Raw genomic sequence first — 54749 nt, 5'->3', positions numbered from 1 at the left:
TTCTTCACCATCGAGAATGTGGACGTCGTCGACGAGCGCCACATCGTCGTCGGCAACGACAACAACCTGCCCTTCTCGGCCGGCCGCGTGCCCAACAAGGCCGACGACAACGAGTTCGTCCTCCTCGAGGTCGCCGATCTCCTGAAGGCGCGCTGAGGCGAGGCCGCGGGGCATCCGACATCGGGCGCGGCGGCCCGCCGCCGCCGCGCCCTTGCCTGCACCGGGATCGTTTCTGGGCCCCGGACAGCCGCTGCCACGGCTTTTCCAGGGGGACGGTGGGTTCGCGCGGGAACCCCATGGCATCCCGTTCCCGCCGTCACAGCCCGCGCAGCGGCACCTTGAGCAGCTTGAGCCCGGCCGCGAGCGTCAGCCCATAGGCGAGGGCGCCGAGCGCGCCGAGGAGGGCGAGAAGGCTCTCGTCCCGCCAGCGGGGCAGGGTGATCAGCGGGGCGGCGAGCGCAGGCTCGGCGACGAGGGTGACGACCGCGAGCAGGACGCAGGCTCCCGCCACGGCGGCAAGCGAGCGCATGAGGCGGGGGCTCGGCACCGTCCAGTCGCGCCGGTAGGCGAGCAGGTAGAGAAGCAGCAGGTTGACCCACGCTCCGGCGGCCGTGGCGAAGGCGAGGCCCGGCGCCCCGAGCCGGCCGGCGAGCGCGATCTTCAGCAGCACGTTGACGGCGATCGCCGTCAGCGACACGACCATCGGCGTCCGCGTGTCGCCGCGGGCCTGGAAGCTCGCCACCATCGAACGGATGAGGACGACCGCCGGCAGGCCCGTGGCATAGGCCGCGAGCACGGCGCCCGCCGCCCCGGCGTCTGCGGCCGAGAAGGCGCCGCGGCCGAAGAGCGCGCGCATGATGAGGTCCGGCACCAGGAGGAAGGCGACGGCGCAGGGGGCGGCGAGTGCGAGCGTGAGCGCGAAGGCGCGGTTCTGCGCCCCATGCGCCCCGGCGGCGTCGCCCACCGCGAGGCGGCGGCTCATCTCCGGCAGCAGCACGGTGCCGGCGGCAATGCCGATGACGCCGAGCGGGAGCTGGTAGAGCCGGTCGGCGTAATAGATGGAGGCCATGGCGCCCGTCGGCAGGAGCGAGGCGATGATCGTGTCGGCGAACATGGCGATCTGCACGCCCGCCGAGCCGATGGTGGCCGGCACCAATGCCTTGAAGAAGGCCCGCATGTCGGCATCGAGGCGCGGGCGCGCGAGCCGCGGCGCGACGCCCGCAGCGCAGGCATCGGCCAGGACGAGGGCGAGCTGCAGGATGCCAGACACCGTCACGCCCCAGGCGGCCGCATGGCCGGCGTCCGGGAAGAGGAAGGCGACCGCGAGCGCCACGAGCATCGACAGATTGAGCAGGATCGGCGCCCCGGCCGCGGCGGCGAAACGGTCGACGGCATTGAGCACGCCTGAGACCAGCGTCGTCAGCGTGATGAAGAGGAGATAGGGGAAGGTGATGCGCGTCAGCGTGACGGCGAGGGCGAACTTTTCCGACTCGTCCGAGAAGCCGGGGGCGAGCACGCGCACGAGCCAGGGCATGCCGGCGAGGGCGAGCGCCGCGAGCGCGAGCTGGACGATGAGCATCAATGTCCAGACGCGGTCGGCGAAGAGCCGTGCCGCTTCCGCCCCGGCCGTTTCCCGGATGCGGGCATAGGCGGGGATGAAGGCGGCGTTGAAGGCGCCCTCGCCGAAGATGGCGCGGAAGTGGTTCGGCAGCTTGAAGGCGACGACGAAGGCGTCGGCAACGAGGCCGGCGCCCATGACGGCGGCCATCACCACGTCGCGGAAGAAGCCGGTGACGCGCGACAGGAGCGTGAATCCGCCGACGGAGAGGAGCTTGCGCAGCATCAGGTGGACCGCGCCCTGAGCTGGTCGCGGATCAGCGGGCGCGGCGTCCCGTCCTCGGGGCCGATGCGCTCGGCCACGAGATAGAGCGGCCGGCGCTTCACCTCGGCGAAGATGCGCCCGACATATTCGCCGATCATGCCGAGCGACATGAGCTGGATGCCGGCGAAGAACATCACGGAGACGATGAGCGAGGGATAGCCCGGCAGGTCCGTGCCGAAGAGGAGCGTGCGCACGAGGAAGTAGAGCGCCGTGACGATGGAGGCGAGCGAGATCATGAGGCCGACGTAGGTCCACACCCGCAGCGGCACCGTCGAGAAGGAGGTGATGCCGTCAAAGGCGAAGCGCAGGAGCTTGCGGAAGCTCCATTTCGTCGTGCCGTGCGCGCGTTCAGCGACCGTGTAGGGCACGCCGATCGCCGGATAGCCGATCCAGGCGTAGAGACCCTTGGAGAAACGCGCCCGCTCGCCCATGGCCTTGAGCGCCTCCACGCCCTTGCGGTCGATGAGGCGGAAGTCGCCCGCCCCCTCTGGCAGGGCCGTCTCGCCGAAGGCGCGGAACAGGCGGTAGAACAGGCGGGCGAAGCCGCGCTTCACCGCGCTCTCCGTCTCCCGGCTCGTGCGCTGGGCATAGACCATGACGTAACCCTCGCGCCATTTGGTGACGAAGGTCTCGATCAGTTCCGGCGGGTGCTGCAGGTCGGCGTCGATGAGAACGACGGCCCGGCCCCGCGCGTGGTCGAGCCCCGCGGCGATGGCGATCTCCTTGCCGAAATTCCGGCTGAAGGAGACGGCGCCGATGCGCGGCTCTAGCGCGTGACGCTCGCGGATGCGCGCGAGCGTCGCGTCACCGCTGCCGTCGTCGACGAACAGGATCTCCCAATCCGGCGTGATGCGCTCCAGCACCGTCGCCAGGCGATCGCACAGGAGCCCGATGTTCGCCGCTTCGTTGAACACCGGTACCACGACCGAAAGCTCGATCTCGCGCGCCCGCCCCTTGTCCATCTCAGTCATGCTTGTCCGCGCGGTGCATCCCGCGCCCCGAATCCCGCGTCATCAAGACCCGAGTTTTCTGCGCTGCTCAAGCGCGATAGGGTCGCGCCCTCGCCATTTCAAGCCCTTCGGACCGCCCCGTGCTCGCCGCCCGCCATCCCTTCGTTCTCTGCGCCGACGATTTCGCGCTGACGCCGGGCGTGAGCCGCGCCATTCTCGCGCTTGCGGAGGCCGGGCGCCTCACGGCGACGGGCGCCATGACAAACCGGTCCCACTGGCCCGATTTTGCGCCGGCGCTCAAGGCGCTCGACGGGCGCATCGCGGCGGGGGTGCACGTCAACCTGACGCTGGGTGCGCCGCTCGGGCCGATGCCGCGGCTGGCGCCGGCTGGCATGCTGCCGCCCTTCGGCCGGCTGGCGCGGCTCGCCTTCACGGGCGGCCTGCCGAAGGCGGAGATCGAAGCCGAGATCGCGCGCCAGCTCGACGCCTTCGAGGAGGCCTTCGGCCGCCCGCCCGACTTCGTCGACGGCCACCAGCACGTGCAGGTGCTGCCCGGCGTGCGCGGAGCCCTCCTCGCCGTGCTCGCGCGCCGGGGCCTCGCCGGCTGCCTGTGGCTGCGCAATTCCGGCGACCGCCCGGCGGCCATCGTCCGGCGCGGCATCGCCCTGCGCAAGGCGCTCGTCATCGCGGGGCTCGCCACGGGCTTCGCGGCCGCGGCGCGGCGGGCGGGCTTTGCCACCAACGCCGGCTTTGCCGGGGTGAGTGCCTTCGACCCCCACCGCGACTTCGGCGCGGACTTCGCCCGTTTCCTCGTCGCGCCGGGCGCGCGCCATCTCGTCATGTGCCACCCGGGGGAGGCGGAGGACGCCGAACTCGCCGCCATCGACCCCGTGGTCGAGACCCGCCCGCAGGAATTCGCCTTCCTGCGCTCCGGCCGCTTTCCCGACCTGTGCGCCGCTGCCGGTGCCGGGATCGTCCGCCGGTGGCCGGAGGCGCCTGCTGCAGCCGGCGGCGAAACGTTCGAAGGATAGGCAATTTTTAAGTTTCTGTCGTAATTCTCGCCGCCCAGATTCGAGCCAGTTCGTTTCCGCCGTCCTCGTGTCTGGGGTTGTCCCATGCCGGCATTTGTGATGCGCCAAGCAGGTCGTCGGAACGCTCGGCTATCCCTGCGCGCGAAGGTTGTGGGCGGCACCGTTCTCTTCGTCGCCCTCGTGCTCGCGAGCCTCGTCGTGGCGCTCGGCGTCTACAATCAAAGCCGCCGGCTCGCCGACTTCGACGAGAAGATGCGGCTCGCCGTCGGCATCATCGCCTCGCCCATGGCCATGGCCATCGCCCGGGCCGACGATCAGCTCGCGCGCGAGTTCTTCAGCATCCTCGTGGCCGATCCCGATTTCGAGATCGGGCTCGTTCTCGACCGACACGGCGAGGTGATGGCGAGCCTCGCGGGGTCCGCGGCGGGCGCGGACCGCTGGCGGCCGGGCGACGTCGTCCGGGCTCTCGGCGTGCGCCTGGGCGAGATGCCGCGGCTCAGCGAGACGCGCATCGTCGACGACGCGACCGGTACCGTCACCTTCGTGCCCCTCGCCTTGTCCGGCAAGGAAGGGTCGAGCCAGGTCGGCCTGATGGCCGTCCGCTATTCCCGCAAGCGCACCATGCAGCGCGCGGAAGGCGAGCTCATCGTCACCGTGGCCGCCGGCCTCGCGCTCTGCGCCTTCGTCGCCGGCTTCCTCTGGTTCCTCATCGCCCGGGCGACGCGCGCCGTGCCGCGGCTCACCGAGGCGACCAAGCGGCTCGCCGCCGGCGACCTCGCAGTCGAGGTCCCGGGGCTCGACCAGCGCGACGAGATCGGCGAGCTCGCGCACGCGGTCGCCTATTTCAAGGATCAATTGATCGAGCGGCGGTCGCTGCTCGATACCCAGCACAAGGAGGTGAAGGCCCGCGACGAACGGCAGTGCCGCCTCGACGCCTCGATCGCCGAGTTCCGCGCCGGCATGGGGGAGGCGCTGTCGAGCGTGAGCGAGAACACCGTGCGCATGGTGCATGCGGCGGAGGCGCTGTCGGGCATCGCCGCCGACGCCGCCGACGACGCGCAGACTGCAGTCTCGGCCTCCACCATCGCTGCGCGCAACGTCAAGGTGGTGGCCCACGCCTCCGAGGAGCTCGGCCGTGCCATCAGTGAGATCGAGGTTCAGATCGGCCGCACGCGCGAGGCGGTGACGGATGCCAGCACCGCCACACGCATGAGCGCCGAGGCCATCACGGAGCTCGACGCCGTCGCCAAGGACATCGGCGAGGTGGTGGATCTCATCAGCCGCATCGCCGAGCACACCAACCTGCTCGCCCTCAACGCCACCATCGAGGCGGCGCGGGCGGGCGAAGCGGGGCGCGGCTTCGCTGTCGTGGCGGCGGAAGTGAAGGCCCTGTCGGGCCAGACCGCCCGGGCCACCGAGCGCATCGGGGCGCAGGTGGCCGGAATCCAGCAATCCGCCGAGGCGGCCATGCGGGCGGTCGGCGGCATCCAGGCGCGGATGAGCGCGATCGAGAGCTTCACCACCGGCATTGCCGCGGCCGTGCAGCAGCAGGTTGGCGCCACCAACGACATCGCGGCGAGCGTGTCGGAGGCCGCCAACGGCACCGACGACGCGACCGCCGCGACCCAGCGCCTGGCGGCGGCGGTCGGCGACACCGACCGCTCGGCCAGCGAAGTGCATCAGGCCGCGGCCGACGTCGAGCAGCAGACCCGGGCGCTGCGCGCGCGCATCGACAGCTTCCTCGCCGCGGTCGCGCAGGGTTGAGTTCCGGCGAGGGCGGCGCCTCTCCCGGGCGCTCGCCCGGTCAGGCCGCTCCCGCCTCCGCCCGGACCGGCGTCGGCGCAGGCGCAGGAAAGGCCTCCACATAGACCATGTGTTCCGCGAGGCGCCTGCCGTTCCACCTGAGGAGGCGGTAGGCCGGCGGCTCCAGGGTGATGCGGGCGGGGCCGGGCCGGTCGAGCGCGAGTGCTGCCTGATGCGCGGCGCCGGGCGTCACGAGGCAGGGCCGGCCGCCGAAGGTGCTGCTCATCGGCCGGTGATGATGGCCGCAGACGAGGGCGAGGATCTGTGGATTGGCAGCGACGATGCTCTCGAACGCCGCCGCCCCCTCGTGCAATCGGATGCGATCCATGAAGGGCACGCCGCAGTCGAAGGGCGGGTGATGCAGGAAGAGGAGCGTCGGCTGCACGGGCGCGGCGGCCAGCGTGTCCTCGAGCCAGGCGAGCCGCTCGGCGCACAGGGCGCCGGCGCTCAGGCCGGGGACCACGCTGTCGAGGCCGAGGAGGCGCACCGGCCAGTCCTCCACCACGTAGTGGAGGAAACCGGTCTCCGGCAGGTGGCCCGCGCCCGGCGGCAGATGCCGCCGCAGGTGCCGGCGCATGAGGGCGCGGTCGTCGTGGTTGCCGGGCACCACATAGGCGGGCATCGACAGGCGAGCCATGAGGGCCGCGGCACGCGCATATTCCGCGGCCTCGCCGCGGTCGACGACGTCGCCGGTGATCAGCACCACGTCCGGCCGGGGCTCCAGCGCGGCCACGGCGTGGACGATGCGCTCGGCGAAGGCGTGGGTGTCGACGAGGCCGTAGGCGCGGTGCGCGTCGGTCGCGATGTGGAGGTCGGTGATCTGGGCGATGAGCATGGCAACGGGCGCAACGGGCGAGGCCGTGCCCTATGCGACCGTGGCGTGACGCCGCGATGACAGAAGCCGGAGGCGGGTGGCCGGCTGGCGCCCCGTCACTCCGGGCGCCAGCCGTAGAGCCAATCGTAGCGGGCCACCATGCCCTCCGGTCCGAGGCGGCGGATCACCGCGTCGCGGGCCATGCTCAGCGGCCAGGCGAGGTGATAGGCGCGGGCGTTGCTGCGGGCGCCCTCCTGCACGCGCTGGGCGCGCGGCCGGCGCGCCGCTTCGTAGAGCGCGAGCGCCGCCGGCACGTCCCCGGGGCGGGCAGCGAGCTCGCGGGCAAGCACGCTCGCATCCTCGATGGCGAGCGCGCCGCCCTGGGCGAGGAAGGGCAGGACCGGATGGGCGGCGTCGCCAAGCAGCGTGGCGCGCCCCCGGCTCCAGCGGCGCGAGGCAGGAAGGTCGTAGAGCGACCAGACCAGCCACTCGGGCGCCGTGGCGAGGAGGCCGCGCAGCGGCTCCGCTGCCTTGCGGAACCGGTGGAGGAGCTGGTCGCGCTCGCCGGGCGAGGCCCAGCCGTCGAGCGGCTTGTCGCCGCGCAGCACCGCGACGATGTTGAGCTTGCGGCCGCCGGAGACGGGATAGTGCACGACATGCGCCTCCGGGCCGAGCCACAGGCCCGTCTCGTTCGCGTCGCGGAACGCGGCGGGGGCCGCCGCGCGCGCGATCGTGGTGCGCCAGGCGGCGTAGCCGCGGTACTGCGGCGCGCGCCCGTCGCCGAGTGCCGGACGCACGGCGGACCAGACACCGTCCGCGCCGACCACCAGCGAGGCGGGCAGCACATCCTGCCCGTTGCTCGCGGTCGCAATGCCGACGAGAGCCTGGCCGTTCTCCTCGCGCAGGCTCTCGACCCGGCGGCCCACGAGCAGGCGCAGGTTGGGCAGGGAGCGGGCGGCGTCGAGCAGGATGGTGTGCAGGTCGGCCCGATGGATGACCCAGTAGGGCGCGCCGTAGCGTTCCCGCATGTGCCGCCCCAGCGCGATGCCGCCGATGGTCCGGCCGCTGCCGACGGCGCGGATGACGACGCGATCCGGCTCGACCGCCTGGCGGGCGAGCGCCGGGCCGAGGCCGAGGTCGATCAGCACGCGGCTCGCGTTGGGGGAGAGCTGGATGCCGGCGCCCGCTTCCTCGAGCGCGGTGCGGCGCTCGAGCACCGTGACGGCAACGCCGCGGCGGGCGAGCGACAGGGCGGCCGTCAGCCCGCCGATACCGGCGCCCGCAACGACCGCCGGCTCAGTCCCGAGCATCATGGCGGGTCCGCTCGCCGCTCAGGCTGCGGCGGCGTTCGAGGGGCCCTGCCACAGGCAGGCGGCGGGCTCGGCCGTGCCGGGCTTCAGCTCCGCCTTGTAGCGGTAGAGCGTCGAGCAGTAGGGGCAGATGATCTCGTCTTCATCGCCCATGTCGAGGAAGACGTGCGGGTGGTCGAACGGCGGCGTCGCCCCGATGCACATGAATTCCCTAGCGCCGACGTGGATGACGGCGACGCCCGGATCGTTGTGGAAGTGCGGAACGGTCTTTTCGGCCATCGCTGGCGATCCCTGGCTTGACGCGACCTCGTGCGAATTGCGGCGCACCATAGTCGCTCGCGCCCGCCTCGCCAACCGCGCGCATCGCCGCGACCACGGCCGTCACGGGGACGGTTCACACCTTCCCGGTCCCTGGTCTAGTTTGCGGGCGGCAACCACGGGTTCTTCATGCACTTCTTCGATTCCGACGGCGTCCGCATCGCCTATGTCGACCTGCCCGCGCACGCGGGCGAGGGCAGGCCCATCCTCCTCATCCACGGCTTCGGCTCGACGCACGCGGTCAACTGGGTCAACACCCTGTGGACGACCACGCTCGGGCACGCGGGCTTTCGCGTCATCGCCTTCGACAACCGCGGCCACGGCGAGAGCGACAAGCTCTACGATCCGGCGGCCTACGATTCCAACCTCATGGCGGAGGATGCGCGCCGGCTCCTCGACCATCTCGGCATCGACCGCGCCGCCGTCATGGGCTATTCCATGGGCGCGCGCATCACGGCGCATCTGGCGCTCGCCCATCCGGAGCGGGTGCGCGCGGTGATCCTCGGCGGGCTCGGGTTCCATCTCGTCGAAGGGGTGGGGCTGCCGCTCGGCATCGCCGACGCCATGGAGGCGCCCTCGCTCGACGTCCTGACCGATCCGATGCAGCGCATGTTCCGTGCCTTTGCCGATCAGACCAGGGCCGACCGCCGCGCCCTCGCCGCCTGCATTCGCGGCTCGCGCCAGACGCTGACACGCGACGAGGTGGCGCGGATCGCGGCGCCGACGCTGGTCGCCGTCGGCACGAAGGACAAGATCGCCGGGTCGCCGCAGGCGCTTGCCGCCCTGATGCCGAATGCGCGCGCCCTCGACATTCCCGACAAGGATCACAATCCGGCCGTGGGCGACCGCGTCTTCAAGCACGCCGCGGTGGCCTTCCTGAACGAAGCGGTGTGACGGCGCGGGCCGGCGAGACGGGCGAGGAGGGCGAGGGCACGATGAACGAGACGACACCGCCGCGCGGCCGGGCCCGGGACCGGGCCGTCTTCACTGGTGCGGCGGGCAACCGCCTCGTCGCCACCGTGGCGGGCGAGGGGCCGCGCGTCGCCCTTCTCCTGCACGGCGGCGGGCAGACGCGCCACGCCTGGGCCGAAACCGCAGAGCGGCTCGCGGCGGCCGGCTGGACGGCGATCGCCCTCGACCAGCGCGGTCATGGCGAGAGCGAGTGGCCGGCGGAGGGCGCCTATGCCTTTCCCGATTACGCCGGGGACGCGGCGGCGGTGGCGCGGACCGTGGCGGCCGAGCGCGGCACGCGGCCCGTCGCCATCGGCGCCTCGCTCGGCGGCATCGCTTCGCTGCTCGCGCTCGGAGCGGGGGCGGTCTTTTCCGGCCTCGTGCTTGTCGACATCGTGCCGCAGATGGATCCGCGCGGCGTCGCCCATGTCCAGGGCTTCATGCGCGCCCGCGCACGGGAGGGTTTTGCCTCGGTCGAAGAGGCGGCGGACGCGGTCGCGGCCTATCTGCCGCACCGGCCACGGCCGCGCTCGCTCGAGGGCTTGCGCAAGAACCTCAGGCTCGACCCGGACGGCCGCTGGCGCTGGCACTGGGACCCGCGCTTCCTCGACGGGCCGCGCAGCGTCAATACGGACTGGGCGGCGGTGGGAGAGGCGCTGCACGAGGCCGCCCGCAACCTTGCCGTTCCTTCGCTCCTCGTGCGCGGCGGTTCGAGCGAACTCGTCTCGGAGGCCGCCGCCCGCGCCTTCCTGGAGATGGCGCCGGCCACCGAATTCGCCGACATCGCCGAGGCGCGGCACATGGTGGCGGGCGACCGCAACGACGCCTTCGCCGCAGCCATCCTCGACTTCCTGGCCCGCCGCTTTGCCTGAGCGGCGGCCCCGAAAAGGCGAGTCGCGCGAATCGCTTGCCGCCGGTTCCTGCGATCTTGAATCGCCTTGTTGAGAAAGTGATTCAGTTGAGAAAGTGATTCAACGCGGCCGCGTGTCGGGCCGCGGGCGATCGCCGCCGTCCCGCGCTCCGTTCAGAGTTCGATTCAAGTTCCTCGCCGGCCGATTCAAGGGCCTGAGGGCCTGATTCAAGCCTGCCGGCCAAGTATCTGGTGATGCGGAGAAAGACGGTCCGCCGCGATGGTCCCGCGCAGGCGCGGCAGGATGCGGTTGACGAGGAGGGGGGCAAGACCGCGGGTGTCGGTTGAGGCGAGGGGATGCCAGCGCATGGCGGCGATCTCGGCGGCCGGCCGCGGATCGCCCGACACCGCCGCGAGGAAGCTGTCGGCGTCCACGTGGGTATCGGGCTCGTTGGCGGCCACCTCGACGAAGCGGCCGAGCGGACGTGTGCGCCCGGCATCGAGGGCCAGCCCCAGTTCCTCCTTCAGTTCGCGGGCGAGTGCGTCGATGGGCGCTTCGCCCGGCTCGATCTTGCCGCCGGGCTGCATGAAGACTTCCGTGCCGCGCTTGCGCACGAGCAGGATGCGGTTGTCGCCGTCGAGGATGACGGCCACGGCAATGCGCAGGACGTGCGGCACGGTTCAGGCGCCCCGGAAGACCGGCTCGCGCCTGGCGAGGAAGGCGGCGCGTCCTTCGGCATAGTCGGCGCTGTCGAAACAGGCGTCGGCGAGGGCGGCGAGCTCCGCCGCGTCGGTTGCGCCCGGGAGCGCGGCGGCCGTGGCGATGGCCCTCTTGGCGGCGCGGATGGTGAGCGGCGCGTTCGCCGCGATGGTGCGGGCGAGCGCGTAGACCTCCTTCTCGAGCGCGGGGTCGGCCACGACACGCTGCACGAGGCCGAGGGTTCTCGCCTCCGCCGCATCGACGCGCCTGGCGGTGAAGAAGAGGTCCTTGGCCGCCGCCACGCCCACCGCGGCCACGATCATGCTCATGGCCGCCGGCGGATAGCCGACCCCGAGCCGCGCCGCGGGTATGCCGAAGAGCGTGCCTTCGGCGGCGAGCCGCAGGTCGCAGGCGAGGGCGAGACCCATGCCGCCGCCGAGGCAGAAGCGGCGGATCATGGCGATGACGGGCAGGCGGCAGGCGGCGAGGGCCGCGAAGGCCGCCTCGTTCGCCGCCTCGTAGGCGCGCCCGCCGGCGGCGGATGCCCGCACCGTCTCGAACTCGGCGATGTCGGCGCCGGAGGCGAAGGGTGTGTCTCCCGCCCCGCGCAGGACGAGGACGCGCACGCCCTCCGTCGCTTCGACCGTGCGGACGAGCGCCGGCAGCGCCTCCCACATGGCAAAATCGAGCGCGTTGCGTTTCTCGGCATTGGCGATGGCGAGGGTGGCGACGGGACCGTCGACGGCGAGGGTGAGTCTGGGGGTAGGGCTTGGGAGCGTGGCGACCATGAGGGAGATGGCGTGGTGGGGCTGGCATTTTGCGCCGGGGGCGCCTAGCTGTGATAGCATCATTGACCGAGCCGCGCGCTGGGGTGAAGGGCGAACGGCGGATGAGCGAGGGAACTTCCCATGGCGACCGGACAGCTCAAGGCGCATGAACGCACACACCACCGTCTCGACAAGGTCGACCCGGTCTGGTCGCGCCTGCGCCAGGAGGCGGAGGAGGTGGTCGCCCGGGAGCCGGAGCTCGCGGGCTTCGTGCTCGCCACGATCCTCAATCACGACACGCTCGAGTCGGCGGTCATCCACCGGATCGCCGGCCGCCTCGACCATGACGTGATCCCGGCCGAGCTCATCGCCCAGGCATTCATGGCGGCCGTGGCGGACGACGCGAGCATCGGCGAGGCCTTCCGCGCCGACATCGTGGCCGTGGCCGACCGCGATCCGGCCTGCGTGCGCCTCATCGAGCCGGTGCTCTATTTCAAGGGCTTCCACGCCATCCAGACCTACCGGCTCGCCAACTGGCTGTGGCGCAAGGGTCGCAAGGACTTCGCGCTGTACCTGCAGAGCCGCTCCTCCGAGGTGTTCCAGACCGACATCAACCCGGCGGCGCGCATCGGCCGGGGCATCTTCCTCGACCACGCGACGGGGGTCGTCATCGGCCAGACCGCGGTTGTCGAGGATAACGTTTCGATCCTGCAGGGCGTGACGCTCGGCGGCACGGGCAAGGAGCGGGGCGACCGCCATCCCAAGATCCGCCACGGCGTTCTCATCGGCGCCGGCGCCAAGATTCTCGGCAATATCGAAGTGGGCCACTGCGCCCGCGTGGCGGCGGGTTCCGTCGTCCTCCAGCCGGTGCCGCACAACACCACGGTCGCCGGCGTGCCCGCCCGCGTGGTGGGTGCGGCCGGTTGCGCCGAGCCAGCGCGCAGCATGGATCAGATCCTCGCCGAGAAGAGCGAGGATTAGTCGCCGCCAGCCCTTGCCCGTCGATCCTCCGCATGGCAAGGGCGGGGGTGACGACGAACAAGAGAGAGGCTGCGGCCATGGACAAGACCGAGCTCGCCAAGGTCGAGCGCTACCTGCGCCGGACCTTTGCCAACAATTCCATCCGCGTCGTGCCGCGGCCGCGCAAGACGGATTCGGCCGAAGTCTACGTGGGCGAGGAGTTCCTCGGGGTGCTGTTCCTCGACGACGAGGACGGAGACAAGTCCTACAACTTCCAGATGGCCATCCTCGACACCGACCTCGAGGACTGATCGAGCGGCGAAGGCGGGGATCCGGCCCGGCCGGAAGGTGCCCGCCCGCTCACGGCGAGATCGCGGCGACGGCGCGCTCGGCGCCGTGCGCAAGGCGCCGCCATTGGGCGAGCAGAGCCGGGTCGAAGCGCAGCTCGACATCGAGCCGGCCGACACGCAACGTCGAGACGCAGGTCGCGGGCGTCGCACCGGTCGATATGCTCCCGCAGCGGGCGGAAAAGGCCCGTTCGTCCGGCGGGGCGATGAAGAACTCCTCCCCCTGATAGGGTGAGCCCTCCCGGAAGCGGCGGCGCAGCAGGCCGCCGGGGCCTGCCTCGACCGCCGGGGCCAGGAAGCGGGCATGGCGGCGTGTCCCCTCGTCCGGCCCGGCAAGGAGCCGCCCGGCCGGGACAAGGCCGAGGAGCACCTTGCCGCCGAGCGGTCCGGCCGGGCCGCCATCCGCGCGCGACGGCGCCCCATTCGGCCAGGGAAGAACGAGATCGAGCCGGTGGACCGGTCCGCCTCCTGCCGGCATCGTGGCACGCAGCCAGGCGGCGGGCACGGCGAGGGCCAGATCGCCGAGGCGAAGGGACACGGTCGCCGCAGGTGGCAAGGGCTGCTCGCGCGCGAGCCGGCCGCTCGCGGCAAGGCCAAGGGCGGCGATCAGCGAACAGGCGATGAGCCCGAGCACCAGGCGATCGGCCGGACGGGCGTACCCGGGCGCGGCCGGCGCCGGAACGGCCGTCGTTGCGCTTTGCATCGATCGCCCCCGTGGGTCGCAGGTGGCCGCCCGAGGGGCGGCACCGATTAAGCATGATTGCAGGATCCGGCTTAACCGCCCGTTAAGCATGCGGCACACTGGCCCGGCGTGGGGAGTGGAGTGACACGCCAGATGAATCCAGCCGCCGTCGATGCCCTGCGGGCGCTGCTGCTCGGCTTTGCTTTTGCCGGTCTCATGGCCAGCTGCTTCGAGCTCTTCACCGAGCGCCGGGCGAGCTTCCGCCTGCTGCGGGCGGGTGGCGTCGCGGCCATGGTCTGCGTGCCGGTGGTGGTCTTCTGCGGCCCGTTCATCATCCTGCGCAACATGATGCACGCCCGCCAGCGCCTGGACGGGCCGGCAGTGCAGCACTTCGTCTTCGTGATGCTGGCGACGCTGTTCGCCTCGCTCTGGAGCCTGATGAGCGGGCGTGTCGTGCTCGACCTGGCGCTGCGCTTCATCGGTCATTGACGGCCTCGCGCGACGCCGGGACTTGACGGGACCTGTCGGGACCGGCCTCCTCCGTCACGAGGACAGTGACGGGAGGATGCGTGATGCCGCTCTACAGTCTCGACGACGTTCGGCCGGAAGTTCCGGCGGACGGGCGCTTCTGGGTCGCGCCGGACGCTCATGTGATCGGCCGGGTGCGGCTCGGGGAGGACGTCGGGATCTGGTTCGGGGCGGTGCTGCGCGGCGACAACGAGCTCGTCGACGTGGGCGCCCGCACCAACATCCAGGAGGGCGCCATGCTGCATACCGATCTCGGCTTTCCGCTGACGATCGGGGAGGGATGCACGATCGGCCACCATGCCATCCTGCACGGCTGCACGCTCGGGGCCAACACGCTCATCGGCATGGGCGCGACCGTGCTCAACGGCGCCAGGATCGGGGCGAATTGCCTCGTCGGTGCCAATGCACTCGTCACCGAAGGCAAGGAATTCCCCGACCATTCGCTCATTGTCGGGGCGCCGGCACGGGCGGTGCGTTCGCTCGACGCGGCGGCTGCCGAGCGCCTGAAGCTCTCGGCGATGGGCTACGTCGCCAACTGGCAGCGCTACGCCAGGGGCCTGAAGTGCATCGCCGACTGAGGCAGGATCCGGCTCAGGGGGCGGTCGCCGTCGCCGTCGCGGTGGCGGGAGCGCCAAGCGAAACCCACTGGTTCGGGTTCTCCTGCGACTGACGCTTGAGGAAGCGATAGCCCGTCTGCGTCCAGGGCAGGATCGACTGGCGCTTGTTGTCGAGGATGAGATCGCCGCGGTCGGTCTTGACCGTCAGCACCGCGTGACCTTCGCCCTCGAGGTCGCGGACGACGGTGACGAGCAGGGCCTGACGCGGGAGGCCAGCCTGCATGAGGAGCCTGCGTTTCATGAGGACATAGTCCTCGCAGTCGCCCTTGCCGTCGGTGGAGTAGTCCCAGGACTCGGCCACGCCCCAGTGCTCGTCGTCCGTGACCGGTTCGATGGAGCGGTTCACGCTGGCATTGATCGAGGTGATCGTGCGCCAGAGGCGCTGCGTCAGCACGATGTTCACCTTGGGAAGGCTGCCGACGCGGCAGTCCTCCGCGTTCTTGCGGCAGAAATCCAACCACCCGACCGGCACCGATGCCTGACCGGTTTCGCTGGCTGTCTGACCGGGGGGCAACTCCGGCGGCAGGGCCGCTGTCTGCTCCTCGGCGCGGGCTGGAAAATACGCAAGCGCCCCCGCGAGCGCCAGCGTAACGCACACTCGTCCGGCCACCAGATCGTCCCCTGTGGCGTTAACCTCTTCTTTACCATTTCATGAAGATCGGGGGACGAGCAAGTATGTTCATGTCGCGTTCACCATGAATGCAAAAGAGCGTTAACGGCCCGCGCTTTGTTGTTGCGTGCGCGGCGGCGTTCGTCTGCGCCTCGCCAGAAGAAGCGCGGGGCCGACCAGTAGATCGGCCCCGCAGCGAAGCCCGGTCGTGGGGACGGTGGGTGGGGACGTGACCGGGGTTCGCGAACTGTCCGGGGATCGCCTCCTCAGCGGGCGGCAGTGGCCGTCTCGGAGCCGACGCGGCCGAGCGATACCCAGCCCGCCGCGATCTGGCTCTCGCGCTTGATGTAGACGTAGCCGGTGCTCGTCCACGGCAGGATGGTGTCGCGCTTGTTGTCGAGGATGAAGTCGCCACGGTCCGTGCGCACCATCAGCACGGCGTGACCGGCCCGCTGCTCGTCGAGCACGACCGTCATGAGGAGAGCCCGGCGCGGGAAGCCGGCGGCGGCGAGCTTCCTGCGCTTGAGCAGGGCGAAGTCCTCGCAGTCGCCCTTGCCGTCATCGGGAAAGTCCCAGCTTTCCACGACGCCGAAGTGCTCCTCGTCCGTCACCGGCTCGATGGCGGCATTGACCTCGTTGTTGATGGCCTGAAGCTGTTTCCAGGCCGCGGGCGTGAGGCGGATGCGATCCGGCTCGGTGCTGTCGACATCGCATTCCCCCGCGTGACGCCGGCAGAAGTCGATCCATCCGATCGGAGAGCGTGCCACGTCGCCGGGCATCACGGGCGCGCTGGCCACCGGCAGGACGTTCGCCGCCCAGGCGCCGCCAGCCATCACCATTGCGGCGGCCACAGCCGCCACGCGAAATTCATGTGATGCAATGCGAACCATGTGTGTTCCCCTGTCCGCCGGGGATCACATTCGCATGGTCCATTTTGCGTCGACTGAAGTTCAATTCGACAATTTGATGTATATACCGCGTGTTAATTCTTGTAAAAAACAAGCAAAATGAAGAATAATTGAGTTGCGTAAAATTCGATCCTTTCCGGCAAGGCGGAGCAGCTCCCCGGCCTTGCCCGGTGACCGTGGGCGGCCGAAGGGCGACCCCGGCGTCCGGAGCCGACGCAGGCGCAGACAAGGTCGCCACCGATGCCGTGCGTTCCCCATCTCCCGCACCGGATCTGAAACTGCCGCCGGGGCTGCCCCCAAGGGGCGGGCGCTTCAGAGCACGCGGCTGCGGGACGGCAGGGAGAGGCGGGGCCGGACTGCCCGGCCGCTCGATGACGGCGACCTTGCCCTCGCAGGCGTGATCTTCGGGGGAGGGGGCTGACCGGCGATGAAGCCCGGCCGCGGGGCCGCGATCAGAGTTCGATCGCTTCGCTGAACTCGTCGTCCGTGAGCGGCGTCTGGAACTCGACGGCGATACCACCCTCGAAGCGGCGCACAACCTTGGCGGGCGTGCGGCCGACGACCACCGCGGTGCCGATGGTCGGGCGCAGCGTCGAGGACAGGGCCGCGCCCGACAGCGACACGTCGATGATGCGCACGGCGTGCTCGCTGCCGTCCGGCAGGCGGAGAAGCGCGATGGCCTTGCGCGGCACGATGCGCTCGTGGCGGCGGTCTTCCGGCAGGCCGAGGGCGTGGCGGTTGGCGAGCCATGTGAGCTGGTTCGCGAGCTTGTCGCGCTTGCGCAGGGGCGCGGCGATGGTCATCGCGAAGCCGTTCTCGATGTGGCGCACGATCTCGCCCTCGATGCGGCCGATGTGCTCCAGGTAGACGATGACGCGCTCGCCGATCTCGCCCCGCATCGGCGCGATGAGAGAGACGCCGCCGGGGGACATGTCGATGGTCTGGCAGGGATATTCCTGCCGATTGCTCAGCATGTAGCGCCCGAGCAGGGCCACCTTGACGCGCGCATGCCGCCGCCGCTCCAAGGGGCGGGCGCTCGGCACCTGGTTATGACGCTGCTGGGGCTGCATCTGGGGCGCGTCGAACTCGCAATCCGCGACGGTCGGCAACGGGCAATGTTCCGGGGGCAGACTACCCGGCGGAGATTAATGCTGCCTTAGCACGACATCTCAGTGCCTGCCGCCCGGCAGAATAACGAGATTGAGGCGGTGCGGCCGGGTGTCGACGTCGGCGCCCAGCGGGGCGCCGTCGGGCTCGCGGCCGGCAGGCCAGATGATGCGCTGGGAGGTCGTGCTCAGCATTCCGATGCGGTCGAAGCCGAGCCAGGTGGGCACGACCTGCGGCGAGAGCGCACCGAGCACGCGCGCGTGGCTCTTGCCGTGATGGCGCAGCGGCAGGAGCAGCAGCTCCAGTTCGATCGTCTCGCCGCCTACGGTGGTGCCGGTCACGCCGCCGACGACACCCGCCGATTCGTCGAGGACGACATTGACGAGCCGCGCGATCTCCAGCTGATCGGCGCCTCCCCAGAGCGAGGCGAGGCGGCGATATTTCAGCTCGCTGCCGAAGAGCGCGCACAGGCGCGTCCCCGCGAGCCGGAAGGTGACGGTGCCGTGGGCCGCCACCTCGAGGATGAAGGTGTCGGCCAGGACATGGCGGATGGCGCCGGGCTCGATCTCGCCGCGCTCCGGTGCCATGCGCTCGCCCCGGAGCTTGTCCCAATACGAGAAGAGAATGCGCGTCGTCGCGTGTTTCATCGTAGCGTCCAGCCCATCCGGGGACAGGGTGCCTGCCGCCCCCCGTCCGGTTTCGATCCACAACCGTGCCCGAATGGCGATGTCGGATCGAAAGCCGCGGTTCCCGCGCTGCCCGTCGCATGCGGCGTGCCAGTGCCCGTCGACTGACCAACGCCCCTGCTGGCCGTCAGTTCCGTTAGGGTTAACGAAGGGTTGACGTTGCCGCGACAATCGTTTCCTGCGAGCGTGTCCCCGCCACGGTTTCAGCCATCCGCCTTCGCTCCTTCGGCAGGGTGGCTCGTGACAGTCGACAGGGGGGTGAAGACGTGACCAGGAGCCGCTCGTCGAGCGGCGTCGGGCAGACCGGCGGGTCCCATGCAGGCCGGCCGGGCTTCACCGGACAGGGGAGGGCGCCCGGCGCTCTCCCCTTTTTCTTGTCCACGACTGTCCGTTTGCCGCGGCAACGGCTTGCGCCGCCCGTCGGGCTCGTCATCCTCGTGGCATGAGCTTCGAACCCCTTCCGCCGCGGTCGCCGCGCGAGCCGATGTTCAATGCGCCGACCGTGCTTGTGATCCTGATCGCGGTTCTGGTGCTGATTCATGTCGGACGGATCTTCCTCGGCGAGGAGGCGGATTTCCGCCTCGTCCTCGATTTCGGCTTCATTCCCGCGCGGTTCCTCGTGGGCCTCGATCCCGAGTGGCTGGCGGCGGTTGCGGAACACATCGCAGAGGAGGATGGCGAGGGGGCCGGGCAGCGGCTGATCCTCGCGCGCATCGTGCTAGGACCGGGAGACTGGAAGCCATGGACGCTCCTCACCTACGCCTTCCTGCACGGCTCCTGGCTGCACCTGGCCTTCAACAGCCTGTGGCTGCTCGCCTTCGGCAGCCCCGTGGCGCGCCGCTTCGGGCCAGCGCGCTTTCTCCTGCTCTTCGCCGTCTGCGCGGTGGCGGGCGCCGCGGCGCATCTCGTCAGCCACCCCTACGACCTCCTGCCGGTGGTCGGAGCCTCCGGCGCGATATCGGGTTGCATGGCGGCGGCCGTGCGCTTCGCCTTCCAGCCGTCGCGGCCGTTGTCGATGTTGCACCACGAGCGCGATGCGGCGGACATGCAGCCGGCGCCGCCGCTCGGCGTCATCGTGCGTGACAGGCGCGCGGCGACCTTCCTCGTCGTCTGGTTCGCGACGAACATCGCCCTCGGCCTCGGGAGCGTGCCGGGTCCCGAGGGCGTGAGCATCGCCTGGGAAGCGCATGTGGGCGGCTTCCTGGCCGGGCTCGTGCTCTTCCGGCTGTTCGATCCGGTCCCGCGGTCACCTGCAACGAAAGTCTAGGTCCATTCGGCGGGAGCGCTTGCGGGCGGGAGCGCTATTCCCCACAATCGGCCGGAGCTGTTCGCTGGCGGGCGTGCCGCTCCGCGGCGAATGGTCCGAGCTCGCAAGGGGCTCGTCGCAAAGGCACTCATGGGGAAACCGATGACCGTCGCCCATATCCTCGCGACGAAGGGTCGCGACGTCGTCACCATCCAACCTCACAGGACGCTCGCGGAGGCCGCCCGGCTTCTGGCGGAACGGCGCATCGGCGCCGTGGTCGTAGCCGGGGCCGATCGCACGGTGCTCGGCATCCTGTCCGAGCGCGACATCGTGCGCATGCTCGCGGCGCATGGCGCGTCCGTGCTGGACGATCCGGTGTCGCGCCACATGACGAGCAAGGTCATGATGTGCTCGCCCTCGTCCGACATCAACGAGGTCATGGGCATGATGACCGAGGGGCGCTTCCGCCATCTGCCGGTGATCGAGGACGGCAAGCTCGCGGGGATCGTCTCGATCGGCGACGTCGTGAAGCATCGCCTCGCAGAGATCGAGGCGGAACATCGGGCCATGCGCGAGTACATCACCATGGCCTGAGCCGAAACGGCTCAGGCCGGCACGGTCTGCTGCGCGATGAGCTCGCGCAGCTCGCCGAGCGCCTTCTCGGCGGCTTCCTCGCCGAGCGCGATGATCTCGTCCGCGCGATGGAAGTCGAAGAGGCCGATGCGGCCGAGCTTGGGCGAGATCATCACATCGGGCGGGTCGCCGGCGAGCCGCGACCGGGCGATGCGATCCTGGGTGATGTTGAAGGCATCCATCATCACCGTGCCGATGCCGGGCGCTCCGTCCGAGCGCCGGCCGAAGCGCAGCATCCGCCGCCCGAAGAGGCCGCCCTGCGCGCCGGACTGGCCCGCCTCCTCGCCCTCCTCGTCGTCCGGGCCGTGTGCGGGAATGACCGTGCCGCGTCCGCGGACGTCGCCGTTCAGATTGACGCAGACGACAATCTCGGCGCCGTGCGCGCGCGCCGCCGTCACGGGAATGGGATTGACGAGCGCGCCGTCCATCAGCCAGCGGCCGCCGAACTTCACGGCGTCGAAGATGCCGGGCAGGGCGTAGGAGGCGCGCAGGGCCTCGACCATGGGGCCCCGCGTCAGCCAGATCTCGTGGCCGGTGCCGAGCTCCGTCGCGATGCCGACGAGGCGCGTGGGCAAGGATTCGATGCGCAGCGTGCCGAGATGTTGCTCGAGCAGCCGCCGCAGGCGATCGCCGCCGAGCAGGCCCGAGCCGTTCAGATGGAAGTCCATCAGGCCGACGACGCGCCGCTTGTTGAGAGCGCGGGCGAATTCCTCGAGCTCGTCGAGCTTGTCGGCGGCGAAGCAGCCTCCGACGACCGCGCCGATCGATGTGCCGGCGATGACGTCCGGCGCGAGGCCCTCGCGTTCCAGCACGCGCAACACGCCGATGTGCGACCAGCCGCGCGCGGCGCCGCCGCCGAGCGCAAGGCCGATCTTCGCGCGGGGTGGGGCGGCGGACTGCGGCGGCTGCGCCTCCTCGCCCGTCACGGCGCCCCCGCCGAGGCCGATCGCCCGCAAGGTGATGCCGTCCAGCATGTTCCGTCCCTCCGCCGGTCAGCCCTCCAAGATTGCCAGCATCCTCTTACGATGGGGTGAATGCGCCGGAATTGCGATGGCAGGATGTCGGCCGGATTACTCCGAGAGCGTTAGGGCGAGATCCGCGGCCGGCGCCCGTCCGGTCGGCACGACCCTGTAGAAACAGGACCGGCGGCCCGTATGGCAGCAGCCGCCGTCGCCGCCGACGCGCACCTTGAGCCACACAGCATCTTGATCGCAGTCGACCCGCATCTCGACCACGCTCTGCAGCTGCCCCGACGTGTCACCCTTGTGCCACAGCGTCTGGCGCGAGCGCGACCAGTACCAGGCCTCGCCGGTCTCGATGGTCCTCGCCAGCGCCTCGGCATTCATGTGCGCGACCATCAGAAGCTCGCCGGTGTCGGCGTCGGTCGTCACGCAGGTGACGAGCCCTGCGGCGTCGAAGGCGGGCATCAGCCGCCGGCCTTCCTCCACCTCGTGCTTCGCGCCGCGGGGGGCGAAGGCTTCGCATTTGTCACACATGGGTCGTCCAAGGGCGGTTGTCCAAGGGGCCGGCGGTGATCGCGGTCTCTCGCGGGCACCCGGCCGCATGGGACGCTCAGCGCGCGCCGCGCAGCAGGGTCATGAAGCGCACCTGCTCGGCCGGGTCCGACTTGAACACGCCGCTGAACTGGGTCGTCACCGTGGAGACGCCCTGCTTCTGCACGCCGCGCATCGACATGCACATGTGCTCGGCCTCGAGCATCACGGCGACGCCACGCGGCTGCAGCGCCTCTTCGATGGTGGCCAGGATCTGGGCGCTCAAGGCCTCCTGCGTCTGCAGGCGCCGGGCGAAGACGTCGACGACGCGCGCGAGTTTCGACAGCCCGACGACGCCCTTGGTCGGGTAGTAGGCGATATGCGCCATGCCGACGAAGGGCACCATGTGGTGTTCGCAGTGCGAGAAGAAGGGGATGTCGCGCAGGAGCACGATGTCGTCGTAGCCCTCGACCTCCTCGAAGACGCGGTCGAGCACATAGTGCGGATCGTGGCGATAGCCGCGGTAGAGCTCCTCGTAGGCCTTCACCACGCGCTTGGGGGTTTCGCGCAAGCCCTCCCGGTTGGGATCGTCGCCGGCCCACAGGATGAGCGTGCGCACCGCCGCCTCCGCTTCCTCACGGCTCGGACGGGTCAGAAGGGGCTTGTCGGCGTCGGCCTCGGCCACGCGCGCGGACAAGGACTTAACCACGGCTTCCATGTGGTGCCTCCCGCTTGGAGCCTGACGGCTCGAAGGATTCTCTCGCATCTACGCGTCCTGGACTACGACGGGGCAAAAAGAAACTCCCATCCGCGGCGCCAGGCCGCACGGTCCGCGGTACGCCCTGTCGCGCAGGTCAGGCCGAACAACGGGCTCACGGGCGATGATCGCGGGCCTTCCCGCGTTGCGCCCAACATGCCTATATAGGTGAAGCGGTGACCGCCGCAATGCAGCTCGCCGCATGGTCGCGTGTGCACCGATGCTGAACGACATCTACAATCGTAAAATCCTGGAATTGGCCGCCAATATTCCGCGTCTCGGCCGCCTCAGCGCGCCGGATGCCAGCGCGACCGCCCATTCCAAGCTCTGCGGCTCCACCGTGACCATCGACATCGCCATGAACGGGGATGTCGTGACCGATTTCGCCCATGAGGTCCGTGCCTGCGCCCTCGGCCAGGCTTCGTCGTCGATCATGGCGCGCCATGTCATCGGCTCCACGGCGGCCGAATTGCGCGACGTGCGGCAGACGATGCTGCGCATGCTCAAGGACAATGGACCTCCGCCCGAAGGCAAGTGGGCGGATCTGGCCGTGCTCGAGCCGGTGCGCGACTTCAAGGCACGCCACGCCTCCACCATGCTGACGTTCGATGCCGTGGTCGATGCGCTCGGTATGATCGACGCGCAGCGCCAAATCCGCTCCGGCACGACCGGCTAGGATCGCCCCATGTCCAGCCGTGGGGAGAGGTTCGCATCCTTCTGAAGGGCGGGCTGTCCCGAGGAGGCGCCGGCGGGGCGCGTCGCTCCGGCTCCGGCCCTGCCTGTGCGATTCAGTCGGAATCGACGAGGGCGCGGCGCGTCTCGACCCGCGCCCTCGTGAAGGCATCGATGAAGGCGGGTTTCGTGCGCAGGACGGCGGCGATCGCCCGACCCGCTTGCCGGCCGGCTTCGATGTCGCTCGGGAAATGCACGCCGCAGAGGGCGCGGCTCTGAGCGTAGAGGGCTGCGCGTGCCATGATCGCCTCGCGCTTCTCCGGCAGCATGTCGGCCAGCACGAGCCCATAGAGTTCGCCGAGCGCGGCGTGGCTCGACGGATACGAGCCGCTGTCGGGCCGTTTCACGCAGGTTTCGACCTCCGCGCTGATGCGGAAAGGGCGCGGGCGGCGCCAGATGTCCTTGACCGTGGCGAGGATCGCCTCCTCGTCCTCCGCCAGCTTGTCGAACAGGGCCTTGGTCGCCGGCAGATTCTTGCCCGCGAAGGAGGGGCCCAGCAGATCCGCGAAGCGGAAGATCGTCTGCTTGCGATCCTTGCGGGCACGTTCGATGCTTTCGGGCGTGCGCCCGCGTTGCAGGGCAAGGACGGTGTCGAGATCCACCGCGGCCTCGGCCGACCCGGCCGCCGGCGGCGGCGGCAGGAGGCGCACGAGATCGATCTCATCCGGAGCCACGAAATGGGCGGCCCGATCGCCCTGCGGCTCGCGCGCCCCGGCGGGCCAGGCCGCGACGAGGACGAGCGCAACGAGTGCGGCTGCGCGCAGCAGGGTCACGACGCCACCGGTCCGGACAGGAAGGGGCTGCCGGTGCTCACCAGCGCGTCTTGAAGGAATAGGCGGCGCTCAGGCCGAAGGAGAACTGGTCGCGCGAGCCGAAGGCGCGGGTGATCGGGCTGTCCGCGGCGTCGCCGACCAGGCGGTCGTAGCCGCCGTGGACCGTCGTGGTCCACTCCTCCGACCAGGCATAGGAGAGGGCCGCCGAGGCGCCCAGCGACTTGACGCCGCCGTTGGCCTTGAAGGGGATCACGCGCCCGTTGACGGCTGCCTCGCGGGCGCTGACCCCGAACATCGTGTCCATGTAGTTGCTGTCGCCGAGCGCCAGCCGCGGGCCGCCGGACAGGGTGAAGCGGTCGAAGCGGTGGATGAGGTCGATCGCCGCATTGCCGACGAATCCGTCGTGGCCGTTGATGCCGTGGCGGATCTCCATGCGCGCGCGCAGGTTGTCGACCGGGTAATATTCGACGAAGACGCCCGGCTCGACCGACCAGTCGATCTTGTCGAGGCCGTAGAGCCGGCGGTCGTCGCTGAGATAGCGGCCGGTGGAATAGCGCGCCACGGGGCCGATCCGGAAGCCGCCGGCGTCGAGGAGCGCGAAGCCGAAGCCGTCGTCCGGCGCGCTGAAGCGCCACGGAGCGCCGACACGCTGGATGTTGAGGCCGCCGCTCGGGAAGACGCCGTAGCGGTCGGAGCCCTCGAAACGGGGCAGGACCTTGCCACCCGCCCGCAGCGTGACGATCCACTCGTTAGTGGGCGGGGCCTGGGGAGACAGCGGCTGCGTCGTGAAGAACGGGTCGGCGGCCTGCGCGCCCGATCCGAGAAGGGCGATGGCTGCAAGAGCCACGGCAGATGCGACGCGAGACACCACGGACACTCCCTCGTTCCTCGTGCGAGCTTGATCCCACATGGTTAACGCATCGCTATGACGCATCACCGAAGCTGCGGACCGCCCGCAGGAGCGACTGGCCGAGAACGCCGACGCGCGCCATATGTGGCTCATCGACGAAGGTGAGATTGTGGCCGGAACGCCCCAAAAATCGCTGGCCGTGTGGATAGCCCATATTCTCATCCGTGGCTACCAACTCACGGTTTCGGCCTTCGTCGGCCGACAATGCAGGCATTGGCCGTCCTGTTCGTCCTATACGGACGAGGCGATGCAGCGGCACGGTTTCTGGGCCGGGGGGTGGATGGGGGTGGCGCGCATCTGCCGCTGCAACCCCTGGGGCACGGCGGGCATCGATCTCGTGCCGGAGGCGTTGCCGCCCGGAAGCGGCTGGTATAAGCCGTGGACTTACGGACGCTGGCGCGGCGTGAACGCGCCGGCTTTCCAGTGCGAGGCCGTCGAACCGGACGGCGACCGAGCCTCCTGAATCCTGAACCTGTCCGTTCGGCCAGACGCTTACCTGCCTCAGTTCGCAGGAGTGAGCGGGGAGATTTTTGTTGATGATCACTCTCACCTTTCCCGATGGCGCCCAGCGTCAGTATGCCCGCGGCATCTCGGGCCGCGACGTCGCCGAAAGCATCGCCAAGTCGCTCGCCAAGCGCACGGTCGCCATGGCCATCGACGGTACCGTGCAGGACCTCGGCGACTCGATCGCCCACGATGCCCGGATCGAATTCCTGACGCGGGACGATCCGCGCGCGCTCGAGCTCATCCGCCACGACTGTGCCCACGTGCTCGCCGAGGCGGTGCAGACGCTCTTTCCGGGCACGCAGGTGACCATCGGGCCCGTCATCGAGAACGGCTTCTACTACGACTTCTTTCGTAATGAGCCCTTCACGCCCGACGACTTCGCGGCGATCGAGAAGAAGATGCGGGAGATCATCGCCCGTGACGCGCCCTTCACCAAGGAGGTGTGGAGCCGCGAGGAGGCGCGCGCCTATTTCGAGAAGAAGGGCGAGGCCTTCAAGGTGGAGCTCGTCGACTCGATTCCGGAGGGGCAGGACCTCAAGGTCTACCGCCAGGGCGAGTGGCTCGACCTGTGTCGCGGGCCGCACATGACCTCGACCGGCAAGGTCGGCAACGCCTTCAAGCTCATGAAGGTGGCGGGGGCCTATTGGCGCGGCGACGCCAAGAAGCCGATGCTCACCCGCATCTATGGCACCGCCTGGGCGACGCAGGAACAGCTCGACGCCTATCTCAAGCAGCTGGAGGAGGCCGAGAAGCGCGACCATCGCCGCCTCGGCCGGGAGATGGACCTCTTCCACTTCCAGGAGGAAGGGCCCGGCGTCGTCTTCTGGCATCCCAAGGGCTGGACGCTGTTCCAGCAGCTCATCGCCTACATGCGCCGCAGGCTCGAGGGCGACTATGCCGAGGTCAATGCGCCCCAGATCCTCGACAAGGTGCTGTGGGAGACCTCCGGGCACTGGGACTGGTACCGCGAGAACATGTTCGCGGCGCAGTCGGCCGGCGACGAGGCCGAGGACAAGCGCTGGTTCGCGCTCAAGCCAATGAACTGCCCCGGCCACGTGCAGATCTTCAAGCACGGCCTCAAGAGCTACCGCGACCTGCCGCTCAGGCTCGCCGAGTTCGGCGTCGTGCACCGCTACGAGCCGTCGGGCGCCATGCACGGCCTCATGCGGGTGCGCGGCTTCACCCAGGACGACGCGCATATCTTCTGCACCGAGGAGCAGCTCGCCGAAGAGTGCCTGAAGATCAATGACCTGATCCTGTCGACCTACGCCGACTTCGGCTTCGACGACATCGTGGTCAAGCTCTCCACCCGGCCGGCCAAGCGCGTCGGCACGGACGAGATGTGGGACCACGCCGAGGACGTGATGCGCCGCGTGCTTGCCGAGATCGCGGCGCGTTCGGGCAATCGGATCAAGACCGACATCAATCAGGGCGAGGGGGCCTTCTACGGGCCGAAGTTCGAATATGTGCTGCGCGACGCCATCGGGCGCGACTGGCAGTGCGGTACGACGCAGGTGGACTTCAACCTGCCGGAGCGCTTCGGCGCCTTCTATGTCGACCACGACGGCCAGAAGAAGACCCCGGTCATGGTGCACCGCGCCATCTGCGGCTCGATGGAGCGCTTCACGGGCATCCTGATCGAGCATTTCGGCGGGCATTTCCCGCTCTGGCTTGCGCCGCTGCAGATGGTCGTCGCCACCATCACGTCCGAGGGCGACGCCTACGCGGCCGAGGTCGTGGCAGCGGCGCGCAAGGCAGGCCTCCGGGTCGAGGCGGATCTGCGCAACGAGAAGATCACCTACAAGGTGCGCGAGCATTCGCTCGCCAAGGTGCCGGTGCTTCTCGTCGTGGGCAGAAAGGAGGCCGCCGAGCGGACGGTTTCGATCCGCCGTCTCGGCTCGCAGGAGCAGACATCGATGGGCCTCGAGGCGGCGCTCGCCGCCTTCGCGGAGGAGGCGGTGCCACCGGATCAGCGGCGCAGCGCCGCGTTGCGGGCGGTGGCCTGAGCAAATCCGACGCGCGACGATCGCACACGCGGGGCTCCGGCCCCGCGTTTGTCCTTGTGCGCCGACGGTGCGGCCGTGCCACTCAGCGGGCCACGACCTCGATGTCGCGGTCGTTGCCGCTCTCGACCTTGAACTCGCGCGTGTAGACCTGCCCCTCGTGGCGGGCGATCACGACATAGTCGCCCTCGGCCAGGACCAGGGAGGGAAAGGCGCCGATGGCCTCGCGGATCACGTCGCCGCCCGGCGTCAGCACGGAGAAGGCCGTGCCGGCGAAGGCCTCGCCCCCCGGCAGGCGCACGAGCTTGAGGGTCACGGTCGCGGCGCGATGGTTGAGGGTGGCGTCGGTGATCTTGCCAGCCTCGACCTTGAGATCGGCGCGCTGGCTTGCGTTGGTATCGCCGTAGTTCGAGACGACGTGATAGGTGCCCTCGGGCAGGCGCAGGAGCTCTCCGGCCTTGGCATTGGCGACGACGAGCCGCCCCTCGGAATAGGAGCCGACCGGCACGTACACGGAGAAGGTGAGCCTCGACGCCGGGATGGGGGTTCCACTGATCGCGCCGCCGACCCTGAGGCCGCCGGCGCTCACGGTCAGCCGGTCGAGCAGGTTGCCGCGCAGGACAAGGCGCTTCGTGGCGCTGGCGAAGCCGTAGGCGACGTGCACGATGTAATTGCCGGTGGGCAGGGAGAAGACAGGCAGAGGCTCGTTCGACCGCGCGACGAGGGTCGGGGCGGCGTTGTCGCCGCGGTCGGCATAGACGCGCCAGACGAGGCCGGACCGGATGAACTTGCCCTCGCCCGCGAAGACGGCGCCCAATGAAAGGGCCGCCTCCTGCGCAGCCGCGCCACTGCCCCCCGTCGCCGGCAGCGAGGGAAGGGGCGCCGCCGGTTTCGCGGGCGTCTGGGCGTCAGCCGCAGACGCCGCCGTGAAGAGGGCAACCGTGACCGCGGCGACGCGGCGCAGAGCGAGCTTCATCGTTCGTCGTTCTCAACCATGGGCAGGCGCGGCCGCTGATGCTCCCGATCCACGGGCGACGAGCAGTTGCACGCCGGCCGCTTCAGCTTCGCCTCGTTTCGCCCCCATCCTGTCTACTCAATGTTCTCGGCGCAGGGAAACAGGGCACCGTTCAAAAAGGGTCTCTCGAGCACTTCCCGATTCAATTGAATCGGGAAGTGCGTCTATCTTTTTGAGAATAGAGCATTTTCGCTGGCGCGGGCCTCCGGTTCTTCGCCAAACCGGCGTCCACTTCGGCGGAAAATGCTCTAGCGCGTGCGGGTCTGCAGGGCCACGCCGTTCTCCTCGCGAGCGATCAGGTCGGACATCGCGGCGACGAGGTTATTGACCGACAATGGCCGGAAGGTGAAATGCACCCGGTGCCTGCCCGGGGGCACCTCGACGCCGCGGAAGAGCAGATTGACGCGCCGGATGGGGCGCGACTCGCCGTCCACCACCGCCTCCCAACCCGGATAGTAGATGTCGTGCAGCACCAGCATGGCGCGACGGTCGGTCTCGACGTCGATGACGACGGCGTTGCGGCGGTAGCCGCGGATGCGCACCTGGCCGGTGGCGGGCTCGGGCGCCGTCGTCTGGTCGCGCAGGCCGTAATCGCCCCGCAGTTCCTCGGCATCGGCCTCGTCGATCAGCGCCTCGCCGTTGCGGTCGAACTCCGGCAGCTCGTCCTCCTGCAGCACGCTCTCGCTGTCGACCGCGATGAGCCGCGTCGCGAGATAGGCGCGGGGTGCGGTCGGCGTCAGCCGGTAGATCCACATGGACCCGGCGCCATAGAGGAGATTGGCGTTCGTCAGGCGCGGGAAGTGGCGCGGCAGCCGCTCGATCGGCCGGTCGAGCACGAGATATTCGAGCCCGAGCAGGGTGGCGAGCCGGCAACGGTAACCGCGGAAGGTGCCGGGGAAATGGCGCAGATTGGGATCGGCGGCGTTCTCGCCCGGCCCGACGGCGCGCTCGTAGTCGGCAAGGCGCAGGGGGTTGTAGCCGATCGTGTCCTCGAGGCCGAAGACCATGGAGGCATTCTGCCAGGCGCCGCCGAGGCCCAGGATCTCGATGCGCGGGCGCTCGCCGCGGGCGTGCCGGCCGTCGAGCTCCGTCTTCAGGATCTGCAGGCCGCGGAGCTGCTCGGCGGGCAGTTCCTCGAAGACGGCATAGCGCTGCGCCGGCTCGGCGTTCAGCGCGGAGGCGGCATTGCGGCCGACGAGTTCGACCCCGGTGCCGAGCACGAAGAGGCAGGCGGCGGCTGTGCGCCACGCCGGGCGGCGCGCTCCCTGGACGAGGACCGCGGCGGCGAGGACGGCGAGCGCGAGGCCGAGCCCCATGTCGCGGGCCGCGCGCGCGAGCTCGCCGGCGGTGACCGCGAAGCTTGCGCCGGCGGCCACGGCGGCGATGGCCAGAGCGATGGCGGCGGAGGTGAGCAGGGCCCCGGAGACGGCACCGCGCGCCGTCGGGCGGCCCGGCAGGCCGTGGCGCAGGTAGCGATGGACGAGATAGCCCACCGCCATCGCGACGGCGAAATTGATCAGAAAGGTCGCGTCGGCCGGCCGGCGGTAGAGGTCGACGCCGGGGACATGATCGAACAGCAGTTCGAAGACCGGCGTGTAGCGGCCGAGCGCGTAGACGAGGGCGGTGAGGCCGACGATGAGGAAGAAGCGGAAGTCGCGCGCAAACAGCCGCCCGCCGGCGATCCCGTGCCAGAGCAGGAGCAGGGCAGGCGGCGTGCCGACGAAGAGATAGTTGACGGCGCGGTCCGTCCACGACCCTTCCGCCAGCGTCGAGGGGCCGGGGCCCCAGTAGTCGTAGGTCGTGTCGAGAGAGCCGAAGACGTTGCCGAACAGCAGGGTCGCGAGGCTCGACGGCGGCAGCGAGCCCATGGCGGCGACGCCGAAGCCGATCGCCGGCCGGTTCGATTCCATCAGGAGCTGGATGGTGAGGAGGGCAGGCACGGCCAGGATGACCGCGCCCGTGGCCGCCATGACGGCGAGAAGCGGCAGGCGCGAGCGCAGGAAGGCGAGCGGCGCGCCGGAGCTGAACGTCTGGTGGAGGCCCGCGCCGATCAGCGTGAGGCAGCACAGGAAGGCCACCTGGTCGCGCCCGACCGCCATGAGCGCCGCCGTCACGGCGAAGAGCACGCCGCGCAGATAGGACCGCCGCGCGAGCGCGCTTTCGAGGAACAGGAGCGCCAGGGGGAAGAAGCCGTAGGAGAAGATCATCCCCGTGTGCTGCAGCCGCGCCGCCGCCGAGCCGCCGAGGATGTAGATCATCGCCGCCACGACCGCGCCCGCCGGGTGCCAGCCGCGCCGGCGGAACAGGCCGAGGACGCCCGCGGCCCCGGGCAGGAAATGGGCGAGCACCACGAGATCGAACAGATGCATCGACGGCGTGGGCACGAGCCAGCCGAAGAGGAGCATCGTCGGGGTGAAGAGGAGCGACTGCGGATCGGCCACAGCCGGAAACCCGCTGAAATGATAAGGGTTCCACAGCGGCCACTCGCCGTTCGCGAGGGAGGCGCCGAGGTAGCGCAGCATGGGATAGAAGTGGTTCTTCGAATCCCACGGCACGACGCTGTCGGTCAGGAGCCACATGCTGGCCGCCGCCGCCCAGAAGAGGATGACGGCGAAACCGGCCGCGAGCGTTCGCCGCGGCGTCCAGGCTGAAGAGCAGGGAAGATCTGAGGCCGGAGAATTCGCCGTCATGGTCGTCGGGGCCACCGGGACACGCAACTGCGACGGAGGGTGGTTTGCCGGCTGCGGGCGGGCATGGCGCCCGTCCCGCCCCGATGCGACGGCAGGGGTGAGGGGCGGTGGGCCGCGAGCACGCGCAACAGGTCCGCGCGCCCGTCACGGGCGGCCGCACGGCCTGTCCAACGCATGGCCCGCATGACCACGGCGCATCCCCATCCTTCGGGCGGCAGGGCCGCCCACCCCGCTGAAACGCCGGGCTCACAAGGGAGTGCCGGGCACAGACGTGGAGCATCTGCTCCAGCCATCGACATTAGCGCACCATGCGCGCAGGACAAGCGCGGTGCGGTGCGACGGTTGAAGGAGCCTGCCGCGCCTGCTCTAACGGAAACCAGATGACCACATGATGAACATCGTCACGGGTCGCCCCTGCCACCTCTCCTCGCAATGACCGACATGCTCGACCTCCTGCGTACACGCCGCTCCGTGCCCTCCCCGATGCTCGGCGCGCCCGCCCCTTCGGGTGCCGAGCTCGAGGCGCTTCTTTCCATCGCATCGCGGGTGCCGGATCACGGCAAGCTGGCGCCCTGGCGCTTCATCCTCATCGAGGGCGACGCCCGCCACCGCATCGGCCAGGTGATCGCCGGCGCATTCGCGGCGGACAATCCGGATGCCTCCGGCGAGCGCCTTGCGGCGGAGCGCAAGCGCCTCGCCCATGCGCCGCTGGTCATCGCCGTGGTGTCGCGCGCCAGGCCGCACGTGAAGATCCCGGAGTGGGAGCAGATCCTCTCTGCCGGCGCCGTGTGCATGAACCTCGTCGTGGCGGCGAACGCCGCCGGCTATGCGACGAGCTGGCTCACCGAGTGGTACGCCTTCGACCGGCGCGTGCTCGACGCCCTCGGGCTCGAGCCCCATGAGCGCATCGCCGGCTTCATCCACGTGGGCACAGCGACGGAGAAGCCGAGCGACCGCCCGCGTCCGGCGCTCGCCGACATCGTCACGCGGTACGAGGGCTGACGTCGCGGCGGCCGCCGTTCCGGCATGTCCAGAAATGCGATAGACGAGACCCGCCCGCGAGCGCGTCCGGAGACCCCGACCCGTGTTCTACGACACCGCGAAGAACGACCACGGCCTGCCGCACGACCCCTTCAAGGCGCTCGTCGTGCCGCGCCCGATCGGATGGATCACGTCGATGGGAGCGGACGGAGCGGTCAATCTGGCGCCCTACAGCTTCTTCAATGCCTTCTCGACGCGGCCGCCGATCGTCGGCTTCTCCAGCGAGGGGCGGAAGGATTCCGTCTCGCTCGTCGATGAGACGCGCGAGTTCGTCTGCAACATCGCGACCTACGACCTCCGGGACGCGATGAACGCGACCTCCGCGCCGCTGCCGCGCGGGACGAGCGAGTTCGAAGCAGCCGGCCTTGCCATGGAGCCGTCGCGGCTGGTGCGGCCGCCGCGCGTCCGTGGCATCGCCGCGGCTCTCGAATGCCGCCACCTGCGCACCATCCAGCTCGAGGACATCGACGGTCGCGCGGTCGACCGGTGGCTCGTCCTCGGCCAGGTGATTGGCATCTTTATCGACGACCGCTTCCTCAAGGATGGCGTCGTCGACACGCCGGCGATGCAGCCCATCGCCCGCCTCGGCTACAAGGACTACTCCGTCGTCGACGAGGTGTTCTCGCTGACGCGGCCGGCCGGCGGCTGAGGCGGCGCGGCGCCACGGGGACGCGGCCAGCACCCGCCGCGCCTCTGCCCTTCGGTTCGCGTTCTCGTGGGCGACGCACAGGCGGTGAACGCCCGTCGTGCTTCACTGCGGGAAGCACGGCCCGTCGCAACCGCTCCCTCTCCCCCGCACCTTCCGTTCCCCTGCCTGTCCCGCGAAGCGGCCGATCGGTCGGCCTTGTCGATCCGGCGGAACTGGCCGATGGTACCATCGTAGCCAGCCGATGCCGCTTCCCGGCGATCGACGGGCCCGTTCGAGTGCAGGAGGGGGAAAACTCGTCGCGATTCGTCGATACAGTTGGGTTAGCATTCGACCGTCGGCAAGGAGCCCGCGCGGCTCAACCGAAGGGAGACATCCTCATGGCGTTCGGCCGTCGCGTTTTCCTGGCTCTCGTCCCCGTCATCGCCTTCACCGCAGCCCCGCCCGAGGCATCCGCCCAGAACGCCCAGCCGCAGCCGGCGCCCGCCGTCACCGTCGCCACCGCCGAGCAGCGGCCGGTGACCGGCGGCCTCACCTTCACCGGCCGCGTCGTCGCCGTCGACAAGGTCGACATCCGGGCGCGGGTGCCCGGCTTTCTGAAGGATCGCAAGTTCCAGGAGGGCATGGACGTCAAGGCGGGCGACCTGCTCTTCGACATCGAGCCCGACACCTACGAGGCGCAGGTCGCCCAGCGCAAGGCCGACCTCGCCAGCGCCGAGGCACAGGCCGAGAACGCCAAGGTGCAGCTGCAGCGCGCCGAGCAGCTCATGAAGACGCAGAACATCTCCGAGGCCGTGCTCGACGACCGGCGCGCCCAGGCGCGCGTCACCGCCGCCGCCGTGCTGCAGGCGCAGGCGGCGCTGACGCAGGCGGAGATCAACCTCGGCTACACGCGCATCACCGCGCCGATCTCGGGCCGCATCGGCCTGTCCACCTTCACCGTCGGGGCGCTCGTCGGGCCGGAATCGGGGGCGCTCGCCACCGTCGTCAGCCAGGATCCGATCTATGTCACCTTTCCCGTGAGCCAGCGCCAGATCCTCGACGTGCGCGAACAGGCCAAGAAGCAGGGCGACGATCCCTCCAGGGCCGTCATCCGCCTCACGCTCGCGAATGGCGAGAGCTACCCGCAGGCAGGCCAGATCGATTTCGCCGACGTCAGCGTCAACCAGACGACCGACACGCTGACGATCCGCGCCCGGTTTCCCAATCCCGACCGGGTGCTGGTCGACGGGCAGTTCGTGCGCGTGCGCGCCGAGGCGGAGCAGCCGCGGCTCGCCATCGTCATCCCCCAGCGCGCCGTTCTCAACGACCAGAGCGGTGCCTATGTCTACACTGTGAGCCCCGACAGCAAGGCCGTCGTCACGCGCGTCAGGCTCGGCCCGCAGCAGGGAGCCGATGTCGTCGCGGAGGAAGGGCTCAAGGCAGGCGACAAAGTCATCGTCGACGGCATCCAGAGGGTGCGACCGGGCGCGCCCGTCGACGCCGCTCCCGTCACTGCCCAGCCGGCGCGGGGGTGAGCCATGCTGTCATCCATCTTCGTCGACCGGCCGCGGCTGGCGCTCGTCATCTCCATCGTCATCACGCTCGCGGGCCTCATCGCGCTCACGCGCATCCCGATCGCGCAGTTTCCCGACATCGTGCCGCCACAGGTGCAGGTGACGGCCGCCTACCCCGGCGCGGGCGCCGACGTCGTCGAGTCGACGGTGGCGCAGCCGATCGAGTCGCAGATGAACGGCGTCGACAACATGCTCTACATGAAGTCGACGAGTGGCAATGACGGCAGCTACACGCTGACCGTCACCTTCGCGGTCGGCACCAATCCCGACATCAACACCGTGAACGTGCAGAACCGCGTGAGCCTCGCCGAGTCGAAGCTGCCGGAGGATGTGCGCCGCCAGGGGCTGACGGTGCGCAAGCAGTCGCCGGCCCTGCTGCAGCTCGTGGCGCTCTATTCGCCGGACGGCAGCTACGACGAGCTGTTCCTCACCAACTACACGATCATCAACGTCCTCGACACGCTGGCGCGCGTGCCGGGCGTCGGTCAGGCGCTGATCTTCGGCTCGCAGAACTACAGCATGCGCGTCTGGTTCCAGACCGACACGCTGACGAGTTTCGGGCTGACGCCGAGCGACGTGGTGCAGGCCATCCAGAAACAGAACGCGCAGGCCGCCGTCGGTCGCCTCGGCGCGCCGCCCATGCCGGACGACCAGCAGCTGCAGCTTACGCTGAAGACGCAGGGGCGGCTCGAGACGGTCGAGGAATTCGCCAACATCGTTATCCGTTCGAACCCCGATGGCTCGACGGTGAAGGTGCGCGACGTGGCGCGCGTGGAGGTGAGCGCGCAGTCGAGCGACGTCGCCGACCGCTTCAACGGCAAGCCCGCGGCGGTGATCGGTATCTACCAGGCGCCGGGCAGCAACGCCATCGAGACGGCTGACCGCATCCGCTCCACCCTCGAACGGCTGAAGATGCGCTTCCCGAAGGGCATCGACTACAAGATCACCTACGACACCACGACCTTCGTGAAGAGCACGATCAACGAGGTCGAGCACACGCTCGTCGAGGCCTTCGTCCTCGTCATCCTCGTCGTGTTCATCTTCCTCGGCAACGCGCGCGCCACGCTCATCCCGATGATCGCCGTGCCCGTTGCCCTGGTCGGCACCTTCGCGGTGCTGCTGGCGCTCGGCTTCTCGGCCAACACGGTGTCGCTGTTCGCGATGATCCTCGCCATCGGCATCGTGGTCGACGACGCCATCGTCGTCGTCGAGAACGTCGAGCGCGTCATGCACGAGACGGGGCTGCCGGCGCCGGAGGCGACCAAGATCGCCATGAAGGAGATCACGGCGCCCATCGTGGCGATCACGCTGGTGCTCCTCTCCGTCTTCGTGCCGGTGGCCTTCATTCCCGGCATCACCGGCCAGCTCTACCAGCAGTTCGCCGTGACGGTGTCGGTCGCCATGGTGATCTCGGCCGTGAACGCGCTGTCCCTCAGCCCGGCGCTCTGCGCCCTGCTGCTCAAGCCGACGCACGCGGGGTCGGGGCCCGTCGGCCGCGTCGTGGGCCGGGTCATGGGCCGCGTGTCGCAGGCCATCGACAGCGTGCGCGACGGCTATGGGCACGTGGTGGCGATGCTCGTGCGGCGGGCGGCCGTCGGGCTCCTCTTCGTCGCCATCGCGGTCGGCCTGACCTATGTCATCGGCAAGCGCGTGCCGACCGGCTTCCTGCCGGAGGAGGACCAGGGGGCCTTCTTCGTCCAGGTGAAGCTGCCGGAGGGGGCCGCGGTCGCCCGCTCCAAGGAGGTGGCCGTGCGCGTGGAGGAGATCCTGCGCGCCTCGCCCGCCGTGCAGGATGTCACCACCATCGTCGGCTACAGCATGCTCGACGGGCTGAACCAGTCGAACAGCGCCTTCCTCGTGGCGCTGCTCAAGCCTTTCGAGGAGCGCGAGGCGGCGGGCACCGACGCCAAGTCGCTCATCGCCGAGCTGAGGCGGGAATCGCTGTCCATCCGCGAGGCGCTGGTCATCCCCTTCAACCTGCCGCCCATCATCGGCCTCGGGACGGCCGGCGGTTTCGAGTACCAGCTCGAGGCCCTCGCAGGGCAGTCGCCGCAGGATCTCGCCGCGACGATGCGCGGACTGGTCGTCACCGCCAACCAGCAGCCCGAACTTGCCGGCGTGTTCAGCACCTATGCGGCCGACACGCCGCTCGTCTTCCTCAACATCGACCGCGAGAAGGCGCAGACCCTTGGCGTCCAGGTGAACGACATCTTCACCGCGTTGCAGGCCTCCCTCGGCGGGCTCTACGTCAACGACTTCAACCTCTTCGGCCGCACCTGGCAGGTGATCATCCAGGGCGAGGCGAAGGACAGGCGGGAGGTCGAGGACATCTACCGCATCAACGTGCGCAACGCCTCGGGCACGATGGTGCCGCTCAGCGCGCTGGCGAGCGCCGAGACCATCCTCGGCCCGCAGTTCATCCAGCGCTACAACAACGTCCGCAGCCTGACCATCAACGGCGGCCCGGCGCCGGGCCGTTCCTCCGGAGACGCCATCGCCGCCATGGAGCGCATCTCGGCGACGACGCTGCCGAACGGCTACACCTACGAGTGGACGGGCACGGCACTGCAGGAGAAGGAGGCGGCAGGCCAGACCGGCATCATCCTCGCGCTGGCGGTGGTCTTCGCCTATCTCTTCCTGGTCGGTCTCTACGAGAGTTTCTCGATTCCCATCGGCGTCCTGCTGTCGGTGACGGTCGGCGTGACTGGCGCCATTTTCTTCCTGTGGCTCCTCGACCTGCCGAACGACATCTACGCCCAGATCGGCATCGTCGTGCTCATTGCGCTCGCGGCGAAGAACGGCATCCTGATCGTCGAGTTTGCCAAGGAGCAGCGCGAGAAGGGCGTGCCGGTGCGGGAGGCGGCGGAGCAGGGGGCACGCCTGCGCTTCCGCGCCGTGATGATGACGAGCTTCGCCTTCATTCTCGGCCTCGTGCCGCTCGTCACCGCCACAGGAGCCGCCGCGCTCAGCCGGCGCGGCGTCGGCACTGCCGTCTTCGGCGGCATGCTCTTCGCCTCGCTTCTCGGGATCTTCGTCATTCCGACGCTCTACGTCGTCATCCAGGCAACGCGCGAGCGCCTGAAGGGCGCGCCGCCCGTGGCGCCTGTGCCGGCGGCCGCAGCTTCCGCTCAGCCGGCGGCGCACGAGGTGCAGGCGGAATAGCGCCCGAAGGCGCACCGGCGGCCGCGCCTGCGGCCGCCCGGGTGCTCTTCGCCGACGGTTCCGGGGGAAGCCCGGCCCGTCAGGCGACGCCCGCGGCCCTGGCGCGGGCGAGCACGCGCTCGGCGCGCGTCAGGTGCGGCCGGTCGAGCATTTCCCCGTCGATGGAGAGCACGCCCGCATCCGGGTTCTCGGCGAAGGCCACGGTGATGGCGCGGGCGCGCGCGACCGCCTCCGGCGAGGGGGTGAAGATGGTGTTGATGACTGGCACCTGCGCGGGATGGATGGCCATCTTGGCCGTGAAGCCGTCGCGGCGGGCGGCCTCGCACTCGGCCGCGAGCCCGGCCTCGTCGCGGAAGTTGGTGAAGACCGAATCGATCGCCTCGACCTCTGCGGCCGCCGCGCCGAGAAGCGTCAGGCTGCGGGCGAGGCGATAGGGATCGGCGTAGGTGCCGTCCGGATTGCGGTTGGTCTCCGCGCCGAGATCGGCCGACAGGTCCTCGCCGCCCCAGGTGAGGCCGACGAGGCGGTGGCTCGCGCCGGCGTAGGTGCCGAGGGCGAAGACCCCCTTCGCGGTCTCGGTGGCGATGGCGAGGATGCGCGTGGCGCCGTCCGGCAGGACGAATTCCGCCTCGCGCACGGCGATCTTGGCGGCGAGGTGGCTGACGTCGACGCCGCCGTTCGCCTTGGGCAGCACGATGCCGTGGGGCCTGCCGATCATGACCGCGTCGAGATCGTCGTCGGTGAGGCCGGTCGTGAGGCCGTTGACGCGGACGAAGAGGCGGGGGCCGGCACCGCCCGCCGCCGTGTCGCGCAGGAAGGCGGCGGTCGTCGCACGCGCCTCGGCCTTGGCGCCGAGGGCAACCGAATCCTCGAGGTCGACGATGAGCGCGTCGGCGCCGCTCGCCAGCGCCTTGTCGAGCTTCCTGCGGCTGTCGCCCGGGACGAAGAGAAGGGAGCGCATGGGGATCAGGCCGCCGGACGCTTGCGCATGAAGGCCTGGCGCCGGCACTCGGCGACGAGCGTGCCGTCCTGCTTGTAGGCGCGGTGGATGAAGTCGACGATGCCGGCGTCCGGCCGCGACTTCGACTCCCGCGTGGCGACCACTTCCGTCGTCACGTTCACCGTGTCGCCCTCGAAGAGGGGAGCGGGGAACTTCACGTCCGTCATGCCGAGATTGGCGATGGTGGTGCCGACCGTCGTGTCGTTGACCGAGATGCCGATCATGAGGCCGAGCGTGAAGAGCGAATTCATGAGCGGCCGGCCCCATTCCGTCTCGGTCGCGCAGAAATGGGCGTCGATGTGCAGTGGCTGGGGGTTCAGTGTCATGTTGGAGAACAGCATGTTGTCCATCTGCGTCACGGTGCGCGTGAGGCGGTGATGGAACACGTGGCCGACGGTGAAATCCTCGAAGTAAAGGCCGCCGCGGGGGTGGGGCTTGGCATGCGAGGGCACCGTCATGGTCGTTCTCTCTCCCGGAGACTCAAGGCTCTTAGGGCTTCATTTACCATAATCGGCGCACCTTCGAAGGCGAGAGAAGGATCGGTGCGGGTGTGCCCAGACCGGTTTCCCAGGGTGGCCGATGTTCCTGTTCACGACGCCTGCGACACGCGAAACCGCGCCCGCCGCCGCGACGCCGGTGGTCAACGCCATTCGGCAGGGGGCGGACCGCACGGGCGTCGAGTTCGACTACCTTCTCAGGACGGCGCAGCGTGAGTCGGCGCTTGATCCCTCGGCCAAGGCCAAGACCTCCTCGGCCTCCGGCCTGTTTCAGTTCATCGAGCAGACCTGGCTCGGCATCGTCAAGGGCGAGGGTGCCAAGCACGGGCTCTCCGGCTATGCCGGCGCTATCGCGGAGCGCGGGAACGGCGGCTTCACCGTGGACGACCCGGTCGTGAAGCAGGAGATCCTGGCGCTGCGCAGCGATCCACAGATCGCGGCGGTCATGGCCGGCGCGCTGGCGCAGCGCAACCGCGAGGCGCTGTCCGCAACCCTGGGGCGCGAACCCAGCGCCGGCGATCTCTATGTGGCGCATGTGCTCGGCGCCCGCGGCGCGGCCGATCTCATCCGCACGGCGCAGACGGCGCCGACGCAATCGGCCGCCGCGCTCTTTCCGGAGGCCGCGAGCGCCAACAGGGCGATCTTCTACGACAAGTCCGGCCGCGCGCGCGGCGCCGGCGAGGTCTATGCCGCGCTTGCCGCGAGCCACGCCGCCATGGGCAATCCCATCGCGGTCGCCATGCCTCCGGCTTCGGCCGCGCCACCTTCCGGCCCCTTCACGGTCGCGCGCGCGGACGGTCCGGCCATGCATGGGCTGTTTCGCACCGAGGGGCGGCGCGGCCCCGTCTCCGAGGCCGTGACGCGGCTCTGGTCGGCCGAGGCTGCGCGCTCCAAGCGGCCGGAGGCGCCCGGTGCCAGGGCCACATTGTCCTTCTTCCCGCGGTCGGACGACGGCGGGGCACGCATCGCCGCCCTCACACCCGCGGCGCCCGAGGAGAGCCTCGAGGATGGCCCGCCCAGGCTCGTCGATGCGCCGCTGCCGCCGCCGCGGCCCGCCGAGCTCGGCGGGTCGGCGAAGGCGGCGCGGGCCGATGGGACGGCGGCGCGCAGCCCGCTCGACCTGCGCAGCTTCATGACCACGCGGCGCTCGACATGATCGTCCGCCGCTATCTCCTCTGGGCCCGCACGGCCACCGCGACGCAGCGCGCGCAGGGCACGAGCGCGCTCGCACGGGCCTATCTGCAGGCGGAGCTGTCGCCGGAGGATCGCCGCGAGGCGGAAACGGCGCTGCTGGCCGCCCTGGACGATCCATCCCCCCTCGTGCGGCGGGCGATGGCGGTAGCCCTTTGCGACGCGCCCGACGCGCCGCGGGCGCTCGTCGTCGGTCTCGCCGGAGATCAGAGCGACATCGCCGCGCTCGTGCTCGCCCGGTCCCCGGTGCTCACCGACGCGGATCTCGTCGATTGCGCCGCCGTCGGCGACGCCCTGGCGCAGACGGCGATCGCGCTGCGCGCCGAGCTGTCGGCGCCGGTCGCCGCGGCGCTCGCGGAGGTGGGAGCGCCCGAGGCACTGGTGGCCCTTGCCGGCAATCCCGGAGCCTCCATTCCGGCATCCGCCCTGCGCCGCATGCTCGAGCGCCACGGCGAGGATGGCGACCTGCGCGAGGCGCTCCTGGCGCGAAGGGACCTGTCGGCCGCTACACGCCAGACAATCGCCGGCCTCGTGGCGGGGCGCCTGTCGGCCTTCGTCACCGGCTGCGGCTGGCTGTCCCCCCAGCGCAGCGAGCGGGTCTGCCGCGAAGCGAAGGAGCGGGCAGCCTTGGCCCTCGCCGCCCGCCTGGACGAGGCAGATACCGCCGCCTTCGCCGCCGACCTGTGCCGAAGCGGCGAGCTCACGCTCGCGCTCCTCCTCAGGGCGGTGCTGAGCGGCGCCGTGCCCTTTGCCGAAGCCTGCTTCGCCCTGCTCGCCGACCTGCCGCTCGCGCGGGTCGGGGGGCTCATCCACGACCGCAGGGGGGCGGGTTTTCCTGCACTCTACCGGCGCGCGGGGCTGCCGCGATCCTATCTGCCGGTGTTCCGCTCTGCGTTCGCAGCGGCGCGTGACATCGGCCATGGCCCCGGGGGCGAGCGGCCGGCGCTGTCACGCGCCGCGCTCGCGCGCGTCGTCGCGGAGTGCGAGATGCTGCCTGCGGCCGAAGCTGCGCCGATCACGGCCTTGCTGCGCCGGTTCGAGGCGGAGGCGGCGCGCGAGGAGGCGCAGCGGCTCGCGGACGCGCTCGCCGACGATGCGGCGCTCGCCGTCATCATCGAGCACCATCCCGAGGCGCTCGCCGACATGTGGGACGAGCCGCGCGCGCTCGCCGCCTGACGGGGGCGGGAGGGCTGCCCGGCGCCAGCCTCAATAGCCGAACTGCTCGCGCAGGATGCGCTCGTCCAGGCTGTGGCCGGGATCATGCAGCATGACGAGCTCGACACTGCGATCCATGGCGATGTCGACGCGCGACACGGAGCGGAACTCGGTGTGGTCGGCCACCGCGCTCACCGGCCGCTTGTCGGCCTCGAGGACGTCGATGCGCACGCGCGCGTGGTCGGGCAGGAGCGCCCCGCGCCAGCGCCGCGGCCGGAAGGCGGAAATCGGCGTCAGCGCCAGAAGGGGCGCATTGAGGGGCAGGATCGGGCCGTTGGCCGAGAGATTGTAGGCCGTGGAGCCCGCCGGCGTGGCGACGAGGATGCCGTCGGCCACGAGCTCCGACAGGCGCGCCTTGCCGTCGACGCTGATGCGCAGCTTCGCCGCCTGGTAGGTTTGCCGCAGCATCGAGACTTCGTTGATGGCGCGGGCCTGGTGCGTCGCGCCGTGCGCATCGTGCGCGATCATGAGCAGCGGATGCACCACGCTCCGGTGCGCCTGCTCCAGTCGCTCGACGAGATTGTCGTCCTCGAACTCGTTCATGAGGAAGCCGACCGAACCGCGGTTCATGCCGTAGATCGGCTTGGCCGTCCCCATGAAGTGGTGAAGCGTCTGCAGCATGAGGCCGTCGCCGCCCAACGCCACGACGACGTCCGCGGTGTCCGGGTCGTGGTTGCCGTAACGGGCGACCAGCGTCGCCAGGGCTTCGTCGGCTTCCGGCGCGCCGCTGGACACGAAGGCGATGGAGGAGAAGCGGCGGGCCATAGGCACTCGTTCGTACTGGCTTCGGGCGTGCTTGACCGGCAGGATGCCGCGGATCCGGCCCTCATCGAGGGATTCCCGCGACGGGAGAGGGAGACATAGCATGGAGCAGGCGCTCGTCGTCTATACCACCTTTCCGGACGAGGCCTCGGCTGAATCGGTGGCGCGCGGGCTCGTCGCCGGCAAGCTCGCCGCCTGCGTCAATATGATCCCGGGCATGACCTCGCTCTATGCCTGGCGGGGCGCGATCGAGACGGGCCGAGAGGTCGTCGCCCTGATCAAGACACGCGAGGGCCTCGCGGAGGCCGTGCGCGCCGCCGTCAAGGCCGCGCATCCCTACGAGACGCCGGTCATTCTCTTCCTGCCGGCGAGCGGCGGCGATGCGGATACGCTCGCCTGGCTCTTCGCCGAGACCGGCGGCGGGCCGGCGGAGCGTGCGCAGCCGGCTCAGCGGGGCGCAAAAGCCGCAGCAAGCGCATCGACCGCGCGGCGCACCTCCTCCGGCTCGAAGGCGGCGAAGCCGAGGAGAAGCCCGGCATCGCGCGGCGGGCCGACGAAATAGCGCGAGAGGGCGGGGGCCGTGACGCCGGCTGCGGCCGCCAGACGTGACAACTCGCCGTCATCCCCGGTGAGCCTCGCCGACGGACGGGCGATCACATGCATGCCGGTGGTCTGCGGCTCGACCGCGAGAAGGCTGCCGAGGGCCTCGCGCACAGCGCCGAGGAGGGCGTCCTGACGGGCCGCGTAGATGCGACGGGTGCGGCGAATGTGCTGGGCGAAGAGCCCCTCGGCCATGAAGGCGGCGAGAGCCGGTTGGGTGTGGAAGGAGGCGCGGGGCCCAAAGGCGGCGAGCGTCGCCTCGAAACGCCCGAGGAGGCTGCCGGGCACGACGAGGTACCCGAGCCGCAGACCGGGCGAGAACACCTTGGAGAACGTGCCGACATAGATCACGCGTTCGTCGGCATCGAGGGCGGCGAGGGCCTCGATCGGTCGGCCGGCGTATCGGTATTCGCTGTCGTAATCGTCCTCGATGATCACGGCATCCGTCGCCTCGGCCCAGTCGAGGAGGCGCAGGCGCCGGGCGAGCGGCAGCGTGTGGCCAAGGGGAAACTGGCGCGAGGGGGTGACGACGGCAACCCGCGGCGGCGGCGCGGCCGCCTCCAGCACATCGAGCGCGAGGCCCCTGCTGTCGGACGGGATGGCGAGGCGCCTGAGGCCGTGGGCCGCGAGCATGGTTCTCAGCGGCACGTAGCTAGGGTCCTCGATCGCGACCGGATCGCCCCGCCGGGTCAGGGCCCGCAGGGTAAGCTCGATGCCGTCGCCGGCGCCCGCCGTGACGATGATCCGGTCGGGCGAGGCGGACACGCCGCGCCATTCCGTGAGATGATCCGCGATCGCGCGGCGCAGGGCGGGATGCCCGGTTGGCGGCTGGCCGCCGAGCACGGAGCCGTCGGCCTGCCGCCAGCTTCGCGCGACGAGTTTTGCCCAGTCGGCAAGCGGGAACAGGCGCATGTCCGGTCCCAGCGAGCCGAAGGGAAGCGGGAGGGCGGGCGTCGGCCAGGGCTCTCGCCCCGGAGGCGGATGTTGCGGCCGGGGCTTCCGCCGGCCGTCCCGCCTGTCCCGCGGACTCGCATGCAGGCTCTCCTCCGGAATGTCGCTGACATAGATGCCCGATCCGTGCCGTCCCTGCAGGTAGCCTTCGCTCGCGAGCTGCTCGTAGGCGGCGACCACGGTCGACCGCGACAGGGCGAGGTCGGCGGCGAGCGCCCGCGTCGACGGCAGGCGCGCGCCGCGGCAGACCCGCCCTTCGAGGATGAGGGCCCGGATCTGCTCGTAGAGCTGGCGGTAGGCCGGTGTGCCGGACGACGGATCGAGGGAGAGCGGCAGAACAGCGGCCTTGGGCATCGGACTAAAGTGGACTGGTCGACGTGGCAGAATGTGGATGTTCAAAATAGTCCACTCTCTCGTGAATGTCGCGTCCGCCGACAATCCAGGAGGAGGACGCATGGCCGCCGTCTCGATCACCCGCCCCCTCGCCGCGCATCGCGCGCGATGGGAGGAGCTCTATGCCGGTTATGCCGCCTTCTACGCCGTGGAACAGACGCCGGCGATGCGCGAACACGTGTGGGGCTGGATCCATGATCCCGCCCACGAGGTGAAGGCCTTTCTCGCCCTCGACGCCGACGGTCGGCCGGTCGGTCTCGCCCATTTCCGCCCCTTCGCGCGTCCCCTGGCGGCTGCGGTCGGCGGCTTTCTCGACGACCTCTTCGTCGACCCGGCGGCGCGCGGCAGCGGCGCCGCGGATGCGCTGATCGCCGCCGTGGCGGACGAGGGCCGCGCGCGGCTGGAGCGTGATTCGCTGGTTCACGGCGGAGGACAACTACCGCGCCCGCGCCGTCTACGACCGACGGGCGGTGCGCACGAAATGGCTCACCTATGAGATCAAGCTCGTCTGACGCGCGCCTCGACGAGGCGCTCATCCGCCGGAGACGACCATGAGCCTGCGAACGAATGCCGGCGGCCAGCCCATCGGCGCCCCCGTGCCGGGCTGGAGCCCGCGCCCGCTGCCGCCGCGCACGCCCATGGTGGGTCGCCATTGCCGCGTCGAGCCGCTCGACGTCGCGCGCCACGGGGCCGAGCTCTATGAGGCGATGGCCGAGGACACGGCCGGCCGCAACTGGACCTATCTCTCCGTCGACGCCTTTGCCGATTTCGCCGCCTACGAGGCGTGGCTCGCGCGGATGGCGGCAGGCAGCGATCCCATGTTCCACGCCATCGTCGACGCGACGTCGGGCAAGGCCGTGGGAGTTGCCTCCTACCTGCGAATCGACGCGGCGGCGGGCTCGATCGAGGTGGGCCACATCAACTTCTCGCCGCGGCTGCAGCGCAGGCCGGCGGCGACGGAAGCCATGTTCCTCATGATGCGGCGGGTGTTCGACGAGCTCGCCTACCGCCGCTACGAGTGGAAGTGCGACAGCCTCAACGCGCCGTCGCGCGCCGCCGCGGCGCGGCTTGGCTTCACCTTCGAGGGCATTTTCCGCCAGGCCCTCGTCTACAAGGGCCGCAACCGCGACACCGCGTGGTTCTCCGTCATCGACGGGGAATGGCCGGCCCTGAAGGCGGCCTTCGAACGCTGGCTCGCGCCGGACAATTTCGACGAGGCCGGGCGGCAGCGGTCGAGGCTCTCGGACCTGACGCGGGCCGCCCTCGCGGGGGCCGGCGCCTGACCGCTCGCGGCTGCAAATCCTCTGAAGGCGCGCCGCTTCACTGCGTCGCGCGCTGCGCGATCGCCTCGGCGAGGTCCTCGTATTCCTGGCAGGTCGTGCCGCAGACGGTGGCGAGCCGCCGCAGGTAGCCGCGGGCCTCGTCGAGCCGGTTCATGTCAACGTGCCACTCGCCATAATATTCCAGCGCGCCGCGGTGGTCGGGGTCGATGGCCAGCGCCGCCTCGTAATGCCTGCGCGCCTCTTCCATGCGCCCGAGCTTGCGGTTGGCGTAACCCAGGTAGTTCTGCACGTCGGGGGAATTGTCCCTGTCGAGCGCGGCGAGCGCCCTCAGGCCGTCCTCGTAGCGCCCGCCCTGAATGGAACTCACCGCCACGCGGTAGCCGTCGCGCCAGTCGGACGACTGCTGCCCACGCTTCTTCTTCTGGCTCGGCTGCTTCTGGACGTCGCTCTTGTCCTGCGCGGCCGGCGGGGCGGGTGGCGGTTCGGAGCCGGCGGCCAAGACGGGCGTACCCAGGACGGGCGTGCCGACGCCCAGCGCCAGGATGAGGGCGGCGGGGGCGGCAAGGGCGATCAGGCGGACCATTCGTCTTCTCCTCGCGCATTGCTCCGGCCGGCGGGCACCGCGGCTTCGGCGCAACGCGTGCGACCCTATCAACCCTTCGGCCCGCCGTCTCATCCTTCACGAGCCTGTGACCCGCGCCCCGCAGACGGGGCTGAGGCCCGGCTCATGCCTTGCCGCTCTTGCCCTTGCTCCGCACGGTCAGCGCATCCTCGTGCGCGCCGCCGACGGTGAGCGGCTCGATCGACGCGACGGGATCGCTCGCGGGGAAGCTCTCCATCAAGGCCTCGTCGAGCGCCTCATCGAGATGGGCCTTCTCGTTCTGCGCCGTGCGCTTCTTGTCGTCCGCCTTGCCGCGCGCCTTCGCCCGCGCGCCCTTGCCGGTTGCGTTCATGGCGTCACTCCGCGTCGATCCGGCTCCGGAACGCTCGTCACATCCGTCCCGCACATGAAGATAGTCGCCGGAAGCCGCGAGGGCCATGGGCGCCTCGCCCCATCGCGACCGCGAGAAGGAGCGCACGATGGTGTCGGCGGCTTCGACTTGCCGGTGCCCGGCGTGATAGACTTGCAGGCAGAATGGGTTGGATATGCAGTGTTTCCGTGGAGGCGCCGCAGTCTGCCCCGCGAGGCCGGCGCGGAACTCGGCGGGAAGGCGGGCGTTGTCCCGGGAGACGCTGCAGAGGGAGGCGAAGATGCAGACCACCCACGCACCGGCCCCGCTCATCGCCAGCGATCGCATCGAGGGGACACCTGTGCGCCGGCCCGACGGCAGCCGCATCGGGCGCATCGAACGGCTCATGATCGACAAGCGTACGGGCCAGGTGGCCTATGCCGTCATGAGCTTCGGCGGCTTCCTGGGCATCGGCGAGGACTATCATGCCCTGCCCTGGGGGGCGTTGAAGTACAATGTCGAGCTCGACGCCTATGAACTCGACATCACCGAGGAGCAGCTGCGCAACGCGCCGAACTTCCCCGGTGACGAGAACTTCAACTGGTCCGACAGGGACTGGGGGCAGCGCGTGCACGACCATTACCAGGTGCCGCCCTACTGGGGCTATTGAGCGGCCAAATCGCCGCAGGCACACCGGCCGAGCGACCATATTTTCGACACCCTGAGCGGTGAGGGGAGGGTGTCCTTGCGTCATGCCGGAGAACCATGAGATGCGAGACGGCGATGCCTTCGCGCGGGCACGCATCCGAATTGTCCGCCTGCCCGGGTGGCAGGTCGGGCTCATTGCCGCAGTGGCCGTCGCGCTCGTGCTGACGCTGGCGCTCGTCGCCGTCGGCGCCTTCCTCGTCATCCTGCCGATCGTGCTCGTCGCCGGCCTCCTGTGGCGCTTCCTGGCGCGGACAGGATGGTTCGGTCGCCGGCGCCGGACCGCGCGCGGGCCGACGACGATCGAGGGCGACTATGTCGTCGTGCAGCCGGAGGCGCTGGAGCGGCGCGACCATCCCCGGCAATGAAGCGCTTCAGAGGCTCTGCCGCAGGCGTTCGATCTCTTCGATCCGGCGCCGCGCCTCGGGCCACAGCCGCTCCGTGACAGCGGCGACCAGCGCCTCGACGAGCGCGAGGAGCGCCACGTTCGAGTCCCAGTTCGACGGTGCCTCGATGCGGGCCGAGAGGATGTGCGTCGCCGAACGCGCCACGGGCGACAGCCACTGGTCGGTGACGAGCACCACCTTGCCGCCGCGGCGGGCCACCTCGGCCGCGAGCGCCACCATGTTCTCCTGGTAACGGCGCACGTCGAAGACGACAAGCACGTCGTGGCGGGCGATGTCGAGCAGCTGGTCGCGGCGCGTGTCGGCCTGGCCGCTCAGATGCACGACGCCGGGGCGCAGGATGCGCAGGTGCGCGGCCATGTAGGCGGCGAGCGCATCGGTGAAGCGCCCGCCGACGAGATGCACCCGCCGCTTGCGGTCGGCGATGAGCGCCGTCGCCGCCTCGAATTCCTGATCCGGCAGATGGGCGAAGGTCTCGGAGAGATTGGCGCGCAGCGCCGCGGCGAAACGGCCGAGGCGATCGCCGCGCGCCCCCGGGGGCTCGGGGCTCGCCTTCATCAGCGGCGTCTTGAGCTGCGCCTCGAGCTCCTCGCGCAGGGCGCGCTGGAAGTCGGGATAGCCGACGAACCCGAGCCGCGAGACGAAACGCAGGACGCTCGGCGCGCTGACCCCGGCCCGGGCGGCGAATTCGGCGACGGTCTCCAGTCCCGCCATGGGATAGTGGGCGAGGAGGGCATGGGCGGCGCGCTTCTCGCTCGCCGTGAAGCTCTCGAGATTGCCGCGGATGCGTTCGGCGATCGTGTGCTCGTCGTCTGCCATGGGTTGCGCCCGTCTGCCTGCGATTCGTGCGCCTGCCGCTTTTGAAACATGCGTTTCAGAATTGACATGATCCTGCGCTCAGGTTCTGACTATAACAGAACCGCGACGTGGGGCAGCCGGCGGGGCCGGCTTTCGGGAGAGAGCGGATGCTGGCCGGGCCGAGCCACCCGTTCATCGCGCAGGCGGAGGCCATCGCCGTCGAGAATGCGGCGGGGCGGGGCCGGCTTCTCCTTGTCTGCGACCATGCCGTGAAGGATCTGCCGGCGGTGTTCGGCGACCTCGGCCTCGATGCGGACGCCCGCGCGAGCCACATCGCCTGGGATCCTGGTGCCCTGCCGGTCTCCCGCGGCATCGCGGCCGCCATGGACGCCCCCCTCGTCTTTCCGCGCGTCTCGCGCCTCGTCATCGACTGCAACCGCTCGCCGGATGCACCCGACTCGATCGTGACGCTGAGCGAGAACACGGTCATCGCCGCCAATGACGGCCTTGGCGACGAGGCTCGGCTCGCAAGGGTGGGCGCCATCTACTCCCCTTTCCACGCGGCGGTGGATGCATTGATCGATACCCGCCTCACCCGGCGACTGCCCACGGCCGTCGTCGCGGTGCACAGCTTCACGCCCGTCTACCGCGGCAAGGCCCGGCCCTGGCACGTCGGCATCCTGTCGAACCGCGACCGGCGGCTCGCCGACCATCTGATCGCCGGGCTCGGCGCGGAGGCAGATCTCGTCGTGGGGGACAACGAGCCCTACTCGCCCGCGGACCGCGTCTACCACACGCTGGAGCGCCACGCGGAAGCGCGCGGCCTGCCCTGCGTCATGATTGAACTCCGCAACGATCTCATCGCCACGCCCGCGACCCAGGCAGCCTGGGCGCGGCATCTCGTCCGCCATCTCGAAAGCGGGTGCGCCGAGCTCTTCGGCCCGCCCGCCTGATCACCGCGTGAACCGAGGGCCGTCCGCAATCGCAAGCCAAGGAGGGGAACCGATGGCGACGCAGGACAAGCAAGGGTCGGTGACCTACACGAAAGTCGATCACGCCTATTTCGAGAAGCGCGGCCTGAAGCGCTACGCCGGCGTGTGGTCGCTGTGGGCGCTCGGCGTCGGCGCCGTGATCTCGGGCCATTACTCGGGCTGGAACCTCGGCCTCGGCCAGGGCGGCTGGGGCGGCATGCTCATCGCCACCGCCATCATCATGGTGATGTATCTCGGCCTCACCTATTCCATCGCCGAGATGAGCCCGGCGCTGCCGCATACGGGCGGCGCCTACTCCTTCGCACGCACGGCCATGGGGCCGTGGGGCGGCTTCCTCACCGGGCTCGCCGAGAATGTCGAATATGTGCTGACGCCCGCCGTCATCGTCTTCTTCATCGGCTCCTACATGACCGGCATCTTCGAGACGCCGGCCGCCTTGCAGCCCCTGTGGTGGATCGGCTTCTACGCCGTCTTCCTTGCCCTCAACATCCACGGGGTTGAGCTGTCCTTCCGCGTCACCGTCGTCGTCACGCTGCTCGCGCTCGGCTGCCTCGTGCTGTTCTGGGCGAGCGCGCTGCCCAACATCGGCTTCGGCCGCTGGGCGCTCGACATCGGCGCGGACGGCGCCGCGCTGCCGCAGGGCGGCGGGCCCTTCCTGCCCCTTGGCTGGGGCGGCGTGCTCGCCACCCTGCCTTTCGCCGTGTGGCTCTTCCTCGCCATCGAGCAGCTGCCGCTCGCGGCGGAGGAATCGGTCGATCCCAAGCGCGACATGCCGCGCGGCATCATCGCCGGCATGTTCACGCTCATCGTCTCGGCCTTCATGATCGTGTGGCTCAACCCCTCGGTGGCCGGGGTCGGCTCGGCGGCGCTCGCCAAGTCGGGCGAGCCGCTGCTCGACGGCTTCCGCGCCATTTTCGGCACCGGCCTCGCCAAGGTGCTGGCGCTCGTCGCCGTCATCGGCCTCATCGCGAGCTTCCACACCATCATCTTCGCCAAGGGACGGCAGATCTACTCGCTGTCGCGGGCAGGCTACTTCCCGACGCCGCTCTCCGTGACACACGGGGCGCGCAAGACGCCGCATGTCGCCATGATCACCGGGGCGGTGCTCGCTCTCGCGGTCATGCTGACCGTGTGGTTCTCGGTCGGCGCCGACCGGGGGGCCGCCATCATCGGCGGCACGCTCCTCAACATGGCGGTGTTCGGCGCCATGTTCTCCTACATCATGCAGGCGCTCGCCTTCATCCTTCTGCGCCAGAAGCTGCCGCACATCGAGCGGCCCTATGTGAGCCCGCTCGGCGTGCCGGGCGCCATCCTGACCATCGCGATCGCGGCGCTGACCGTCTACTTCCAGCTCCTCGATCCGGTCTACCGGGCCGGCGTCATCGCGGTCGCCGTCTGGTTCGCCGTCGGCGTCGTCTATTTCGCGATCCACGCGCGGCACCACATGATCCTCTCGCCCGAGGAGGAATTCGCCATGGAGCACCGCGAGGAGGCCGAGCGCCGCCGTGCCGCGGAGGCGGGCATGGCCTGACGCTCAGCGCCTTGACGACACTGCGGCGGACCGCCGGGCCCGCCGCCTTCCAGCGCCAACACCACGGGATCGCCGATGTCCGGAAACCTAACCTTCGAAGCCCTGCAGCAGGCGGTTGCCGCCGGCGAGATCGACACGGTGGTCGTTGCCTTCCCCGACATGGTCGGGCAGCTCGTCGGCAAGCGCTTCCAGGCCGAATATTTCTTGGAATCCGCGCATGCGGAGACTCACGCCTGCAACTACCTGCTCGCCAACGACATCGACATGGAGCCCGTGCCCGGCTACGCCGCCGCGAGCTGGAGCCAAGGTTACGGTGACTTCGTGCTGAAGCCCGACATGGCGACGCTGCGGCGCATTCCCTGGCTATCCGGCACGGCGCTGGTGCTCGCCGACGTGCTCGACCACCACACCCACGCGGAGGTGCCGCATTCGCCGCGCTCCGTGCTCAAGCGCCAGCTCGCCCGGATCGAGCGGCTCGGGATGAAGGCCTTCTTCGCCTCCGAGCTCGAGTTCTACCTCTTCGACGAGAGCTACGAGGCGATCCACGCCAAGGGTTATCGCGACCCGAAGACGGCGGGCTACTACATCGAGGACTACCACGTCTTCCAGACGACGAAGGAGGAGCCCGTGATGCGGGCGATCCGCACCGGGCTGCAGGGGGCGGGCATTCCCGTCGAGAATTCCAAGGGCGAGTGGGGCCCCGGCCAGGAGGAGATCAACGTCCGCTACGCCGAGGCGCTGGAGATGGCGGACCGCCACGTCATCCTGAAGAACGGCATCAAGGAGATGGCCCACGCGGCGGGCAGGGCGGTGACCTTCATGGCCAAGTGGCGCTACGACCTCGCCGGCTCGTCGAGCCACGTGCATGCCTCGCTGTGGGACACGGCCGGCAGGACGCCGCTCTTCGCCGATCCGAAGGGCGAGCTCGGCATGTCGGCGCTCATGCGCCACTATCTCGCCGGGCAGCTCGCGCATGCGCGCGACATCACCTATTTCCTCGCCCCCTTCATCAATTCCTACAAGCGTTTCCAGGTCGGCACCTTCGCCCCGACGCGGGCGATCTGGAGCAACGACAACCGCACGGCGGGCTTCCGCCTGTGCGGGGAGGGGACAAGGGCGATCCGCGTCGAGTGCCGCATCGGCGGGGCCGATCTCAACCCCTACCTCGCCTTCGCCGCGCTCCTTGCAGCCGGCCTCGCCGGCATCGAGGAAAAGCTCGCCCTCGAGCCCGCCTTCGTCGGTGACGCCTATCACGGCAAGTTCCTGCGCGAGATCCCCAAGACCCTGCGCGAGGCGACCGAGACGCTGCGCCAGTCGAAGATGCTGCGCGAGGCTTTCGGCGACGCCGTCGTCGACCACTACGTGCATGCTGCCGAATGGGAGCAGTTCGAATACGACCGCCGCGTCACGGACTGGGAGCTCAAGCGCGGCTTCGAGCGGGCGTGAGCGGCACCGGGATCAGGGAGGCCGTCGAAGGACGGCATCGCTGCAATGCGAGGGCTCCGTTTGTCTCGTGGCCCAAGGACATGAGCGTCAGATGAGAGGAAGCGAATGAGCGACATGATCCGCTGCGTCTCGCCGGTGGACGGGCGCGTCTATGCGGAGCGGCCCGTGGCGCGCGAGGCTGAGATCGACGGCGCCATCGGACGGGCGCGGGGGGCCCAGCGCGGCTGGCGGCGCGTTCCGGTCGCCGAACGGGCGCGCTGCTGCGCGGCTGCGGTCGAGGCCATGCTCGCCATGCGCGAGGAGATCGTGCCCGAGCTCGCCTGGCAGATGGGGCGCCCGGTGCGTTACGGCGCGGGCGAACTGCGCGGCTTCGAGGAGCGCGCCCGCCACATGATCGCCATCGCGGAAAAGGCGCTCGCCCCCATCGATCCTGGACCGAAGGACAAGTTCAGGCGCTGGATCGCGCGCGAGCCGCTCGGCCTCGTGCTGGTCGTGGCGCCGTGGAACTATCCCTATCTCACTGCCGTCAATTCGGTCGTGCCGGCGCTCATGGCCGGCAATGCCGTCATCCTGAAGCACGCGGCGCAGACGATCCTCGTGGGCGAGCGCTTCCAGAAGGCGTTTGATGCCGCGGGGCTGCCGCCGGGCCTCTTCCAGACGCTCGCGCTCACCCATGACCAGACGGCGCGGATCATCGCCGCGGGCCGTGTCGACCAGGTGAACTTCACCGGCTCGGTCGCCGGCGGCCGGGCGATGGAGGCGGCCGCGGCCGGGACCTTCACGGCGCTCGGCCTCGAGCTCGGCGGCAAGGACCCTGCCTATGTGCGCGCGGACGCCGACATGGGGCAGGCGGTCGAAAACCTCGTCGACGGGGCCTTCTTCAACTCCGGCCAGTCCTGCTGCGGCATCGAGCGCATCTACGTGCACCGGGACGTCTACGAGCCCTTCGTCGACGGTTTCGTCGCGCTGACGAAGGGCTACATTCTCGGCGATCCGCTGGAGGAGGCGACGACGCTCGGGCCGATGGTCAGGGCCGAGGCGGCGGCCTTCTGCCGGAATCAGGTGGCGGAGGCGGTGCGGGCCGGTGCGCGCGCCCTCGTCGATCCCGCCCACTTCCCGAGGGACGCGGCGGGGACGCCCTACATGGCGCCGCAGGTCGTCGTCGAGGTGAACCACCAGATGTCGCTCATGCGCGAGGAGAGCTTCGGCCCGGTGGTCGGCATCATGCCCGTCTCGGGCGACGAGGAGGCGATCAACCTCATGAACGACAGTCCCTACGGGCTCACCGCCTCGATCTGGACGGCGGATGCGGAGGCTGCGGCGCGCATCGGCGACGAGATCGAGACCGGCACGGTCTTCATGAACCGCTGCGACTATCTCGACCCGGCCCTCGCCTGGACGGGGGTGAAGGATACCGGCCGCGGCGCCACCCTGTCGCGCATCGGCTACGAGACGCTGACGCGGCCGAAGTCCTTCCATCTCCGAACCGCCTTCTGACCCGCACGAGCCGCCGGCGAAGCCCGGCTATGCCGGGTGCGGCACCGGCCGGCGCCGGGCAAACGCCCTTCACCGACGAGAACACGAGTCCCGCCATGATGCTGACCGCCAACTGGAACTATCCCACTGCCGTGCGCTTCGGCCCCGGCCGCATCGCCGAGCTGCCCGATGCCTGCCGTGCCGCCGGCATGGCGAAGCCGCTCCTCGTCACCGACCCCGGCCTCTCGGGCCTGCCCATGATTGGCGAGGCGGTCGCGCGCTGCCGGGCCGCGGGGCTCGCGGTCGCGGTCTACGACAAGGTGCAGCCGAACCCGGTGGAAGCGAACGTGACGGAGGGCATCGCCGTGCTGCGCGCGGGCGGCCACGACGGCGTCATCGCCTTCGGCGGCGGCTCGGCGCTCGACTGCGGCAAGGTCATCGCCTTCATGGCCGGGCAGACCCGCCCGATGTGGGACTTCGAGGACATCGGCGACTGGTGGACGCGGGCAGACCCGGACGGCATCGCCCCCGTCGTCGCCGTGCCGACGACGGCGGGCACGGGCTCGGAGGTGGGGCGGGCCGGCGTCATCACCAATGTGGAGACGCATACCAAGAAGGTCATCTTCCACCCGAAGATGATGCCGAAGGTGGTGATCTGCGATCCGGAGCTGACGATCGGCCTGCCGCCGGCGGTGACGGCCGGAACGGGCATGGACGCGCTCGCCCACTGCCTCGAGGCCTATTGTGCGCCGGGCTTCCACCCGCTCGCCGACGGCGTGGCGGCGGAGGGCGTGCGACTCGTCAAGGCCTTCCTCCCGCGCGCCGTCGCGCACGGGGCGGACATCGAGGCGCGGGCGCAGATGATGGCCGCGGCCGCCATGGGGGCCACGGCCTTCCAGAAGGGGCTTGGCGCCGTCCACTCGCTGTCGCACCCGGTCGGCGCGCTCTACGGCACGCACCACGGCATGACGAACGCCGTCTTCATGCCCTATGTGCTGGCCTTCAACCGCCCGGCCATTGAGGAGAGGATCGTGCGCCTCGCCGCCTATTGCGGCCTCGAGCCGAGTTTCGACGCCTTCCTGCAATGGGTGCTCGACCTGCGCCGCGACATCGGCGTGCCCCACACGCTGGCGGGCCTCGGCGTCGACGGGGCGAAGGCCGCGCTCATCGCCGGGATGGCGATCGCCGACCCGACGGCCGGCGGCAATCCCGTGCCCCTGACCGGGGAGGGCGCCGCCGCCATCTTCGAGGCCGCGCTCGCCGGGCGCCTGTAGTCCGTCGTCGGCCGGTGCAAGGCTGGGAAGGGCAGAGCTGAGGGCCGCGTCCGTGGTTCCCGCGCGTCCTCCCTTGCACAGGTGGCGGATCGCTGTTAGCGGGAGAGCAGCAGCTTGCGCCGCACGGCGCCGCGCCGGTTTAGCTCAGCTGGTAGAGCAACCGCCTTGTAAGCGGTAGGTCGGGGGTTCGAGTCCCTCAACCGGCACCATCGATGAGCTTGTCCAACCCGGACACATGGGTTGCAGAACGTACCTAAGACATGGGTGACAACCTCGGGCCGAACGGGTTGTCGAGG

The 54749-nt window shown here is 70.1% G+C and carries 55 protein-coding genes, 1 tRNA gene and 1 pseudogene (1 of these 57 running past the window's edge); 31 read left to right on the top strand and 26 right to left on the bottom strand.

Features of this window, described 5'->3' with window-relative positions:
* Positions 1–156, top strand: the end of a protein-coding gene (locus QNA08_RS14320; protein ID WP_283741410.1) for an esterase-like activity of phytase family protein. The gene continues 1203 nt to the left of window position 1, outside the view; only the last 156 of its 1359 coding nucleotides appear in the window; its start codon lies beyond the left edge, outside the window; it ends in the stop codon at positions 154–156.
* A gap of 160 nt (positions 157–316) precedes the next feature.
* On the opposite strand, the gene murJ is transcribed toward QNA08_RS14320, so the two are convergent.
* Positions 317–1843 (bottom strand): murein biosynthesis integral membrane protein MurJ, encoded by a 1527-nt coding sequence (murJ, locus tag QNA08_RS14315; protein ID WP_283741409.1) that lies wholly within the window; start codon positions 1841–1843, stop codon positions 317–319.
* Positions 1843–2844 (bottom strand): glycosyltransferase family 2 protein, encoded by a 1002-nt coding sequence (locus tag QNA08_RS14310; RefSeq protein ID WP_283741483.1) that lies wholly within the window; start codon positions 2842–2844, stop codon positions 1843–1845. The genes murJ and QNA08_RS14310 overlap by 1 nt, the downstream gene beginning before the upstream one ends.
* A 128-nt stretch (positions 2845–2972) precedes the next feature.
* On the opposite strand from QNA08_RS14310, the gene QNA08_RS14305 reads away from it, so the two are divergent.
* Together QNA08_RS14305 and QNA08_RS14300 are read left to right on the top strand one after the other, a co-directional pair.
* Positions 2973–3863: a ChbG/HpnK family deacetylase gene (locus tag QNA08_RS14305; protein WP_283741408.1), complete on the top strand. Its 891-nt coding sequence runs from the start codon at positions 2973–2975 to the stop codon at positions 3861–3863.
* A gap of 150 nt (positions 3864–4013) precedes the next feature.
* Positions 4014–5627: a methyl-accepting chemotaxis protein gene (locus QNA08_RS14300; protein ID WP_283741407.1), complete on the top strand. Its 1614-nt coding sequence runs from the start codon at positions 4014–4016 to the stop codon at positions 5625–5627.
* A gap of 40 nt (positions 5628–5667) precedes the next feature.
* On the opposite strand, the gene QNA08_RS14295 is transcribed toward QNA08_RS14300, so the two are convergent.
* The 3 genes from QNA08_RS14295 to QNA08_RS14285 form a co-directional block, all read right to left on the bottom strand.
* Positions 5668–6501: a phosphodiesterase gene (locus QNA08_RS14295; protein WP_283741406.1), complete on the bottom strand. Its 834-nt coding sequence runs from the start codon at positions 6499–6501 to the stop codon at positions 5668–5670.
* Positions 6502–6596: 95 nt separating this feature from the next.
* Entirely contained in the window at positions 6597–7793 is a 1197-nt protein-coding gene (locus QNA08_RS14290; RefSeq protein ID WP_283741405.1) for an FAD-dependent monooxygenase, read from the bottom strand.
* Positions 7794–7811: 18 nt separating this feature from the next.
* A complete protein-coding gene (locus QNA08_RS14285) occupies positions 7812–8069 on the bottom strand; it encodes a zinc-finger domain-containing protein (protein ID WP_283741404.1) in 258 nt (85 codons plus the stop codon).
* A 168-nt stretch (positions 8070–8237) separates the two neighbouring features.
* On the opposite strand from QNA08_RS14285, the gene QNA08_RS14280 reads away from it, so the two are divergent.
* Positions 8238–9002 carry an alpha/beta fold hydrolase gene (locus QNA08_RS14280; RefSeq protein ID WP_283741403.1) on the top strand — a complete coding sequence of 255 codons (765 nt, stop codon included), beginning with the start codon at positions 8238–8240 and terminating at the stop codon, positions 9000–9002.
* The gene (locus QNA08_RS14275; RefSeq protein ID WP_283741402.1) at positions 8999–9931 is read left to right on the top strand and encodes an alpha/beta fold hydrolase; all 933 of its coding nucleotides are present in this window, start codon (positions 8999–9001) and stop codon (positions 9929–9931) included. Before QNA08_RS14280 ends, QNA08_RS14275 begins: the two co-directional genes overlap by 4 nt.
* A 206-nt stretch (positions 9932–10137) precedes the next feature.
* Here QNA08_RS14275 and QNA08_RS14270 read toward each other — a convergent pair whose 3' ends face one another.
* On the bottom strand, positions 10138–10587 hold the full coding sequence (locus QNA08_RS14270; protein ID WP_283741401.1) for an NUDIX hydrolase: 450 nt from the start codon (positions 10585–10587) through the stop codon (positions 10138–10140).
* Between the two features lie 3 nt (positions 10588–10590).
* Positions 10591–11397 (bottom strand): enoyl-CoA hydratase, encoded by an 807-nt coding sequence (locus QNA08_RS14265; protein ID WP_283741400.1) that lies wholly within the window; start codon positions 11395–11397, stop codon positions 10591–10593.
* A 120-nt stretch (positions 11398–11517) separates the two neighbouring features.
* On the opposite strand from QNA08_RS14265, the gene cysE reads away from it, so the two are divergent.
* Both cysE and QNA08_RS14255 read left to right on the top strand, forming a co-directional pair.
* Complete coding sequence (cysE, locus tag QNA08_RS14260) at positions 11518–12357, top strand: serine O-acetyltransferase (protein WP_283741399.1); 840 nt, start codon at positions 11518–11520, stop codon at positions 12355–12357.
* A gap of 77 nt (positions 12358–12434) precedes the next feature.
* A complete protein-coding gene (locus QNA08_RS14255; protein ID WP_283741398.1) occupies positions 12435–12647 on the top strand; it encodes a DUF3126 family protein in 213 nt (70 codons plus the stop codon).
* Positions 12648–12696: 49 nt separating this feature from the next.
* Here the strand turns inward: QNA08_RS14255 and QNA08_RS14250 are convergent, their stop codons facing one another.
* The gene (locus QNA08_RS14250; protein ID WP_283741397.1) at positions 12697–13317 is read right to left on the bottom strand and encodes a hypothetical protein; all 621 of its coding nucleotides are present in this window, start codon (positions 13315–13317) and stop codon (positions 12697–12699) included.
* 201 nt (positions 13318–13518) lie between these two features.
* Here QNA08_RS14250 and QNA08_RS14245 point away from each other — a divergent pair, with 201 nt between their 5' ends.
* A complete protein-coding gene (locus QNA08_RS14245) occupies positions 13519–13854 on the top strand; it encodes a DUF6949 family protein (RefSeq protein ID WP_283741396.1) in 336 nt (111 codons plus the stop codon).
* Between the two features lie 83 nt (positions 13855–13937).
* Positions 13938–14471 carry a gamma carbonic anhydrase family protein gene (locus QNA08_RS14240; RefSeq protein ID WP_283741395.1) on the top strand — a complete coding sequence of 178 codons (534 nt, stop codon included), beginning with the start codon at positions 13938–13940 and terminating at the stop codon, positions 14469–14471.
* Positions 14472–14484: 13 nt separating this feature from the next.
* On the opposite strand, the gene QNA08_RS14235 is transcribed toward QNA08_RS14240, so the two are convergent.
* From QNA08_RS14235 to QNA08_RS14220, 4 genes are all read right to left on the bottom strand, one after another.
* On the bottom strand, positions 14485–15120 hold the full coding sequence (locus QNA08_RS14235) for a transglutaminase-like cysteine peptidase (RefSeq protein ID WP_340322182.1): 636 nt from the start codon (positions 15118–15120) through the stop codon (positions 14485–14487).
* A 266-nt stretch (positions 15121–15386) separates the two neighbouring features.
* On the bottom strand, positions 15387–15980 hold the full coding sequence (locus tag QNA08_RS14230; protein ID WP_283741394.1) for a transglutaminase-like cysteine peptidase: 594 nt from the start codon (positions 15978–15980) through the stop codon (positions 15387–15389).
* Between the two features lie 500 nt (positions 15981–16480).
* Positions 16481–17098 carry a PilZ domain-containing protein gene (locus QNA08_RS14225; protein ID WP_283741481.1) on the bottom strand — a complete coding sequence of 206 codons (618 nt, stop codon included), beginning with the start codon at positions 17096–17098 and terminating at the stop codon, positions 16481–16483.
* A gap of 99 nt (positions 17099–17197) precedes the next feature.
* Positions 17198–17782, bottom strand: coding sequence for a PAS domain-containing protein (locus tag QNA08_RS14220; RefSeq protein ID WP_283741393.1), 585 nt, complete (start codon positions 17780–17782; stop codon positions 17198–17200).
* A gap of 481 nt (positions 17783–18263) precedes the next feature.
* On the opposite strand from QNA08_RS14220, the gene QNA08_RS14215 reads away from it, so the two are divergent.
* Both QNA08_RS14215 and QNA08_RS14210 read left to right on the top strand, forming a co-directional pair.
* A complete protein-coding gene (locus QNA08_RS14215; RefSeq protein WP_283741392.1) occupies positions 18264–19088 on the top strand; it encodes a rhomboid family intramembrane serine protease in 825 nt (274 codons plus the stop codon).
* A gap of 141 nt (positions 19089–19229) precedes the next feature.
* Positions 19230–19661 (top strand): CBS domain-containing protein, encoded by a 432-nt coding sequence (locus QNA08_RS14210; protein WP_283741391.1) that lies wholly within the window; start codon positions 19230–19232, stop codon positions 19659–19661.
* An 11-nt stretch (positions 19662–19672) separates the two neighbouring features.
* Here the strand turns inward: QNA08_RS14210 and QNA08_RS14205 are convergent, their stop codons facing one another.
* The 3 genes from QNA08_RS14205 to folE all read right to left on the bottom strand — a co-directional run bounded on the left by QNA08_RS14205 (position 19673) and on the right by folE (position 21911).
* The gene (locus tag QNA08_RS14205) at positions 19673–20674 is read right to left on the bottom strand and encodes a patatin-like phospholipase family protein (RefSeq protein ID WP_283741390.1); all 1002 of its coding nucleotides are present in this window, start codon (positions 20672–20674) and stop codon (positions 19673–19675) included.
* Between the two features lie 96 nt (positions 20675–20770).
* Positions 20771–21196 (bottom strand): phosphoribosyl-AMP cyclohydrolase, encoded by a 426-nt coding sequence (hisI, locus tag QNA08_RS14200; protein WP_283741389.1) that lies wholly within the window; start codon positions 21194–21196, stop codon positions 20771–20773.
* A 76-nt stretch (positions 21197–21272) separates the two neighbouring features.
* Positions 21273–21911, bottom strand: coding sequence for a GTP cyclohydrolase I FolE (folE, locus tag QNA08_RS14195; protein ID WP_283741388.1), 639 nt, complete (start codon positions 21909–21911; stop codon positions 21273–21275).
* A 259-nt stretch (positions 21912–22170) separates the two neighbouring features.
* Between folE and QNA08_RS14190 the strand changes: the two genes are divergently transcribed.
* Positions 22171–22626 carry an iron-sulfur cluster assembly scaffold protein gene (locus tag QNA08_RS14190; RefSeq protein WP_283741387.1) on the top strand — a complete coding sequence of 152 codons (456 nt, stop codon included), beginning with the start codon at positions 22171–22173 and terminating at the stop codon, positions 22624–22626.
* A 112-nt stretch (positions 22627–22738) separates the two neighbouring features.
* On the opposite strand, the gene QNA08_RS14185 is transcribed toward QNA08_RS14190, so the two are convergent.
* Both QNA08_RS14185 and QNA08_RS14180 read right to left on the bottom strand, forming a co-directional pair.
* Positions 22739–23455 carry an acid phosphatase gene (locus QNA08_RS14185; protein ID WP_283741386.1) on the bottom strand — a complete coding sequence of 239 codons (717 nt, stop codon included), beginning with the start codon at positions 23453–23455 and terminating at the stop codon, positions 22739–22741.
* 37 nt (positions 23456–23492) lie between these two features.
* Positions 23493–24323: a MipA/OmpV family protein gene (locus QNA08_RS14180; protein WP_283741385.1), complete on the bottom strand. Its 831-nt coding sequence runs from the start codon at positions 24321–24323 to the stop codon at positions 23493–23495.
* 124 nt (positions 24324–24447) lie between these two features.
* On the opposite strand from QNA08_RS14180, the gene yidD reads away from it, so the two are divergent.
* Positions 24448–24828 carry a membrane protein insertion efficiency factor YidD gene (gene yidD / locus QNA08_RS14175; protein WP_283741384.1) on the top strand — a complete coding sequence of 127 codons (381 nt, stop codon included), beginning with the start codon at positions 24448–24450 and terminating at the stop codon, positions 24826–24828.
* Positions 24829–24901: 73 nt separating this feature from the next.
* Positions 24902–26878, top strand: coding sequence for a threonine--tRNA ligase (thrS, locus tag QNA08_RS14170; RefSeq protein ID WP_283741383.1), 1977 nt, complete (start codon positions 24902–24904; stop codon positions 26876–26878).
* 82 nt (positions 26879–26960) lie between these two features.
* On the opposite strand, the gene QNA08_RS14165 is transcribed toward thrS, so the two are convergent.
* A complete protein-coding gene (locus QNA08_RS14165; protein ID WP_283741382.1) occupies positions 26961–27851 on the bottom strand; it encodes a hypothetical protein in 891 nt (296 codons plus the stop codon).
* A gap of 287 nt (positions 27852–28138) precedes the next feature.
* Positions 28139–30580 carry a YfhO family protein gene (locus QNA08_RS14160; RefSeq protein WP_283741381.1) on the bottom strand — a complete coding sequence of 814 codons (2442 nt, stop codon included), beginning with the start codon at positions 30578–30580 and terminating at the stop codon, positions 28139–28141.
* A 432-nt stretch (positions 30581–31012) separates the two neighbouring features.
* Here QNA08_RS14160 and QNA08_RS14155 point away from each other — a divergent pair, with 432 nt between their 5' ends.
* The 4 genes from QNA08_RS14155 (at position 31013) to QNA08_RS14140 (ending at position 36985) form a co-directional block, all read left to right on the top strand.
* A complete protein-coding gene (locus QNA08_RS14155; protein WP_283741380.1) occupies positions 31013–31582 on the top strand; it encodes a nitroreductase family protein in 570 nt (189 codons plus the stop codon).
* A gap of 82 nt (positions 31583–31664) precedes the next feature.
* Positions 31665–32270, top strand: coding sequence for a flavin reductase family protein (locus QNA08_RS14150; RefSeq protein WP_283741379.1), 606 nt, complete (start codon positions 31665–31667; stop codon positions 32268–32270).
* Between the two features lie 377 nt (positions 32271–32647).
* Positions 32648–33784 (top strand): efflux RND transporter periplasmic adaptor subunit, encoded by a 1137-nt coding sequence (locus QNA08_RS14145; protein ID WP_283741378.1) that lies wholly within the window; start codon positions 32648–32650, stop codon positions 33782–33784.
* 3 nt (positions 33785–33787) lie between these two features.
* Positions 33788–36985, top strand: a complete 3198-nt coding sequence (locus QNA08_RS14140) for an efflux RND transporter permease subunit (protein WP_283741377.1) — start codon at positions 33788–33790, stop codon at positions 36983–36985.
* 79 nt (positions 36986–37064) lie between these two features.
* Here QNA08_RS14140 and QNA08_RS14135 read toward each other — a convergent pair whose 3' ends face one another.
* Complete coding sequence (locus QNA08_RS14135) at positions 37065–37946, bottom strand: HpcH/HpaI aldolase/citrate lyase family protein (RefSeq protein WP_283741376.1); 882 nt, start codon at positions 37944–37946, stop codon at positions 37065–37067.
* Positions 37947–37951: 5 nt separating this feature from the next.
* A complete protein-coding gene (locus QNA08_RS14130) occupies positions 37952–38443 on the bottom strand; it encodes a MaoC family dehydratase (RefSeq protein ID WP_283741375.1) in 492 nt (163 codons plus the stop codon).
* 121 nt (positions 38444–38564) lie between these two features.
* Here QNA08_RS14130 and QNA08_RS14125 point away from each other — a divergent pair, with 121 nt between their 5' ends.
* The gene (locus QNA08_RS14125) at positions 38565–39638 is read left to right on the top strand and encodes a lytic transglycosylase domain-containing protein (protein WP_283741374.1); all 1074 of its coding nucleotides are present in this window, start codon (positions 38565–38567) and stop codon (positions 39636–39638) included.
* Complete coding sequence (locus QNA08_RS14120) at positions 39635–40849, top strand: DUF2336 domain-containing protein (RefSeq protein ID WP_283741373.1); 1215 nt, start codon at positions 39635–39637, stop codon at positions 40847–40849. Before QNA08_RS14125 ends, QNA08_RS14120 begins: the two co-directional genes overlap by 4 nt.
* Before the next feature lie 30 nt (positions 40850–40879).
* On the opposite strand, the gene QNA08_RS14115 is transcribed toward QNA08_RS14120, so the two are convergent.
* Positions 40880–41653 (bottom strand): NAD kinase, encoded by a 774-nt coding sequence (locus tag QNA08_RS14115; RefSeq protein ID WP_283741372.1) that lies wholly within the window; start codon positions 41651–41653, stop codon positions 40880–40882.
* A 100-nt stretch (positions 41654–41753) separates the two neighbouring features.
* Between QNA08_RS14115 and cutA the strand changes: the two are divergent.
* Positions 41754–42074 (top strand): annotated as a pseudogene (gene cutA, locus QNA08_RS14110) (divalent-cation tolerance protein CutA); the annotation flags it as partial.
* A gap of 23 nt (positions 42075–42097) precedes the next feature.
* Here the strand turns inward: cutA and pdxR are convergent.
* Complete coding sequence (gene pdxR / locus QNA08_RS14105) at positions 42098–43555, bottom strand: MocR-like pyridoxine biosynthesis transcription factor PdxR (protein ID WP_283741371.1); 1458 nt, start codon at positions 43553–43555, stop codon at positions 42098–42100.
* 100 nt (positions 43556–43655) lie between these two features.
* Between pdxR and QNA08_RS14100 the strand changes: the two genes are divergently transcribed.
* Together QNA08_RS14100 and QNA08_RS14095 are read left to right on the top strand one after the other, a co-directional pair.
* Positions 43656–44090, top strand: coding sequence for a GNAT family N-acetyltransferase (locus QNA08_RS14100; RefSeq protein WP_283741370.1), 435 nt, complete (start codon positions 43656–43658; stop codon positions 44088–44090).
* Positions 44091–44145: 55 nt separating this feature from the next.
* Positions 44146–44877: a GNAT family N-acetyltransferase gene (locus QNA08_RS14095; RefSeq protein WP_283741369.1), complete on the top strand. Its 732-nt coding sequence runs from the start codon at positions 44146–44148 to the stop codon at positions 44875–44877.
* Positions 44878–44914: 37 nt separating this feature from the next.
* Here the strand turns inward: QNA08_RS14095 and QNA08_RS14090 are convergent, their stop codons facing one another.
* Together QNA08_RS14090 and QNA08_RS14085 are read right to left on the bottom strand one after the other, a co-directional pair.
* Positions 44915–45460, bottom strand: a complete 546-nt coding sequence (locus QNA08_RS14090; protein ID WP_283741368.1) for a tetratricopeptide repeat protein — start codon at positions 45458–45460, stop codon at positions 44915–44917.
* Positions 45461–45602: 142 nt separating this feature from the next.
* Entirely contained in the window at positions 45603–45830 is a 228-nt protein-coding gene (locus tag QNA08_RS14085; RefSeq protein WP_283741367.1) for a hypothetical protein, read from the bottom strand.
* Between the two features lie 298 nt (positions 45831–46128).
* On the opposite strand from QNA08_RS14085, the gene QNA08_RS14080 reads away from it, so the two are divergent.
* Both QNA08_RS14080 and QNA08_RS14075 read left to right on the top strand, forming a co-directional pair.
* Positions 46129–46497, top strand: coding sequence for a PRC-barrel domain-containing protein (locus QNA08_RS14080; RefSeq protein WP_283741366.1), 369 nt, complete (start codon positions 46129–46131; stop codon positions 46495–46497).
* 100 nt (positions 46498–46597) lie between these two features.
* Complete coding sequence (locus tag QNA08_RS14075; RefSeq protein WP_283741365.1) at positions 46598–46900, top strand: hypothetical protein; 303 nt, start codon at positions 46598–46600, stop codon at positions 46898–46900.
* A 6-nt stretch (positions 46901–46906) separates the two neighbouring features.
* Here the strand turns inward: QNA08_RS14075 and QNA08_RS14070 are convergent, their stop codons facing one another.
* Positions 46907–47755, bottom strand: a complete 849-nt coding sequence (locus QNA08_RS14070) for a MurR/RpiR family transcriptional regulator (RefSeq protein WP_283741364.1) — start codon at positions 47753–47755, stop codon at positions 46907–46909.
* Between the two features lie 149 nt (positions 47756–47904).
* On the opposite strand from QNA08_RS14070, the gene QNA08_RS14065 reads away from it, so the two are divergent.
* The 6 genes from QNA08_RS14065 (at position 47905) to QNA08_RS14040 (ending at position 54662) form a co-directional block, all read left to right on the top strand.
* On the top strand, positions 47905–48687 hold the full coding sequence (locus tag QNA08_RS14065) for an N-formylglutamate amidohydrolase (protein ID WP_422679924.1): 783 nt from the start codon (positions 47905–47907) through the stop codon (positions 48685–48687).
* 52 nt (positions 48688–48739) lie between these two features.
* Positions 48740–50257, top strand: a complete 1518-nt coding sequence (locus QNA08_RS14060) for an amino acid permease (protein ID WP_283741362.1) — start codon at positions 48740–48742, stop codon at positions 50255–50257.
* 75 nt (positions 50258–50332) lie between these two features.
* Positions 50333–51703: a glutamine synthetase family protein gene (locus QNA08_RS14055; protein ID WP_283741361.1), complete on the top strand. Its 1371-nt coding sequence runs from the start codon at positions 50333–50335 to the stop codon at positions 51701–51703.
* Between the two features lie 105 nt (positions 51704–51808).
* Positions 51809–53200: an aldehyde dehydrogenase family protein gene (locus tag QNA08_RS14050; protein ID WP_283741360.1), complete on the top strand. Its 1392-nt coding sequence runs from the start codon at positions 51809–51811 to the stop codon at positions 53198–53200.
* A gap of 95 nt (positions 53201–53295) precedes the next feature.
* Entirely contained in the window at positions 53296–54453 is a 1158-nt protein-coding gene (locus QNA08_RS14045) for an iron-containing alcohol dehydrogenase (protein WP_283741359.1), read from the top strand.
* 133 nt (positions 54454–54586) lie between these two features.
* Positions 54587–54662, top strand: a tRNA-Thr gene (locus tag QNA08_RS14040).
* Positions 54663–54749 lie beyond the last annotated feature (87 nt).

The organism is Chelatococcus albus (assembly GCF_030067675.1).
Classification (GTDB): Bacteria; Pseudomonadota; Alphaproteobacteria; order Rhizobiales; family Beijerinckiaceae; genus Chelatococcus_A; species Chelatococcus_A albus.
Note: the sequence above shows the minus strand (reverse complement) of the source record. Positions and strands in the feature narration are given on the sequence as shown.

What these genes read in the sequence shown, in the direction of transcription:
- murJ (WP_283741409.1), bottom strand. Translation starts at nt 1,843, where the DNA reads ATGCTGCGCAAGCTCCTCTCCGTCGGCGGATTCACGCTCCTGTCGCGC.
- QNA08_RS14310 (WP_283741483.1), bottom strand. Translation starts at nt 2,844, where the DNA reads ATGGACAAGGGGCGGGCGCGCGAGATCGAGCTTTCGGTCGTGGTACCG.
- QNA08_RS14295 (WP_283741406.1), bottom strand. Translation starts at nt 6,501, where the DNA reads ATGCTCATCGCCCAGATCACCGACCTCCACATCGCGACCGACGCGCAC.
- QNA08_RS14290 (WP_283741405.1), bottom strand. Translation starts at nt 7,793, where the DNA reads ATGATGCTCGGGACTGAGCCGGCGGTCGTTGCGGGCGCCGGTATCGGC.
- QNA08_RS14285 (WP_283741404.1), bottom strand. Translation starts at nt 8,069, where the DNA reads ATGGCCGAAAAGACCGTTCCGCACTTCCACAACGATCCGGGCGTCGCC.
- QNA08_RS14280 (WP_283741403.1), top strand. Translation starts at nt 8,238, where the DNA reads ATGCACTTCTTCGATTCCGACGGCGTCCGCATCGCCTATGTCGACCTG.
- QNA08_RS14265 (WP_283741400.1), bottom strand. Translation starts at nt 11,397, where the DNA reads ATGGTCGCCACGCTCCCAAGCCCTACCCCCAGACTCACCCTCGCCGTC.
- cysE (WP_283741399.1), top strand. Translation starts at nt 11,518, where the DNA reads ATGGCGACCGGACAGCTCAAGGCGCATGAACGCACACACCACCGTCTC.
- QNA08_RS14255 (WP_283741398.1), top strand. Translation starts at nt 12,435, where the DNA reads ATGGACAAGACCGAGCTCGCCAAGGTCGAGCGCTACCTGCGCCGGACC.
- QNA08_RS14245 (WP_283741396.1), top strand. Translation starts at nt 13,519, where the DNA reads ATGAATCCAGCCGCCGTCGATGCCCTGCGGGCGCTGCTGCTCGGCTTT.
- QNA08_RS14240 (WP_283741395.1), top strand. Translation starts at nt 13,938, where the DNA reads ATGCCGCTCTACAGTCTCGACGACGTTCGGCCGGAAGTTCCGGCGGAC.
- QNA08_RS14225 (WP_283741481.1), bottom strand. Translation starts at nt 17,098, where the DNA reads ATGCAGCCCCAGCAGCGTCATAACCAGGTGCCGAGCGCCCGCCCCTTG.
- QNA08_RS14220 (WP_283741393.1), bottom strand. Translation starts at nt 17,782, where the DNA reads ATGAAACACGCGACGACGCGCATTCTCTTCTCGTATTGGGACAAGCTC.
- QNA08_RS14215 (WP_283741392.1), top strand. Translation starts at nt 18,264, where the DNA reads ATGAGCTTCGAACCCCTTCCGCCGCGGTCGCCGCGCGAGCCGATGTTC.
- QNA08_RS14210 (WP_283741391.1), top strand. Translation starts at nt 19,230, where the DNA reads ATGACCGTCGCCCATATCCTCGCGACGAAGGGTCGCGACGTCGTCACC.
- QNA08_RS14205 (WP_283741390.1), bottom strand. Translation starts at nt 20,674, where the DNA reads ATGCTGGACGGCATCACCTTGCGGGCGATCGGCCTCGGCGGGGGCGCC.
- hisI (WP_283741389.1), bottom strand. Translation starts at nt 21,196, where the DNA reads ATGTGTGACAAATGCGAAGCCTTCGCCCCCCGCGGCGCGAAGCACGAG.
- folE (WP_283741388.1), bottom strand. Translation starts at nt 21,911, where the DNA reads ATGGAAGCCGTGGTTAAGTCCTTGTCCGCGCGCGTGGCCGAGGCCGAC.
- QNA08_RS14190 (WP_283741387.1), top strand. Translation starts at nt 22,171, where the DNA reads ATGCTGAACGACATCTACAATCGTAAAATCCTGGAATTGGCCGCCAAT.
- yidD (WP_283741384.1), top strand. Translation starts at nt 24,448, where the DNA reads ATGTGGCTCATCGACGAAGGTGAGATTGTGGCCGGAACGCCCCAAAAA.
- thrS (WP_283741383.1), top strand. Translation starts at nt 24,902, where the DNA reads ATGATCACTCTCACCTTTCCCGATGGCGCCCAGCGTCAGTATGCCCGC.
- QNA08_RS14165 (WP_283741382.1), bottom strand. Translation starts at nt 27,851, where the DNA reads ATGAAGCTCGCTCTGCGCCGCGTCGCCGCGGTCACGGTTGCCCTCTTC.
- QNA08_RS14160 (WP_283741381.1), bottom strand. Translation starts at nt 30,580, where the DNA reads ATGACGGCGAATTCTCCGGCCTCAGATCTTCCCTGCTCTTCAGCCTGG.
- QNA08_RS14155 (WP_283741380.1), top strand. Translation starts at nt 31,013, where the DNA reads ATGACCGACATGCTCGACCTCCTGCGTACACGCCGCTCCGTGCCCTCC.
- QNA08_RS14145 (WP_283741378.1), top strand. Translation starts at nt 32,648, where the DNA reads ATGGCGTTCGGCCGTCGCGTTTTCCTGGCTCTCGTCCCCGTCATCGCC.
- QNA08_RS14140 (WP_283741377.1), top strand. Translation starts at nt 33,788, where the DNA reads ATGCTGTCATCCATCTTCGTCGACCGGCCGCGGCTGGCGCTCGTCATC.
- QNA08_RS14135 (WP_283741376.1), bottom strand. Translation starts at nt 37,946, where the DNA reads ATGCGCTCCCTTCTCTTCGTCCCGGGCGACAGCCGCAGGAAGCTCGAC.
- QNA08_RS14130 (WP_283741375.1), bottom strand. Translation starts at nt 38,443, where the DNA reads ATGACGGTGCCCTCGCATGCCAAGCCCCACCCCCGCGGCGGCCTTTAC.
- QNA08_RS14125 (WP_283741374.1), top strand. Translation starts at nt 38,565, where the DNA reads ATGTTCCTGTTCACGACGCCTGCGACACGCGAAACCGCGCCCGCCGCC.
- QNA08_RS14120 (WP_283741373.1), top strand. Translation starts at nt 39,635, where the DNA reads ATGATCGTCCGCCGCTATCTCCTCTGGGCCCGCACGGCCACCGCGACG.
- QNA08_RS14115 (WP_283741372.1), bottom strand. Translation starts at nt 41,653, where the DNA reads ATGGCCCGCCGCTTCTCCTCCATCGCCTTCGTGTCCAGCGGCGCGCCG.
- pdxR (WP_283741371.1), bottom strand. Translation starts at nt 43,555, where the DNA reads ATGCCCAAGGCCGCTGTTCTGCCGCTCTCCCTCGATCCGTCGTCCGGC.
- QNA08_RS14100 (WP_283741370.1), top strand. Translation starts at nt 43,656, where the DNA reads ATGGCCGCCGTCTCGATCACCCGCCCCCTCGCCGCGCATCGCGCGCGA.
- QNA08_RS14095 (WP_283741369.1), top strand. Translation starts at nt 44,146, where the DNA reads ATGAGCCTGCGAACGAATGCCGGCGGCCAGCCCATCGGCGCCCCCGTG.
- QNA08_RS14090 (WP_283741368.1), bottom strand. Translation starts at nt 45,460, where the DNA reads ATGGTCCGCCTGATCGCCCTTGCCGCCCCCGCCGCCCTCATCCTGGCG.
- QNA08_RS14085 (WP_283741367.1), bottom strand. Translation starts at nt 45,830, where the DNA reads ATGAACGCAACCGGCAAGGGCGCGCGGGCGAAGGCGCGCGGCAAGGCG.
- QNA08_RS14080 (WP_283741366.1), top strand. Translation starts at nt 46,129, where the DNA reads ATGCAGACCACCCACGCACCGGCCCCGCTCATCGCCAGCGATCGCATC.
- QNA08_RS14075 (WP_283741365.1), top strand. Translation starts at nt 46,598, where the DNA reads ATGCGAGACGGCGATGCCTTCGCGCGGGCACGCATCCGAATTGTCCGC.
- QNA08_RS14070 (WP_283741364.1), bottom strand. Translation starts at nt 47,755, where the DNA reads ATGGCAGACGACGAGCACACGATCGCCGAACGCATCCGCGGCAATCTC.
- QNA08_RS14060 (WP_283741362.1), top strand. Translation starts at nt 48,740, where the DNA reads ATGGCGACGCAGGACAAGCAAGGGTCGGTGACCTACACGAAAGTCGAT.
- QNA08_RS14055 (WP_283741361.1), top strand. Translation starts at nt 50,333, where the DNA reads ATGTCCGGAAACCTAACCTTCGAAGCCCTGCAGCAGGCGGTTGCCGCC.
- QNA08_RS14050 (WP_283741360.1), top strand. Translation starts at nt 51,809, where the DNA reads ATGAGCGACATGATCCGCTGCGTCTCGCCGGTGGACGGGCGCGTCTAT.
- QNA08_RS14045 (WP_283741359.1), top strand. Translation starts at nt 53,296, where the DNA reads ATGATGCTGACCGCCAACTGGAACTATCCCACTGCCGTGCGCTTCGGC.